Annotated in this window: 42 protein-coding genes, 1 tRNA gene and 1 riboswitch (1 of these 44 running past the window's edge); of the genes, 18 read left to right on the forward strand and 25 right to left on the reverse strand. The window is 42.6% G+C overall.

Features of this window, described 5'->3' with window-relative positions; all coding sequences use genetic code 11:
• From AC1DPZ_RS00005 to efp, 3 genes are all read left to right on the forward strand, one after another.
• A partial coding sequence (locus AC1DPZ_RS00005; protein ID WP_477400345.1) for an ABC transporter ATP-binding protein occupies positions 1-625 on the forward strand: 625 nt, incomplete at its 5' end.
• 780 nt (positions 626-1,405) lie between these two features.
• Positions 1,406-2,449, forward strand: coding sequence for an NAD(P)-dependent alcohol dehydrogenase (locus tag AC1DPZ_RS00010; protein WP_477400346.1), 1,044 nt, complete (start codon positions 1,406-1,408; stop codon positions 2,447-2,449).
• A 398-nt stretch (positions 2,450-2,847) separates the two neighbouring features.
• Complete coding sequence (gene efp, locus AC1DPZ_RS00015; RefSeq protein ID WP_477400347.1) at positions 2,848-3,411, forward strand: elongation factor P; 564 nt, start codon at positions 2,848-2,850, stop codon at positions 3,409-3,411.
• 153 nt (positions 3,412-3,564) lie between these two features.
• Here the strand turns inward: efp and AC1DPZ_RS00020 are convergent, their stop codons facing one another.
• The 3 genes from AC1DPZ_RS00020 to AC1DPZ_RS00030 form a co-directional block, all read right to left on the reverse strand.
• The gene (locus tag AC1DPZ_RS00020; protein ID WP_477400350.1) at positions 3,565-4,332 is read right to left on the reverse strand and encodes an exodeoxyribonuclease III; all 768 of its coding nucleotides are present in this window, start codon (positions 4,330-4,332) and stop codon (positions 3,565-3,567) included.
• A gap of 116 nt (positions 4,333-4,448) precedes the next feature.
• Positions 4,449-5,165, reverse strand: coding sequence for a peptidylprolyl isomerase (locus tag AC1DPZ_RS00025; RefSeq protein ID WP_477400351.1), 717 nt, complete (start codon positions 5,163-5,165; stop codon positions 4,449-4,451).
• Positions 5,166-5,397: 232 nt separating this feature from the next.
• Positions 5,398-5,745, reverse strand: a complete 348-nt coding sequence (locus tag AC1DPZ_RS00030; protein ID WP_477400353.1) for a hypothetical protein — start codon at positions 5,743-5,745, stop codon at positions 5,398-5,400.
• 177 nt (positions 5,746-5,922) lie between these two features.
• Between AC1DPZ_RS00030 and AC1DPZ_RS00035 the strand changes: the two genes are divergently transcribed.
• The 13 genes from AC1DPZ_RS00035 to AC1DPZ_RS00095 all read left to right on the forward strand — a co-directional run bounded on the left by AC1DPZ_RS00035 (position 5,923) and on the right by AC1DPZ_RS00095 (position 21,637).
• Complete coding sequence (locus tag AC1DPZ_RS00035) at positions 5,923-6,252, forward strand: hypothetical protein (RefSeq protein ID WP_477400354.1); 330 nt, start codon at positions 5,923-5,925, stop codon at positions 6,250-6,252.
• A gap of 77 nt (positions 6,253-6,329) precedes the next feature.
• Positions 6,330-8,840, forward strand: a complete 2,511-nt coding sequence (locus AC1DPZ_RS00040; protein ID WP_477400356.1) for a TonB-dependent receptor — start codon at positions 6,330-6,332, stop codon at positions 8,838-8,840.
• A 211-nt stretch (positions 8,841-9,051) separates the two neighbouring features.
• Positions 9,052-9,468, forward strand: a complete 417-nt coding sequence (gene tsaE, locus AC1DPZ_RS00045) for a tRNA (adenosine(37)-N6)-threonylcarbamoyltransferase complex ATPase subunit type 1 TsaE (RefSeq protein ID WP_477400357.1) — start codon at positions 9,052-9,054, stop codon at positions 9,466-9,468.
• 53 nt (positions 9,469-9,521) lie between these two features.
• Positions 9,522-10,748: an alanine dehydrogenase gene (locus AC1DPZ_RS00050; protein WP_477400359.1), complete on the forward strand. Its 1,227-nt coding sequence runs from the start codon at positions 9,522-9,524 to the stop codon at positions 10,746-10,748.
• Positions 10,749-10,755: 7 nt separating this feature from the next.
• Positions 10,756-11,439 carry a M15 family metallopeptidase gene (locus AC1DPZ_RS00055; protein WP_477400360.1) on the forward strand — a complete coding sequence of 228 codons (684 nt, stop codon included), beginning with the start codon at positions 10,756-10,758 and terminating at the stop codon, positions 11,437-11,439.
• An 83-nt stretch (positions 11,440-11,522) separates the two neighbouring features.
• Positions 11,523-12,515 carry a YihY/virulence factor BrkB family protein gene (locus AC1DPZ_RS00060; protein ID WP_477400361.1) on the forward strand — a complete coding sequence of 331 codons (993 nt, stop codon included), beginning with the start codon at positions 11,523-11,525 and terminating at the stop codon, positions 12,513-12,515.
• Positions 12,516-12,717: 202 nt separating this feature from the next.
• The gene (locus AC1DPZ_RS00065; RefSeq protein ID WP_477400363.1) at positions 12,718-13,449 is read left to right on the forward strand and encodes a Bax inhibitor-1/YccA family protein; all 732 of its coding nucleotides are present in this window, start codon (positions 12,718-12,720) and stop codon (positions 13,447-13,449) included.
• A gap of 135 nt (positions 13,450-13,584) precedes the next feature.
• Positions 13,585-13,695, forward strand: a riboswitch (SAM riboswitch).
• Between the two features lie 150 nt (positions 13,696-13,845).
• Positions 13,846-17,535, forward strand: a complete 3,690-nt coding sequence (gene metH, locus AC1DPZ_RS00070) for a methionine synthase (protein WP_477400365.1) — start codon at positions 13,846-13,848, stop codon at positions 17,533-17,535.
• Between the two features lie 132 nt (positions 17,536-17,667).
• Complete coding sequence (gene metF / locus AC1DPZ_RS00075) at positions 17,668-18,624, forward strand: methylenetetrahydrofolate reductase [NAD(P)H] (RefSeq protein ID WP_477400366.1); 957 nt, start codon at positions 17,668-17,670, stop codon at positions 18,622-18,624.
• A 400-nt stretch (positions 18,625-19,024) separates the two neighbouring features.
• Entirely contained in the window at positions 19,025-19,522 is a 498-nt protein-coding gene (locus AC1DPZ_RS00080; RefSeq protein ID WP_477400367.1) for a hypothetical protein, read from the forward strand.
• A 21-nt stretch (positions 19,523-19,543) separates the two neighbouring features.
• Positions 19,544-20,191, forward strand: coding sequence for a hypothetical protein (locus AC1DPZ_RS00085; RefSeq protein WP_477400368.1), 648 nt, complete (start codon positions 19,544-19,546; stop codon positions 20,189-20,191).
• 71 nt (positions 20,192-20,262) lie between these two features.
• Positions 20,263-20,937: a sensor histidine kinase gene (locus AC1DPZ_RS00090; RefSeq protein ID WP_477400369.1), complete on the forward strand. Its 675-nt coding sequence runs from the start codon at positions 20,263-20,265 to the stop codon at positions 20,935-20,937.
• Between the two features lie 43 nt (positions 20,938-20,980).
• Positions 20,981-21,637, forward strand: coding sequence for a response regulator transcription factor (locus AC1DPZ_RS00095; protein ID WP_477400370.1), 657 nt, complete (start codon positions 20,981-20,983; stop codon positions 21,635-21,637).
• A 3-nt stretch (positions 21,638-21,640) separates the two neighbouring features.
• Here the strand turns inward: AC1DPZ_RS00095 and AC1DPZ_RS00100 are convergent, their stop codons facing one another.
• Positions 21,641-22,537 (reverse strand): AraC family transcriptional regulator, encoded by an 897-nt coding sequence (locus AC1DPZ_RS00100; protein WP_477400371.1) that lies wholly within the window; start codon positions 22,535-22,537, stop codon positions 21,641-21,643.
• A 124-nt stretch (positions 22,538-22,661) separates the two neighbouring features.
• Here AC1DPZ_RS00100 and AC1DPZ_RS00105 point away from each other — a divergent pair, with 124 nt between their 5' ends.
• Positions 22,662-23,483 carry a phytanoyl-CoA dioxygenase family protein gene (locus tag AC1DPZ_RS00105; RefSeq protein WP_477400372.1) on the forward strand — a complete coding sequence of 274 codons (822 nt, stop codon included), beginning with the start codon at positions 22,662-22,664 and terminating at the stop codon, positions 23,481-23,483.
• A gap of 76 nt (positions 23,484-23,559) precedes the next feature.
• Here AC1DPZ_RS00105 and AC1DPZ_RS00110 read toward each other — a convergent pair whose 3' ends face one another.
• The 7 genes from AC1DPZ_RS00110 to AC1DPZ_RS00140 form a co-directional block, all read right to left on the reverse strand.
• On the reverse strand, positions 23,560-25,014 hold the full coding sequence (locus tag AC1DPZ_RS00110; RefSeq protein WP_477400374.1) for a family 43 glycosylhydrolase: 1,455 nt from the start codon (positions 25,012-25,014) through the stop codon (positions 23,560-23,562).
• Positions 25,015-25,574: 560 nt separating this feature from the next.
• A complete protein-coding gene (locus AC1DPZ_RS00115) occupies positions 25,575-26,567 on the reverse strand; it encodes an L-histidine N(alpha)-methyltransferase (RefSeq protein WP_477400376.1) in 993 nt (330 codons plus the stop codon).
• A 21-nt stretch (positions 26,568-26,588) separates the two neighbouring features.
• A complete protein-coding gene (egtB, locus tag AC1DPZ_RS00120; protein ID WP_477400377.1) occupies positions 26,589-27,740 on the reverse strand; it encodes an ergothioneine biosynthesis protein EgtB in 1,152 nt (383 codons plus the stop codon).
• A gap of 4 nt (positions 27,741-27,744) precedes the next feature.
• Entirely contained in the window at positions 27,745-29,316 is a 1,572-nt protein-coding gene (locus AC1DPZ_RS00125; protein WP_477400379.1) for an ABC transporter permease/substrate-binding protein, read from the reverse strand.
• A gap of 1 nt (position 29,317) precedes the next feature.
• The gene (locus AC1DPZ_RS00130) at positions 29,318-30,271 is read right to left on the reverse strand and encodes an ABC transporter ATP-binding protein (RefSeq protein WP_477400380.1); all 954 of its coding nucleotides are present in this window, start codon (positions 30,269-30,271) and stop codon (positions 29,318-29,320) included.
• A gap of 9 nt (positions 30,272-30,280) precedes the next feature.
• Positions 30,281-31,666, reverse strand: coding sequence for a mercuric reductase (locus AC1DPZ_RS00135; RefSeq protein WP_477400381.1), 1,386 nt, complete (start codon positions 31,664-31,666; stop codon positions 30,281-30,283).
• A 2-nt stretch (positions 31,667-31,668) separates the two neighbouring features.
• The gene (locus tag AC1DPZ_RS00140) at positions 31,669-31,950 is read right to left on the reverse strand and encodes a DUF427 domain-containing protein (protein WP_477400383.1); all 282 of its coding nucleotides are present in this window, start codon (positions 31,948-31,950) and stop codon (positions 31,669-31,671) included.
• A 194-nt stretch (positions 31,951-32,144) separates the two neighbouring features.
• Between AC1DPZ_RS00140 and AC1DPZ_RS00145 the strand changes: the two genes are divergently transcribed.
• Positions 32,145-32,216: transfer RNA gene (locus AC1DPZ_RS00145), tRNA-Glu, on the forward strand.
• 342 nt (positions 32,217-32,558) lie between these two features.
• On the opposite strand, the gene AC1DPZ_RS00150 is transcribed toward AC1DPZ_RS00145, so the two are convergent.
• The 14 genes from AC1DPZ_RS00150 to AC1DPZ_RS00215 form a co-directional block, all read right to left on the reverse strand.
• A complete protein-coding gene (locus tag AC1DPZ_RS00150) occupies positions 32,559-33,248 on the reverse strand; it encodes a TetR/AcrR family transcriptional regulator (protein ID WP_477400384.1) in 690 nt (229 codons plus the stop codon).
• A 182-nt stretch (positions 33,249-33,430) separates the two neighbouring features.
• Positions 33,431-33,742 carry a hypothetical protein gene (locus AC1DPZ_RS00155; protein ID WP_477400386.1) on the reverse strand — a complete coding sequence of 104 codons (312 nt, stop codon included), beginning with the start codon at positions 33,740-33,742 and terminating at the stop codon, positions 33,431-33,433.
• A gap of 184 nt (positions 33,743-33,926) precedes the next feature.
• Positions 33,927-37,076, reverse strand: a complete 3,150-nt coding sequence (locus AC1DPZ_RS00160) for an efflux RND transporter permease subunit (RefSeq protein ID WP_477400387.1) — start codon at positions 37,074-37,076, stop codon at positions 33,927-33,929.
• A 28-nt stretch (positions 37,077-37,104) separates the two neighbouring features.
• Positions 37,105-38,169, reverse strand: coding sequence for an efflux RND transporter periplasmic adaptor subunit (locus tag AC1DPZ_RS00165; protein WP_477400388.1), 1,065 nt, complete (start codon positions 38,167-38,169; stop codon positions 37,105-37,107).
• Between the two features lie 44 nt (positions 38,170-38,213).
• The gene (locus AC1DPZ_RS00170) at positions 38,214-39,569 is read right to left on the reverse strand and encodes a TolC family protein (protein ID WP_477400389.1); all 1,356 of its coding nucleotides are present in this window, start codon (positions 39,567-39,569) and stop codon (positions 38,214-38,216) included.
• A gap of 188 nt (positions 39,570-39,757) precedes the next feature.
• Positions 39,758-40,363, reverse strand: coding sequence for a TetR/AcrR family transcriptional regulator (locus tag AC1DPZ_RS00175; RefSeq protein ID WP_477400390.1), 606 nt, complete (start codon positions 40,361-40,363; stop codon positions 39,758-39,760).
• A gap of 302 nt (positions 40,364-40,665) precedes the next feature.
• Positions 40,666-44,034: a glycosyl hydrolase gene (locus AC1DPZ_RS00180; RefSeq protein ID WP_477400391.1), complete on the reverse strand. Its 3,369-nt coding sequence runs from the start codon at positions 44,032-44,034 to the stop codon at positions 40,666-40,668.
• A 123-nt stretch (positions 44,035-44,157) separates the two neighbouring features.
• Complete coding sequence (locus AC1DPZ_RS00185; RefSeq protein ID WP_477400392.1) at positions 44,158-45,831, reverse strand: TolB family protein; 1,674 nt, start codon at positions 45,829-45,831, stop codon at positions 44,158-44,160.
• A gap of 108 nt (positions 45,832-45,939) precedes the next feature.
• A complete protein-coding gene (locus tag AC1DPZ_RS00190) occupies positions 45,940-46,758 on the reverse strand; it encodes an SDR family NAD(P)-dependent oxidoreductase (protein WP_477400393.1) in 819 nt (272 codons plus the stop codon).
• Between the two features lie 23 nt (positions 46,759-46,781).
• The gene (locus tag AC1DPZ_RS00195; protein ID WP_477400395.1) at positions 46,782-49,661 is read right to left on the reverse strand and encodes a TonB-dependent receptor; all 2,880 of its coding nucleotides are present in this window, start codon (positions 49,659-49,661) and stop codon (positions 46,782-46,784) included.
• A 142-nt stretch (positions 49,662-49,803) separates the two neighbouring features.
• On the reverse strand, positions 49,804-50,427 hold the full coding sequence (locus AC1DPZ_RS00200) for a TetR/AcrR family transcriptional regulator (RefSeq protein ID WP_477400396.1): 624 nt from the start codon (positions 50,425-50,427) through the stop codon (positions 49,804-49,806).
• A 685-nt stretch (positions 50,428-51,112) separates the two neighbouring features.
• Complete coding sequence (locus AC1DPZ_RS00205; protein ID WP_477400398.1) at positions 51,113-52,576, reverse strand: alpha-L-fucosidase; 1,464 nt, start codon at positions 52,574-52,576, stop codon at positions 51,113-51,115.
• A gap of 40 nt (positions 52,577-52,616) precedes the next feature.
• The gene (lacZ, locus tag AC1DPZ_RS00210; RefSeq protein ID WP_477400399.1) at positions 52,617-55,802 is read right to left on the reverse strand and encodes a beta-galactosidase, LacZ type; all 3,186 of its coding nucleotides are present in this window, start codon (positions 55,800-55,802) and stop codon (positions 52,617-52,619) included.
• A gap of 289 nt (positions 55,803-56,091) precedes the next feature.
• On the reverse strand, positions 56,092-57,671 hold the 3' portion of the coding sequence (locus tag AC1DPZ_RS00215; RefSeq protein WP_477400400.1) for a RagB/SusD family nutrient uptake outer membrane protein. Its footprint extends 73 nt past the window's final position; 1,580 of the gene's 1,653 nt are visible here — the last part of the coding sequence; the start codon falls outside the window, past its right edge — the gene reads right to left on this strand; the stop codon is at positions 56,092-56,094.

Here is a 57,671-nt window from a genome sequence, read left to right on the forward strand (position 1 = left end):
ATTAATGACCATCACCCTAAATAACATTGGCCGCCGCTTTAACCGCGACTGGATCTTCAGGGGGATAAGCCATACTTTTACCAGTGGCGAATCATACGCCATACTTGGGCCAAATGGATCGGGGAAATCTACCTTGCTGCAGATTTTAAATGGCAGCCTTTCGCCATCTGCGGGTACTATTGATTTTGTTTTCCAGGAGAAACCGGTCGAGATTGATAAAGTATTCCATCACTTAAGCCTTGCTGCACCATACCTTGAACTGATTGAGGAGTTTACACTGAGTGAAATGGTCGATTTCCATTTTAAGTTTAAAAACTATAAAAATGGTGTTGATAAAAAACAACTCATCGGATTGCTGAACCTGCCCAAAAGCGAAAACAAGCTTATTAAATACTTTTCATCGGGCATGAAACAGCGTCTTAAACTGATCCTGGCTTTTTGTGCCGATACCCCCATGCTGATGCTTGATGAGCCAACCTCAAACCTGGATAGCCAGGGTGTGGATTGGTATTTAAGCCTTGTTGAGCAATTTGCTACAGGCCGGCTTACCATCATATGCTCAAACCAGGAACACGAATATGGCTTTTGTAAGCATAGGTTGAGTATATCGGATTACAAAAGTTAAATGTGAGAGGCTGTTTAAAAATAAAAAAACAGACCGTCATTGCGAGGTACGAAGCAATCCCCGACTATGCAGGTCGGATTTGCAAAGCGACTCTGTAAGGCGGGGATTGCTTCGTACCTCGCAATGACGCATGGAGATGTGCTTCATTAGAAGTATAAAAACATTAATAAATCAAATTTAGAAAGCCTCTTAAATTGAGGCTAAAATTAGCCGGATTTGTTAGATAGGCGGATGATAAGTTTCCAATTAATCCGGCTCTATATATCCCGATATAAATTGATTTTTCTTCAAAAAAGTGTATTTATAGTGAAKACAGGAACACTATATAGAAATTAACYAACAAAGAAAAAAGAAGTAAATCACTTTGCGTYTTAGCGTCTTTGCGCGAGATAAATTCAGATATYGAAYTACAGTCCGTCAGCTTGATTTTAATCACAAGTTAATATTTGGGTTTATAATGTTGATTATCAGCYGCATAAGYGTTCCGSTTTTTGTTGATTTTTAAAAAGCTTAAGTTRTTGATAATCAGCCATAATGTGTTCCAAAGCGTTCGGGGTGTTCCACTGCACTCAAATGGAACACTTAATAAATCAAATTTAAACAGCTTCTGAGATATTAGATGTGAGACAGAAGTTTAAATAGTTCCTGTCGAAAAATTTGATCTTATTCCCCGCATACTATTGTCATAATTCAGCAACTTCCGGGCAAAATCTCAAATCTCATACCTCGCATCTCAAATCTATTCACGTACCTTTAGGTAATCAAAAATTAAAACTACTTATGATACCAGTTAAAGGATACGCGGCACAGTCGCCTACCACTAACCTTGCGCCATGGGACTTCGAGCGTCGCGACGTGGGGCCGCATGATGTGCAATTTGATATTTTATTTTGTGGTGTTTGCCACAGCGATCTGCACCAGATTAAAAACGATTGGTTCCCTGGGATTTTCCCAATGGTACCTGGCCATGAAATTGTTGGCCGGGTGGTTAAAGTTGGCGACCATGTGAAAAAATTTAAGGTTGGCGACCTGGCCGGTACTGGCTGCCTGGTTGACTCGTGCAGGGTATGTGAAAACTGCAAGCAGGACCTGGAGCAATACTGCTTAAACGGCAACTCGCAAACCTACAACGGTTTAGAGCAGGACCATAAAACACCAACCTATGGTGGTTACTCAAACAGTATTGTTGTTCATGAGGATTTTGTGCTTCATATTTCAGATAAGCTTGATCTTGCCGCTACCGCGCCATTGTTATGTGCCGGCATTACCACCTATTCCCCGCTTAGACACTGGAAAGTTGGCAAAGGCCATAAGCTGGCAGTTTTAGGATTAGGCGGATTGGGCCACATGGGTGTTAAATTTGGCGTAGCCTTTGGTGCCGAAGTTACTGTGTTGAGTACTTCGCCAGGCAAAGAAGCCGATGCCAAAGCATTAGGCGCGCATCATTTTGTAGTTACCAGCGATCCGCAACAGATAGAAGCAGCCAAAAACTCTTTCGATTTTATACTGGATACGGTATCTGCGCCGCATGATTTTAACATGTACCTGTCGCTGTTAAGAACCAATGGTGTACAGATTTGTGTGGGTGTGCCGCCAGAGCCAGCCAGCATTCAGGCTTTTAGCTTATTAGGCGGCCGTAAAAGCCTTGCCGGATCGGGCATTGGCGGTTTGGCCGAAACCCAGGAAATGCTTGATTTTTGTGCCGAACATAACATAGTGTCAGACATTGAAATGATTGATATAAAAGATATCGATACCGCCTATGCCCGCATGGTAAAAGGTGATGTACGGTACCGTTTTGTAATCGATATAGCTACTTTGTAGATTTGAGATGTGAGATTTGAGATAGCTGCGGTTTGGCGGCTGCTTAAATCTCATTTTTTGCATAGAGCATGATTCTCCATGCATTAATTCTTGCCTCTTGACACCTGGCTCCTTTCCCACTGCTGTTGCGGTTTTGTTGCGGTTTTCATTTTATGACAATTCATAATTTGGTCATTATTAAACCCATAGAATTTTTTACTGTTTCACCTGTTGCGAACGCAACAGTTTGGGATAAAATTAAAAGCTCAAATTCCTGACGCTGCACTTCTGACTACTTTTCTTTGATCTTTATTCGGGAAACCCGGTGTAATGTATTGATTGTCTTCCCGGTAAAAATCTCAAATCCCATATCTTACATTTCAATTCTAATCCCTAATTTTGCGCCTCAATATTATTTTATGGCCAAAGCATCAGATGTTAAAAATGGAAATGTGCTTCGCTTTAACGGCGAGTTAGTACAGGTAGAAGAATTTTTACACCGCACGCCAGGTAACTTGCGTGCATTTTACCAGGCGCGTATGCGTAACGTAAAATCGGGAAAGCTGGTTGAGTACCGTTTCCGTACCGACGAAGAGGTTGATATAGCCCGTGTTGAAACCAACGATTATCAATATTTATATGAAGATGGCGATGCGCTTGTAGTGATGGATAACACCACTTATGATCAGCATAACATACCCAAAACCCTTTTTGGTCCAGCTGTTAAATTCCTGAAAGAGGGGATGAACGTAATAGTAGCTTTTGAAAGCGACGAACCTATTATGGGTTCTATCCCAGGCTCTGCCGAGCTTGAAATTACGTATACCGAGCCGGCTGTTAAAGGTGATACCTCAAGCGGAGCCCTAAAAAATGCAACCGTTGAAACCGGCGCCGAAATCCGCGTACCGCTATTCATTAACATTGGTGATAAGGTAAAGGTTGATACCACTACCGGATCATATGTTGAAAGAGTAAAAGGGTAGCCCCCCGGCCCCCTGAAGGGGGAGTTTATAGGCAGATATTATAAAAAAAGGAGGTTTCGTTAAAAACGAAACCTCCTTTTTTTGTCTCTCTAGTCATGTTAAACTTGAACTAAGCCTCCTGCTCATAAACTCCCCCTTCAGGGGGCCGGGGGGCTAAAACTCCAGCTCCAGCAGCACCGGGCAATGATCGGAATGCCTTGCTTCCGGTAATATCGACGCTCTTTTGATGTTGTTTTCCAGTTCGGTACTAACCATGGTATAATCAATACGCCAGCCTAAGTTTTTGGCCCTTGAATTGGCTCTGAAACTCCACCAGGTATAATTATGCGGCTCTTTATTCAGGTGGCGGAAGGTATCAATAAACCCTCCTTCAATGAATTTCTCCATCCACTCGCGCTCTTCGGGTAAAAACCCGGATGAATTGGCATTTGATTTTGGATTATGGATATCAATAGGGCGATGGCAAATGTTATAATCGCCGCATACTACCAATTTAGGGTGTTCTGTTTTTAGCAGGGTGAGGTATTTGCCAAACTCATCTAAAAAACGATATTTAAATATCTGCCGCTCATCGCCGCTTGAGCCGGATGGAAAGTATACGCTCATAACAGATACCTCCTCAAAATCAACCCGGATGCAACGGCCCTCGCGGTCAAAATCGGGAATACCACAACCGTATTCAATATGTTTTGGTGCTTGTTTACAGAAGATAGCAGTGCCGCTATATCCCTTCTTTTCAGCCGGGAACCAATAGTGTTTGTACCCCAGCTGATCTACCAATCCCAGGTCGGTAAGTACATCAGGAGTAGCTTTAATTTCCTGCAGGCAAACTACATCTGCATCGGTAGCCTGCAGCCAGGCCAGCCAGTTTTTGTTGATTGCCGACCGGATACCATTAACGTTATAAGTGATTATTTTCATGCTCCCTAACCCCCTAAAGAGGGAATTTTTGATTTAAATTATTAAAATATTTTATGCGTAATATTAATTATATCTGTAATAATTGAAGAGTTATATCTCAAACATGTCGCTTCCCCTTAGCGGGCCGGGGGGCTTAGCTTTAAAAGCTTATCCAGCTGCTTGCATTCCCTTTTACTCAGTACATCAACGGTCATTGGTACATCCTGCAACGGGCGATCATTTTTATCTGTTTTAACAGCTGCAATATGATCAACCATGTCTATGCCTGATACTACTTCGCCGAACACGGTGTAGCCATGATCTAATTGAGCCGTGCCGCCAACAGTTTTATAATATTCGCGCTGCCAGGCAGGTATTTTAAATCCTTTTAAACGGCCCTTTTCCAACGAATCCATTTTAGCATCGGTAAGGCGTTTGCCTTCCACAATATAAAACTGGCATCCGCTTGATGCTTTTTTAGGATTATCATCACGGGCTGCAGCAAGCACGCCGCGTTTATGGAATAAACTATCCTTGAACTCGGCAGGTATGGTATAGCCAACATCTCCGTTGCCCAGTTCGACACCAGGTTTGGCTTTAACAGGATCTTTAGAATCCGGATCGCCGCCCTGGATCATAAAGTTTTGGATCACCCGGTGAAACAGCACACCATTATAAAATCCTTTTTTGGCCAGCTTAATAAAATTATCGCGGTGCAAAGGAGTTTCATTGTACAGGCGTATGATGACACTGCCGTAACTGGTACTAACGCGTACGTACTGGTTTTTAGGTGGTTTGGCAAAGGCCGTTGCAAAGGTTAATACCAGTAAACTCAGCGTAAAGATTTTTTTCATATGTAGTCAGAATCAGAATAGACCGAATTATAAAATTAGCAGAATTATTTAAAAAATAGTTACACCCTGTTTCTCCATTTTCCCCTGACTGGCTGACGAATTTTAATAGATATTTTTTACATTTTTTCCCAATGAGTTAATCTAAAATCAACGGATACACAAAGGCATCCAAAGGAGTACGGCTGGTGCATGTTAAACAACCCAAAGGTGCATGAACGGTGTGTTGCAGGCACTATATCACATCCATCTCCTCAAAGTAACTGATGATCAATGATTTCATGAGCATTTCCTGCTCAAGCAAGGTATAGTTGGGTATAACTTTTATGCGTTTCCAGTGTGGCCAGCCGTCCTGGTCAAGCCCTTCCAATTCATAAAACCCCATCATGCTCATCAGCTTGCAATTGGCTATGTGCATCAGCTCCTCCTTTTGGCGTTTACTGAACTTACGCGGCCCCTGGCCAAGTTCCTGCACGCCAATTAAAAACAGCATTACTTTTATATCGGGTTTCTCGTTATCAAAATCCTTGGCAATGCGGTCCTGCAATGCACTCCACTTTAAATTAATTTCAGCAGGTTTCATATTGGCAAATATAAGGTTAGTTCACGGTTGATGGTTCACTGATCAAGTCAAAATGTTCCTGGTATGACCTGATTGCATGAAGCTACTATGAAGCCTTACCGATATTGTTACAATGTTGCATTAATTATCCCGTTTTATTGCTTATTTTTGCGGCGCCCCTTATAAGAGGCTGTAGGCGTGAAGAAAAATAAATTAAATATTATTTATTCGTGGCTGTTGCTCATCTGCTTTATTGCAGGTCAGTATATGGTTTATACGCACCAGCACCAGCTTATAAAAGGCATCTCAAAAACAGCATCGGTAACAAACAATCATCCACCACAGCAAACTGTGAAGGAAAAATGCGATATGTGCGATGCCATGCACCACAATTTCGCGGTAATTGACAACCCTATATATGCAATTCCGCAACAGGCAGTAATGCGTGTTTTTAAACCCTGTGATTATAATTTTGTAAGCATATCGCTTGTGCTTGCCTCCGGTAGGGCCCCTCCTGTAATTTCGTAACAAACTTATTCTGTTATCATTTTTTACAAACAAAGCCGTTTTATAAGCGGTATTTATTGATCTACAATTTATTCGTTATGAAATTAAAGCTGATTAGCTTCTTAATATTGCTGTTTATAGGTTTTACTCATTTGGCAGATGCTGCCACCACAATTCCTGAAAATAGGCCCGAGGATGCTGTAGGAACCCTTTCGGGTACAGTTACCGACAAAGCCGATGGCAAGCCAATTATTGGTGCAACTGTTGCAATTCCCGATTTAAGAAAAGGCGCTATTACCGATGCAAATGGCAAGTATGCATTTACTAATATACCTAAAGGCATTTACCTTGTACAGGTAAGCTACCTTGGTTATTCAACATTAAACCAAAGGGTTGATTTTTCGAAAACCACTGTATTTGATGTAAAACTGCAAACCTCCTCGGTTGAAGCGGGCGAGGTTATTATCACCGGTGTAAGCAAAGCCACCGAAATAAAACGCAGTCCTGTACCTATGGTAGCTGTGGGGAAAACTTATTTGGATCAGCGCGCTGCTTCGGGTAACATCATCGACCAGATAGCTACCCTGCCGGGCGTAAGCGCAGTTACTACCGGGCCAAACGTATCAAAGCCCTTTATACATGGCCTGGGCTATAACCGGGTAATCACCCTGATGGATGGTATCCGCCAGGAGGGGCAGCAATGGGGGGATGAACACGGCATCGAAGTAGATCAAAACTCTATCGACCGTGTGGAAGTAATTAAAGGCCCGGCCAGCTTAACTTATGGTTCTGATGCTATTGGCGGTGTTGTGAACCTAATATCGCCATCGCCTGTTCCCGAGGGTACAATAGCGGGCTCTGCACAAGGAATTTATGGCACCAACCAGGGTTTGCTGAATGGATCATTCCGGTTACAGGGCAATCAAAATGGTTTTGTATGGGGAACAGTTGTTTCTGCCAAAGAAGCCAAAAATTACCAGAATCAGCATGATGGTCGCGTTTATGGTACCAACTATAAAGAAAAGGATGCCCGCATTATGGTGGGTTTAAATAAATCATGGGGAACATCATATCTGCATGCATCTGTATTTGACGATGAACAGTCGATCCCCGATGGCAGCCGGGATTCAATTACCCGCCAGTTTACCCGCCAGATTACCGAGGATGATGCCTACAGGCCAATTGTTCCCGAATCTATGCTGAACACCTATAAGATCCCAACACTGCATCAGCATGTACAGCTTTACCGCATTTATAACAACAGTAACTTCAGGCTGGGCGATGGTAACCTCATCGTGAACCTGGGTTATCAATACAGCCACAGGCGCGAATACACACATCCCGAAGCCGGGGATATTGCCGGGTTGAACCTGCATTTAACTACCTATACCTATGATGTTAAATACAACTTTAACATCGGTAATGATTATGAAACCAGCATCGGCATTAATGGGCAGTACCAAAATAATACTATTGGCGATGCTACCGATTTTCCGATACCGGCTTATCATCAGTTTGATATAGGTCCGTTCTTCGTAGTGAAGAAAAGCTATGGCAAGCTTGATCTGTCGCTGGGAGCAAGGTATGATAACCGGTCGTTCAATAGCAGTGCTGCTTATGTTGATACCCTGGGCGCAAACGGCTTTCCGCAATTGTATACCGGCCCTAATCCAACTACAACATCAAATGTTACCTCGCAATTTGATGCTTTCAGTAAAACCTTCAGGGGCGCTTCGGGAAGCTTTGGGGCAACTTACAATATCTCCGATGCATTCCTGGTAAAGGGTAATATTTCACGTGGTTTCAGGGCGCCAAGTATTGCCGAGATCTCGGCCAACGGGCCAGACCCAGGCTCGCAGATCTACCACATCGGCGATAAAAACTTCAAACCAGAATTTAGCTTACAGGAAGACCTTGGCACTTTTTTAACACTGCCAAATATATCGGCCAGTGTGGAGGTGTTTAATAATGATATCTCCAACTACATATACCAGCAGCAGGTTTTAAATCCTGATGGCAGCCCGGTTTATACCCAGGGTTATACTACATTTACTTATGTACAAAGCAAAGCGCGCATTTATGGTGGCGAGGTTAATGTCGATTTGCACCCAATACCGTGGTTACACTTTGAAAACGCCCTTAGCTTAACCTACGGCGAAAACAAAGGCAACGGCGGCCCCGTTGCAGATAGCCTGAAATACCTGCCATTCATCCCGCCGCTACATACCCACTCAGAACTGCGCGGAACATTTAACGGCGGCTTTGGCAACTTTAAAAACCTGTACGTTTTTGCTGGCTTTGACCACTACAGCGCTCAAAATCGTTATTTTGCAGCTTATGGTACCGAAACTGCAACCCCTGGTTATAACCTGTTAAGCGCCGGTTTTGGTGGCAACATTGTAAACAAAGCAGGCCAGCCGGTTATTAAATTGTTTATTGAGGGTACCAATCTTGCCAATGTTAATTATCAATCAAACATGAGCAGGTTAAAGTATTTTGATAACCCAACAGTACCTGCCGGCGTGCGTCCGGGTATATTCAATATGGGGCGCAATGTCAGCTTTAAAGTAGTTGTTCCTTTTGGATTTAATACCGGGAAGAAATCATAAGATAATTCCTTTGGTTTAGAAAGTCCTGCCGGTAATAACTGGCAGGACTTTCTTATTGGCTTAAGTATTTTGAGTATTTTTGGATAATCTTCTACTATGTCATTGCGAGGAGGAACGACGAAGCAATCGCGAACTGTGCAGGTTCGCTATGAAAAGCTTCGATTGCCACACTGCGTTCGCAAAGACTGGTAGTTTAAATAAAAATTTCATAGTGCAACTAATCATTCAATCTATATCAAACTTACCCGGCGCAGCCGAAGCTATTCTTGAGCATACAGGCAACAACAAAATATTCCTTTTTTATGGGGATATGGGTGCCGGTAAAACTACACTTATTAAGCAGTTATGCGCAACTTTAGGCACAACAGATACCGTTACCAGCCCCACGTTTTCTATTGTTAACGAGTATCATACGGCAACGGGGAAAATATATCATTTTGATTTCTATCGCCTTAAAGATCAAACCGAAGCATTGGATATGGGTTACGAAGAATACTTTTACGATGGCGCCTACTGTTTTATTGAGTGGCCGGAGAAAATACCAGATCTGCTGCCGCCGCATTATGCCAATATTAGTCTAAAGGTTTTGGATGATGGGGCAAGGCAGATAAACATAGAAAATATTTAGTTTTAGGATAGGTCCTTTTTTCTTATCTTCATCTGCCAGAAAATAACACATACATGAGTTCAGGGATATACAGCGGGTTTTCGGATGTCGCCAAGCAGGCAATGATGCAACCTCAGGAGTCGATGCTGGAGGTAAAAAGCAAAAAAAACAAGCTCTATATCGGCATTCCAAAGGAAATCTCCTTTCAGGAAAACAGAGTTCCTTTAACACCGCTTTCGGTAGCGCTGCTTGTAAATAATGGCCACCACGTAATACTGGAAAGTAATGCCGGGCAGGCAGCCAATTTTAGCGACAAGGATTACAGCGAACAGGGCGCCCAAATTGTTTATGATACCAAAGCGGTTTACGAGGCGGATATCATCATCAAAATTGCCCCTCCTATGCTGAAGGAGATAGAGCTCATGAAGCCCGGACAGATCCTGCTCTCGGCTCTGCAAATGGCTACGCTTAAGGCCGAGTGTCTGCATGCCCTTATGAATAAAAAAATAACCGCGCTATGCTTTGAGCATTTGCGTGATGAGGGCGGATCCCTGAGCGTTGTGAGGGCCATGAGTGAAATTGTAGGAGCGACATCCATATTGATAGCGGCCGAATATTTAAGTAACGTTTTTGAAGGCAAAGGCCTGATGCTGGGCGGTATTACTGGTGTTCCGCCTACAGAGATTGTGATATTAGGTGCCGGTACAGTAGGCGAATACGCCGCGCGTACCGCCATATCATTAGGTGCCGAAGTAAAGGTTTTTGACCCATCGATATATAAGCTACGCAGGTTGCAAAACAATATTGGCAGCCGGGTTTTTACATCTGTAGTGCAACCCATTGTATTGGAAAAAGCAATTACTACCTGCGATGTTGCTATCGGTGCCATGCGCGCAGAGGATGGCCGCAGCCCCTGCATTATATCAGAAACAACCGTTAGCCGTATGAAGCGCGATTCGGTAATTATAGATGTAAGTATTGATCAGGGAGGCTGCTTTGAAACATCTGAGGTTACCAACCATACTCACCCTGTGTTTCGCAAGCATGATGTAATCCACTATTGTGTGCCTAATATAGCTTCAAGGGTTGCTCGTACGGCTACCTATGCGCTTACCAATATTTTTGCACCTATCCTGCTGGATATTGGCGAACACGGAGGCATCAAAAATGTGATATGGCAAAAATCGGGCGTGCGTAATTCGGTTTATATTTACCAGGGGCACCTCACCAATAAGCATATCGGCGATCGTTTTTCTATCCCGTGTAAAGATCTTGATCTGCTTATTGTATCAAACCGCTAAGCTTTTTATGAAGCGTTGCCTTATCATTGTGTTATTACTGTATATAACAGGTGGCACCGCTAAAGCACAGCATTACAAGTATATTGACAGTACCCGGATATGCGGCATAGCAAATTATAAAAGGCAGGTAAAAACCAATCCGGATAAGCAGCTTGTAGAAATCGTTAAATATATTCCGGCTATAAAATTGGATCTCCGTTATGCTACCACCCATAACTTTGTGCACAGGCGTATATATAGGCAAGCTAAAGCATATGCACGCCTGCCGGTAGTTAAAGCCCTGCAAAAAGTAGCGCAAGAACTGCAAACACATGGATTAGGGTTAAAGGTTTTTGATGCCTATCGACCTTACCCGGTCACCGTACAATTTTACGAACTGACTCCTGATACTAATTTTGTGGCCAATCCCAGGCTTGGCTCCAGGCATAACCGAGGCTGCGCTATCGACCTTACACTGATTGACCTGAAAACAGGGAAAGACCTGGATATGCCAACCGGCTTTGATAGTTTTAGCGATAAGGCTGCGGCAAATTATACCGGGGCTACTCCGTTACAAACGGCTAACCGGGAGTTACTTAAAACAATGATGCAGGCACATGGGTTTACTGTACTAAAAAGTGAATGGTGGCATTATGATTTTAACGAATGGCCTAATTACCAATTGCTTGATATCCCCTTTACAGCCTTATAGCAGGCAGGTTTTAACTATAATTGATTAAAGGCATTAAAATTGCATAGCAAAAGGGGGTTAAGGAGTACAATAAAAAAATGAGGATGAAATTTTTAAGCACCGAATATTTAAAACAACTTTGGAAGGTATTAGTTGCAACATTTAAAGGATTTGGCAGCGATAATGGTTTAAAACTAAGCGCCTCTTTAGCCTACTATACCGTATTTTCTATAGCGCCTTTGCTAATTATAATAATATCGGTAGCCAGCCTGGTTTTTGGGCGGGATGCAGCTACAGACAAATTGTACCCACAGATAGCTCACTATGTCGGTACCGGGCCGGCCTTACAAATTCAGGATATATTAAAACACCTGGCGCTTTCGGGCAAAACGGGGATAGCTGTGATAATTGGTGTAGTTACCTTGCTGCTGGGCGCCAGTAGTATTTTTATTGAGATACAGGACTCACTAAATACCATATGGCGGGTGAAAGCCAAACCTAAACGCGACTGGGTCCACTTATTAAAAAACCGTTTTGTATCCTTTTCACTAATTATAAGCCTTGGTTTTTTGCTATTAGCAACACTCACAATAAACCTTATACTTGATGCCTTAAAGGGTAAGATTGAACGTTTTATACCAATTGTAACGGGGTTCCTGTTAAAAGCGGTTAACCTGGCGCTCACTCTTATAGTGATAACAACTTTGTTTGGTATCATTTTTAAGTTTTTACCCGATGTGAAGATCAAATGGAAAGATGTGCGATCCGGTGCATTTTTCACGGCCTTACTTTTTATGCTTGGTCAGTACATCATCAGCCTTTATATTCAGTATACAGCCCAGGGTTCCGCTTACGGGGCGGCGGGTTCCATTATTGTTATTTTGGTTTGGATCTACTATACATCGGCCATATTATACATCGGCGCCGAATTTACCCAGGTATACGCCGAAGCTATTGGCAGCAGCATTGAGCCGGCAGACTACGCGGTTTCTATTCAACAAACCGAGGTTGAAAGAGAAGTTAAAAATCTTCCCCCTCAAAATCCGCAATTGCAGGGACATCTGAAGAAGGAAACGAAGAAAGAAATTAGCAAGTAGTTGGTAGTATCAAGTAATTAGTATCAAGTATCAAGACAAAAAAAGGTTTGATAGCCGAGGTTTTTATGCGTCGCTTTCAGCTTAATGTAGTAAGCAGCCCACAAACTAAAAAAATAGCCACCTGCTGCAAACCACTTGCATCCTTCCTTCACAATATATTCACTTATTATTCCTAAATTCGTATAAGATTTATTTAAAAAAAATGGAAACTAAAGATCCTGAATACGTTTACAAAAACGTAATACAATTAACAGAAGACGACGCATCCCGTAAATATTTGGGTAAAGTATTTGCATGGATGTTTATAGCATTAGGCATTTCTGCTTTTTTCGCTTTCGAATTCTTCATTAACCCCAGCCTGATGAACCTGATCGTTGACCAGGAAAGAGGTGGATTTTCAACTTTAGGTTATGTTTCCATATTTGCACCGGTTGCTTTTTCATTTATTATAAGCTTCGGTCTTAATAGGTTATCATATCCGGTTGTTTTATTCCTGTTTATTGCCTATGCTGCTTCGGTGGGCATAAGCCTCAGCATTTTTGGCCTTATTTATACGGCAACATCAATATTTACCATATTTATTTGTGCCGCAGTAGTTTTTTGTATAATGGCTGTTGCCGGATATTTTACAACTATGGATTTAACTAAATTTGGCTCGATTTTAACCATCATATTTTTCGSTGCGTTTGCAGTAGGTATGGTTAATTTCCTTTTACATAGCCCACAAATTAGCTATGTACTTAGCTTTGTATTTGTTGTATTGATGGTTGGTTTAACCGCTTACTACATGCAAATGCTGAAAAGAATTGGTGCCGGACTTGAGTACGGAAGCGCCGAGTCAAAAAAACTGGTAATTATGGGGGCATTTGTGCTTTACACTACGTTTATAAACTTGTTTACATCGATGATGCGTTTATTCGGCAGCAGAAGATAATAACCCCGCAAAACATCTGTTATTAAAAGCTGCCTGCAAAAGGCGGCTTTTTTTGTACACATAAATTTACGCAGCATACAGATTGAAGGGTTAAACAACTATTGCATTTTACCGCTTTATTATGCACCTTTGCATTGCTTATGGAGAAAGACGGAGGGATTAGACCCTGCGATGTCTTAGCAACCTGTGCTTCACAAGGTGCTACATTCTACTCAGCCAGCCATACGGCCCTGGGAAAGATAAGCGAAAGTCAATATAACACCCGACTTTTCGATGTAAGCTTTAGTTTTCTGTTGCGTGTTGCCCGGTTTGTGTTGCCTGTGATTTGCGTTTTTGCGAATGCCGGTATACAAGACGCCCGCCACCCGCCACAGGAACCTGGCAACGGAAACAAACATGGACATTAGAAAAGAATTAGAAAAACGAATCCTTATAATTGACGGGGCTATGGGTACCATGATACAGCGGTACCAGCTTACCGAGCGGGATTTTCGTGGGGAAAGATTTAAAGATCATATCAGCGATCTTCAGGGAAATAATGACCTGCTGAACATCACACGCCCGGATATCATTAAAGCTATTCATGCCGAATATTTGGATGCCGGCGCAGATATCATCGAGACCAACACCTTTAGTACGCAAATAATTTCGCTTGCCGATTATAAGCTGGAAGAACTGGCTTATGAGCTGAGCTACGAGGGCGCTCGCCTTGCCCGCGAAGTAGCCAACGAATACACTAAAAAAAATCCATCAAAACCGCGTTTTGTTGCCGGTGCTGTTGGACCAACTAACCGTACCGCGTCCTTATCGCCCGATGTTAACGACCCGGGTTACCGTGCTGTTACTTTTGATGACCTGGCTAACGCGTATTACGACCAGGTTCGAGGTTTGGTTGATGGGGGATCGGACCTGTTACTGGTTGAAACCATATTTGATACCCTTAACGCCAAAGCTGCCTTGTTTGCCATCAATCGTTATGCGAATGAATCGGGTAAGCATTTGCCAGTCATGATCTCGGGTACTATAACCGATGCGTCAGGTCGTACTTTATCAGGGCAAACGGTTGAAGCTTTCTGGAACTCTATACGCCATGCCAACCTGCTTTCGGTAGGATTAAACTGCGCTTTGGGTGCTAAAGAAATGCGTCCGCACCTGGCTGAGCTTTCTGAGAAAGCGGATGTATTTATTTCGGCCTATCCCAATGCGGGCTTGCCAAATGAGTTTGGTCAGTATGACGAAACCGCGCATGAAACCGCGCACCAGCTTGATGATTTTATTAAAGCCGGGCTGGTTAATATTGTGGGGGGCTGTTGCGGCACTACGCCAGAGCATATTAAGTGTATTGCTGAACGAGCTGCAAAATACCCGCCAAGAAGAATTCCTGAAGTTGAACCCGATTTGCGCCTGAGCGGTTTAGAAGCCGTTACCATAAAGCCCGAAAGTATTTTTGTGAATGTGGGTGAGCGTACCAATATCACAGGATCGCCAAAGTTCTCGAAACTTATTTTAGCCGAGGATTATGAAGCCGCATTAGCTGTTGCCTTGCAACAGGTAGAGGGCGGTGCCCAGGTGATTGATATCAATATGGATGAGGGTATGATTGATTCGGAAGCGGTGATGGTAAAATTCCTGAACCTGGTGGCCTCCGAACCTGATATTGCCAAACTGCCTATCATGATCGATTCATCCAAATGGACGGTTATAGAAGCTGGGTTAAAATGCATCCAGGGTAAGGGTATTGTAAACTCTATTTCCCTAAAAGAAGGCGAAGAAAAGTTTATTGAATACGCCCGCAAAATATTAAGCTATGGCGCTGCCACAGTAGTGATGGCCTTTGACGAAACCGGGCAGGCCGATTCATTACAGCGCCGTACCGAGATTTGTAAACGCTCCTATGATATATTGGTTAACGTGGTTGGTTTCCCTCCGCAGGATATCATTTTCGACCCTAATATATTAACGGTTGCTACCGGCCTTGAAGAACACAACAACTACGCGGTTGATTTTATTGAAGCCACGCGTTGGATAAAACAGAACCTTCCACACGCCAAAGTAAGCGGTGGGGTTAGTAATATTTCCTTCTCGTTTAGGGGAAACAATGTAGTACGCGAGGCAATGCACTCGGCATTCCTGTACCATGCCATTAAAGCAGGTATGGATATGGGAATTGTGAATGCTGGGATGCTGGAAGTTTATGAAGAGATAGATAAAACCCTGCTCGAACTGGTAGAGGATGTATTGCTTAATCGCAGAGATGATGCTACCGAACGCCTGGTAGAATATGCCGATACCATTAAAAGTAAAGGTAAAGAGGTAGTGCGCGATGAAGAATGGCGCAAGGGAACTGTACAGGAGCGTTTATCGCACGCGCTTGTGAAGGGCATTATTGAGTACCTGGATGATGATGTGGAAGAGGCCCGTCAAGCTTACAGCAAACCACTGGAAGTAATTGAAGGCCCATTGATGGATGGCATGAACATCGTAGGTGATTTGTTTGGCGCCGGCAAAATGTTTTTGCCACAGGTGGTAAAATCAGCCCGGGTAATGAAAAAGGCTGTGGCTTACTTGCTGCCATTTATCGAGCTTGAAAAACAAAGGGTTATTGATGCCGGAGAAGACTCCAGCGGCAGCCGTGCCAATGCGGGTAAAATATTGATGGCCACCGTAAAGGGCGATGTGCACGATATTGGTAAAAATATAGTGGGCGTAGTTTTGGCCTGTAACAACTTCGAGGTAATTGACCTGGGCGTAATGGTACCAGCCCAAAGGATCATCGAGGAAGCAAAAAAACAAAACGTAGACATTATCGGCCTGAGTGGACTGATTACCCCTTCATTGGACGAAATGGTGCATTTTGCCAAGGAAATGGAACGTGAAGGTTTTACTATTCCGCTCATCATAGGCGGAGCTACCACCTCGCGCATCCATGCGGCAGTTAAGGTTGATCCTCATTACTCTGGTGCTGCAATCCATGTATTGGATGCATCACGCAGTGTAACCGTTTGCAGCAGCCTGATGAATCGCGAGGGCAGAGATGCTTATATCCGGAACATTAAGGAAGAATATGCCAAATCGCGCGAAGCGCATTTGAATAAAAAGTCGGATAAACGTTTTGTAGCCATCGGGCAGGCGAGGCAGGCCCGTTTCCAGATCAGCCTTGACGGTGATGTTGCGCCAAAGCCAACCTTTACCGGCACTAAAGTATTTGAATCGTACCCGCTGGAAGAACTTGTTCCCTATATTGACTGGACACCGTTTTTCCATACCTGGGAACTACGCGGCAGCTACCCCAAAATATTTGCTGATAAGTTTGTGGGCGATGAAGCCAAAAAGCTTTTTGATGATGCACAGGAACTGTTAAAGAAAATTGTAGACCAGAAACTATTACACGCCAATGGCGTGATTGGTTTTTGGCCAGCCAATAGTGTTGGGGATGATATTGAACTGTATACAGATGAAAGCCGTACTACTTTATTAACCCGCATCCATACGCTTCGTCAGCAGGCCGAAAAGGTTAAAGGCGATCCTTACTATGCACTGTCAGATTTTATCGCACCAAAAGAAAGCGGTGTGCCTGATTATTTTGGAGGATTTGCCGTGACTACAGGTATAGGCTGCGATGAACTGGTAGCAGAATTTGAAGCCGACCATGACGATTACAACAGCATTATGGCCAAAGCACTTGCAGACCGCCTTGCCGAAGCCTTTGCCGAGAAAATGCATGAGCTGGTGCGCAAGGAATATTGGGGTTACAGCAAAGGCGAGCAACTAAGTGCCGACGAACTGATCAAGGAAGAATACCAGGGCATCCGCCCGGCACCAGGCTATCCCGCCTGCCCGGATCATACGGAGAAAACTACCTTATTTGAATTGTTAAAGGCCGAAGATAATGCTAAAATGTACCTGACTGAAAGCCTGGCCATGACCCCGGCTGCGGCAGTAAGCGGGTTCTACTTCGCGCATCCGCAGGCCAGGTATTTTGGATTAGGAAAAATCAGTAAGGATCAGATTGAAGATTATGCTGTACGTAAGAATATGGATATTGAAACCGTAGAACGCTGGCTTGGTCCAAATATTAATTATTGATAATAACACACAACAAACCGTCATTGCGAGGTACGAAGCAATCCCCAACTATACAGAGCGGATTTGCAAATCGGGGATTGCTTCGTACCTCGCAATGACGGATATAATAAGAACCTCGCAACCCGAACCAAAATGAAGATAACGGACCATATTGCTAACGCAAAAGGCAAAACACTATTCTCTTTCGAACTTATTCCTCCACTAAAAGGTCAAAGCATTCAAGGAATCTATGATGCTATTGACCCTTTGATGGAATTTAAGCCTCCGTTTATTGATGTTACTTCGCTGCGCGAGGATTATATATATAAACAGCATGATAATGGCTTGCTGGAGAAGCTAAGCTACCGCAAACGCCCCGGCACCATTGCTATTTGCGCAGCTATCATGAATAAATATAAGGTTGATACCGTACCGCATTTGTTGTGTGGTGGCTTTACCAGGGATGAAACAGAGAATGGCCTGGTTGATTTGCAGTTTTTAGGGATCGAGAATGTACTCGTACTTCGTGGTGATGCCCGCCGTGGTGATGCCTCTTTTGTGCCAACTCCAAACGGACACAACTACGCTACTGATCTATTGCAACAGGTGGTAAATATGAACAATGGTATTTACCTCCACGAGCATAATGACGCGAGCCTGAAAACCAATTTCTGCATCGGTATTGCCGGTTATCCTGAAAAGCATTTTGAAGCACCAAACCTTAAAACCGACTTTAAATACCTGAAACAAAAGGTGGATATGGGCGCCAATTTTATTGTTACCCAAATGTTTTTTGACAACCAGAAGTACTTCGATTTTGTAAATAACTGCCGGGCCAATGGTATTACCGTACCTATTATACCGGGCTTAAAACCGGTTACCACATCAAAGCAGCTGATTAACCTGGCCAAAACTTTCCATATTGATATGCCCGAAGATTTGTGCGACGCGGTTAATGGATGTAAGTCTGAAAAGGATGTAAAGGATATCGGTGTGGAGTGGATGATAAACCAATGCCGCGAGCTGATGGCATTTGGCGTACCCGTACTGCACTTTTATACCATGAGCAATGCCGGGCCGACTAAAAGAATAGCGGAAGCGATTTTTTAATCGGTTTTTAAATATCCGTATAAACAAAAAACGATGTTCTTAAAGGAGAGCATCGTTTTTTGTTTATACATAGACGTTTTYCCTGTTTCTATAATGATTTCAATTTTTTGTTGCTTATCAAGCACGAACCCATGGTGAAAGCAGCCTTTTTAATCAAGGTGGCTACTACTGTTTTATAGCGTGTGATTGCACAACGTACTAATACAGTTTCGCTTGCGTAGAAATACGCAATATATATCCGGTGAAACAAGCAGTCAAAAACAGTACTTATTGTAAATGAGAAGCTTACAAAATCAAAGCCAGGTTTATATTTTGATTAAGGCATATTGCCCTGTTGAAATAATAACTTATTAACCTTAGTTTTATCCAAATTAATTCCTAACCCTCATTAAATTCAACCATGGAAACAAAAACAACTAGGGATACCAGCCCAATCACCGGCGAAGAAGGTGCCGCAATTGACCTTGAACTTGCAGCCAGCTGGACACGGAACCACAGGCGTCATAATCCAAGAGATGTCGAATCGCAGTTCTTTGGCAATAAAATCCTAAATCATATTCTGCAACAAGAAGGATGTATGGGCATACGTATTTATTATGCTAACGATCAAACACCAAATGGATGGCAAAAATTTTGGATCTCTGTAAGTAATTTTATACTATCAGTTTTTGCAAATGTAAAAGGCCAAAAACATTTTGTTATTGTAGGAGTATCTGCAAACGGTGAAGACCAGCTACCAGATGAAAAGAGTGGCAAAATATCAACACCAAACGGACATGTCGAACTGAAAATGTTAAAACTTGCATCAACATCGTCAACATATTTAGTTGGTGAAATGTCTGCACCGTGTCCCGGTTCCACCGGTTGCCCTCAAAGTAGCGTTCTTAGCGGTTCTTAAAATCATAACAAAGTTATTTATATGCCTTTAGATGCGTTGTTGGTCGATATTTCAGTAATATCAGGTGTCGCGCCGGTATTGGCTGCAATATATTACTATAGGCAATTGGATAAGACGCTGAAAATTGCATCTTTATATTTTTTGATTGCTTTTTTGGTCGATGCGGGATTGTGGCTATCGTTCCATGAATGGAAAATAAAAAACACAATGTCCGCTCTATATGGGTTTGTTCTGATTAGCATCATATTGTTTGGCCTCATGTATTACAATATTTATGCAGAGGGCAAACTCAAAAAAACAGCTATTATCTTAAGTATTTCAGCAATGATTGTCGCTTTATTTGATGCTCAAAATTTATTGGCTTATCCCTCACTCTCGATAACGACATTGAGTTTAATGCTGATTGTTTTTTCGTTAATTTATTTTTATAAATTATTGAACCCGTTAAAATATATCGCCATTGAAAAGCAAAGCCTTTTTTGGATAAATGCAGGAGTGCTGTTTTATTCATCTGTTAATATATTCCTGTTTATGCTGCTCACACAAATACCGGCAAATAACCGACCTAATTACTATATCATAAACAGTCTAACTAACATTATTGCTAACATATTGTATTCAGTCGCTTTACTTTGCCAGCCCCAGAAAACAACCTTATCCCGGTATTAATTATCGGAACATTAGTGGTGGTTGTATTAATCACCTGCTTATTTTTCTTCGTGATTATTTATCAGCGTAAAATGATAAAAAACCAGCTTGAATTGCGGGCCTTGCACGATGCAAGGCAAAGCGACCTAATGGCTGCTGTTTTTGAAACCCAGGAAAGCGAACGCAAACGCCTGGCCGAGGATTTGCACGATAGTGTAGGGCAGGTTTTATCGGCTATAAAACTTAATTTGCACCGGCTTGATAAAAACTGCATCAGTGAAACAACCCAGCCCCTGCTGGCCGATACCCGCAGGCTTACTGATGAATGCATTCAGGAGATTCGCAATATTATTCACAATGTTTTGCCTCCTGTACTTACCGATTATGGATTACTTGTGGCTGTTGAAGCCCTGAGCAGTAAGGTTGAGCAAAACACTCACATTAAGGTGAAGTTTAGCAAAAACATGCCCGATCAGCGCTTTCCACATGAAATTGAACTTGCCCTTTACCGAATAGCGCAGGAGCTTTTTGGCAACGCTATTAAACACTCTGATGCCACTGTTATTTACCTGTCTATAAATAAAGAGGGTAATTATATGGTGATGGAATTTAAGGATAATGGAGTAGGTTTTAACCAGGGTGAAGTAACACAAGGGTTTGGAATTAAAAACCTTGAAAGCCGGGTGCAGCTCATTAACGGCGAAATTAATATTTACAGCAAACCGTTAAATGGCACACTTACTACTATTAAATTAAAAATAACATAGTTTTGTATCTTTAATCTATCTTTATCCAACTATTTGTTAATCAATGAGTACAATTAAATTAGGTATAGTAGATGACCATAAAATTTTCAGGAATGGACTAAAAGCCACACTTGAAGATTGCGAAGATTTTGACCTGGTACTTGAAGCATCAAACGGCAAAGAATTGATGGGTTTATTAACAACCCAAACCCCCGATGTGCTATTGATGGATATTAAAATGCCCGAGATGGACGGCATCCAAACGGCATCAGCTGTTCATCAGCATTATAAAAACATCAAGATACTGGCGCTATCCATGTTTAACGAGGATAAGTATATTGTGGATATGATGAAGGCCGGTGCATCGGGCTATTTGCTTAAAAATGCCGAACCTGAAGAGATTATCGAAGCAGTATCTACCGTACATAATAAGGGTTTTTATTTTAACGAACACTTATCCATCACCCTTATTAAACAGTTGATGGGCAATGATCACTCCGAAAGCGTAACTCAAAATAAAGCCGACCTTAATGAACGCGAGATAGAAGTGCTCAAACTGGTTTGCCAGGAATGCTCAAACCAGGAAATAGCCGACAGGATTTTCCTGAGCGTACGTACCGTTGAAGGCTACCGCGCCCGCTTATTTGAAAAAACCGGTTCAAAAAACCTGGTCGGCCTGGTTATTTACGCTATTAAACGCGGAATCATTAATGTAACCTGATTTTTAAGCCGATAGCTTTTTGGCACTACTGATTAGGTTATGCATAAACTTTTTACGGTAATTAAGGGGGCTAAGATGCATTTTGGCTTTAAACATTTTATAAAAATGTGAAACATCGCCAAAGCCGCTTTCATATGAAATTTCTGATATAGGTTTGTCTGTTTGTACCAATTGCTGAATGGCATAATTGAGCCTGTATTCAATTATAGTTTCCATAAATGTTTTACGGGTTACTTTTTTAAAGTATTTGCAAAATGCATTTGTGGTCATGTTGGCTATACCGGCCGCTGTATCCAATGATACCTGTTTTCTGAAATTCTCAACCAAGTAAGCAAATACCGGGTGTATGCGTTCCCGCTCAGCAGATAAGCGCTCGGCTACAATACGGTGCTGATCGAGCAAAATATACTCATCTGATGAGGCCAGGCGCTGCAGTATTTCCAATAAGCCTATAAGTATCCTGAAATTACTTTTTTCTTCTACCAGGTTCAACAAAAGCTGCTTAACCTCAACCTGGGTATCCGAGTGGAATGATATGCCGCAGCCGCTTTGTTGAAAAAGCCTTTTGATATGCTGCAACTCAAACTTATTAAAAAAATCATCTCCTAAAAAAGCATCATTAAATTGGATCACTATTGCTCCCGCTTCGGCTGCTATTGAATCACCTGCTTCCAGTTTCCAGCAATGCGGCAGGTTTGGGCCAAGCAACACAACATCGCCAGATACAAAATCTTCCATGTGGCTGCCAACATATCGCTTGCCGCTTCCTTTTATAATGCAGGTTAGCTCATATTCCTCGTGAAAGTGATAAGGGGCATCAAATGCCAGTTTATCAAATTTTCTGACCAGGAATGATTGACTACTTGAGGGCTGAAGAACTTCGTACGATGCCTTTATCATTGCCTATTTTAACGTAGAATTTATTTATATGTTAAGTTACGGATAAAATAATCCATAATTACACCATTCTTTTCATTTTTTATCGGCTAAAGTTAAACTTACTTTGAATATAAACTAAAAAAATATGAATACCAAGGTTTCTGATCTGTTACTGCTGGACGATTTTATAAAATTACCGGAAGAAAGCATTCACGAATTCCGGGAAAAGGGGCACACCCTGATTCAAAACATACTTTCAAAAGAAGAAATAGAAGCTTACAGGCCTGTAATCGTCGGCGCTGTCGATAGGTATAATACCGAGAAACGCAAACTGGAAGACAGAGATACTTATGGCAAGGCTTTTTTACAGATCATGAACCTGTGGACGCTTGATGCCGATGTAAAAAGGTTTGTGTTTGCTAAACGCCTGGCCAAAATTGCCGCCGACCTCATGGGGGTTGAAAATGTAAGAATTTATCATGACCAGGCCCTGTTTAAGGAAGCGTGGGGTGGCCCCACCCCATGGCACCAGGATCAATATTACTGGCCAATTGATACCAATAACACGGTAACTATGTGGATGCCGCTGGTTGATATTGATGCAGATATGGGTATGCTCACCTTTGCATCAAACTCTTATACTAAGGGAGCCGTTTTTAACCATGAGATCTCGGATGAGTCGGAATCTGCATTTGATGACTATGTGAAAGATAATAACTTCCCGATAAGTCGCGCAAGAAACATGAAGGCTGGCGATGCTACCTGGCACCGTGGTTTTACTATACACAACGCGCCCGGTAACAACTCTAATAAAATGCGCGAGGTGATGACCGTTATTTACGTGGCTGATGGCGCGCGTATTACCCCATATAAAAACGAATGGCAAAAAAAAGATCACCATAAATGGCTAAAGGGTAAACCAATTGGTGGGCTGATAGATTCAAAACTTAATCCGAAATTGCTATAGAATACTAAAAAAGACTGTCTCTTAATAAGAGACAGTCTTTTTTAGTATTCAGTATTGCGCTTTTAAATAAGCGGTTTTATTGGCCGGCGGTGCCTAATGTCCACTGTTGGCAGGTGGCGCCATTATAATCATATAATGCCAGCTGAACGCCATCGGCAGTTGAAGCATTGGGTACCTCTACTACCCGGTTGCCATTTAACGATGTAAATACCAAACCGCCATTTGCGGCCCTTTCTAAATTGAACTTTTGACAATTATTATTCAGGTAGGCATACAAATCTAACGGAGCGCCGTTTGCTGCATTACAATTGGTAACATCTGCAGCCAAACCGCCTTGTACACATGTTATTTTATAAATGCCGTTGCCAAGTGCTGTAAAGTCCCATTGCTGGCATAAAAGCCCGTTACTGGCGCCTTGTGCAATAGCTTGCTGTGAAGCCCCTGTACAGCCCCATGCATCCCAAACCTTGCCACTGTTGTTATTTATAATTTTAAAACGACCAGCGGCAATCCAGTCTTGCGTAATAAATGGCCAGCCACCAGACCAACCCATATTACCTACCGCCAACGTTGGTGTGCCATTATTATCGCCGCTATAATAATGATAGGTAACAAAATTATACCCGTTTTCGGAATAAAGGCCTACCTGCCCGGGTCCTATATATTTACCCGAGGTACTTAATACCGTAGTACCACCGCCACTAAGCAGGTTTACGCCGTTTTTATCTACATAGGTACCATTAGGGCTGGTTGATCTGCCCATTTGAACGTAATAGGTGCTGCTGGTGCCGTTGCAGCAAATGCCCTTATTATAAAACAGGTAATAATAACTGCCATTCCTGATCACGTACGATGCTTCATTTTCGCTACTGCTGCTGCCTGCTATATTTTTAACAGTGCTGTTAAGCCTTTTACCTGTAGCAGGATTTATCTGAGCTATCCAGATACCGGTTAAGTGCGATCCAAATGTCATCCAGTAATTTCCACTGGCATCTGCAAATACCGCAGGGTCAATGGAGCCATACACTGTATTATTATCAGAGTAAACAACCATTCCCTGGTCCGTCCATGTAGTTAAGTCGGTACTGGTTGCTACCCCTATTGCGCAAGGTTTTGCACCCATCGAAACAGAGTAATACATATAATACTTGCCTCCCATGTATATACATTCGGGCGCCCAAAAATTTCCTCCAAAACCAGATACATATGAATTTATCCAGCTTGGCCATGTTCCCGAAGAAAATACGGTTGAAGCTGCTGTCCATTTTATTAAATCAGTTGAGGTAAGGTGATATATTTGGTTGCCTGTGCCCCAAACATGATAAACCCCATTACGTTTAATTATAGTTGAAGGATCATGAATACCAGTGGCGCCTGCTAAAGAATTTATAGTTTTAGTTTTACTTGTTGCCGCAGTTTCTGCTTCGGCAATGGTTTTGACCCGCTCACTTTTTTTACAGCTTACTGTAATAGCAATTGTTACTACCGCTAAAACTTTGCAAAGCGCGGCCAGTGAAAAATTTCTTTTCATAAAAAAATAGATAAAATTGGTTGGTGCCTACTCTTAAGATTTTCGGCTTCGTCTATAATTGGAGAAACTGCAAACTTACATGCAGGTAATTATTAGTGTTTATTTAACAATTATAATTAAATAATTAATAGAAAGAAAACTTTTAATAATTATTTTGATGTTTGAAATAGTGTAAATAATACACTTGGACGGCACCATTTATCTCACACAATAGCCTGTTAAACAGCGAAAAAGGCATTTAGTAACATTTTTTATGTTGATGGGCTTATAGATTGTATATAATATAGGTAATGGCATAAAACTTAATTATATAATTAATAATTGTGTTAACAACAAATATTAATTTAAATGACCACAATCCTTTTATTAAGAACAAAAGTTTACCGGCAATTTATATCCGTATGCTTCTCTAAAAAAAATCAACAGTTTTTTGCGCATGGTTTCAATTGCCGAAAAAACCAACTGGCAGGATTGAACATAAAAAAAGGTTGCCAGTTAAAACCGACAACCTAAGGCGTTTGTAAAATTATGTCTTACGCAAACAAACCATTCACCAAAATTTACCCCGCTACCCAAACCGCATCAACAAACCACTTTTTGCCGTCAAAAAACTGGGTTACCGGTGCAAAACCGGCGTTTATGGCTATCTGGTCGGTTTGCATGAGGGTGAATTTTTGAGAGATTTCCATGAAGATGTATTCGTTTTTCGTAAACGTAATCGTTTCCTTTTCATTTATCTTCACCTGTTGATCCTCCAGGCTGATGAGGTAACTTTTGCATGCACCTGTTTCGGGGTCATAGGTTGGGTAATGATCAAATTTGGTCAGATCAAAATCTGCCCGAAGTTCGCGATTGATACGCTCAAGCAGGTTAAGGTTGAATCTTTTGGTAATCCCTCCTTTGTCGTTATACGCAGCCAGCACTACTTTAGGATCCTTTTTAAGGTCCATTCCAATCAGCACCATGTCGCCTTCTGATAAGTTATTTCTTAACTCCCTGCAAAATTCGATTGCCTCTGGCACCGGCATATTGCCAATATTTGATCCTAAAAACAAAACTACTTTTCGTCTTGACGATATCGAAGCTGCTTTTTTCAGCATATCAAAATATTCGCCGTTAAGCCCGGTAATCTTTAAACCCGGCAAAGTTACCGGCAGGGTGATATTAAGATATGATATTACATTTTCAGATATATCGATAGGCAAATAGGTAAAATCGGCTTTTTTTGCCAGCAAATCTTTCAGCAGGTAAGTCGACTTCATTGCATCGCCTGCACCAAGTTCTATCAGGTCAAATGTATCTCCCAAAGCAATGAGCGCATTGGTGATCTCATCGGTACTTTCAGAAAATATTTCCAGTTCGCAATTGGTTGGATAGTATTCTTCACAGTTCATCAACTCCTGGAAAAGCTTATCACCATTGGCATCGTAAAAATACTTTGAATTTAAACGTTTGGGCGACGATTGTAACCCGGCTATAACATCTTTATAAAACAAATCAGTTTTGGTGCCTGTTGTTGGGTTCAATTCGGTTTGTATTAAGGTTGAGTCCATATCTTCCTGTTTTTTTTGCTTTTACCGTGCAAGTCTTATGCCAGTAAATTGCCAGCGTAAATGTGTTTGAAAAAAGTTGCGATAAGTTATCCTGCTATGCCCCGGCGAAGTTACTTCAGATGCACCACGCAGTACCTTTTGGTTCACCATAAACTTACCATTGTATTCGCCAATTGCACCGGGAGCTTTTGCAAAGCCGGGGTAAGGGAGGTATGAGCTTTCGGTCCATTCCCAACTTTTACCCCAGCTAAATTGGGTTGCTGCTGCTTCCCACTCAAACTCAGTAGGCAAACGGAGGCCTTTCCATGAGGCATAAGCATAGGCTTCGAAATAGCTGATATGGCAAACGGGATCTTTTAAATTAAGCGGCAACAAGCCACGGAAGGTGTAGTTTTGCCATTCGCCATCAATTAAATGCCAGTAAAGCGGCGATTCAATCTTATTGGTATTTACCCAATCCCAGCCTTCAGCGTGCCAATGCCTAAAATCATGATAACCACCACTATTGATAAACTCCAGGTACGCTGCATTGGTAACCAGGTTTGGGCTTATTTCATACGTATTCAAATAAACCTTGTGCCGATTCAGCTCATTGTCAAAACAAAACCCATCGCCGGTATGGCCTATTTCATATACCCCTTCATCTATCTTAATAAAACCGGGACTGCCGGCTTTTTGGGTCTTTGGCGAGATATACTTATCAGAATAAGCAGGAAACAATGGGTTATGCCCCAAAATGTATTTGATATCGGTTAATAAAAGCTCCTGGTGTTGTTCTTCGTGATTAAAGCCGAGGATAAGCAACTCTTTTATTTCTGCCGATGGCTCCTCGCACAGGAATTTGGCCATGGCCTCATCCACATAAGCGCGGTATTGGTAAATATCGGCAACCGTTGGGCGGCTTAAATTACCCCTGTCGGTACGAATAACCCTGTTGCCAACCGTTTCATAATAGCTATTAAAAACGTAATTATAATTGGGGTTAAATTCCTGGTAACCCATAAAATATGGTTTCAGAATAAAAGTTTCAAAAAACCAGGTAACATGCCCTATATGCCATTTGGGCGGACTAACATCAACCACCGGCTGTACCACGTAATCTTCCGTTTGCAGGGGGCTGCAGATCTGCTCCGTACGCTGGCGAACTCTTTTATAACAATTGGCTAAATCCATCGAATTACTTACTATTCAAATATCGTTTAAGGTTTGAAATTGTTTTAATATTTAAACTCTTTGCCTGTTGCCTTCTCATCATTAACGCGTAAGCATTGTTAAAACCAATTGGTTTTAGCCATTTTACCTGGTAGCGTTTTTTAAACTCCTGCTGCACATAGTTGTATGTGCTGTCATTATTTTTTGTTACCCTGGCAACTGTTTCCGGCGATGCCTGTAATATGGCCAGCAAACCTGTGCCGGTATACTCGGGGTAAAAATCAATCTGATCATTAGTTAAGGCATCAAAGCAAATTTTGGTGCCCCCCAACCCTGTTTTTGTGGATATATCATAATTGGTATATCCCTTTATCAGCATACTATATATATTGGCCAGGATGTATTGCTCGCCAAATATTTTTGAACCGATGCGAACGATTCCGGCATTTCCCTCACGGGATGACTTATACAGTTTATTGGCTACCAGGAAATCCCTGGCTACACGTTCCGGGCTTTGGTGAAGATAGTCTGTACGGTAGTTTAATACCGTCATAACGGAATCATTTATTTTGCCCGATAGCAGGTTTAATGTCTTTTCCAGGTCAGGAAATTTCCCGAGCGATTCTTCGCGGATGATAGGCGCAGCATAATAGGGTGGAAAAATCCCCTTGTCGTCATCCAGTACCACCAGGTCATATGCCTTTAACCGGCCATCGGTTGAGTAACCGCTGATGACATCCAGTTGCTTCTCAAACGCGGCCTTATACATCACGGCATCGCTGATTACGATGGTATGGATCTTTAAACCGTACTTACGCTCCAAGCCAAGGTTGCCATCCTGCCTGCCCATAAACTCGGGCGTAAAGCCGGCGGTAAGCTTGCCGCCATAAGCCGATGGAATAAAGTAAAATGACGACAACAATATCAGCAGAACAGGTATTGCATAGGCGCTTGCCTTAATCTTTTTGAAGTTAAGCTTTTGCACCCGGGATAACAGGAAATCAAAAATGATAGCCAGTAATGCCGCCGGAATTGCCCCGGCCAGTATCATATTGGTATTGTTAAGCGAGATGCCCCCGAAAATAAACTCACCTAAGCCACCCGCGGCTATATACGAGGCCAATGTTGCCACGCCCACATTAATCACCGTAGCGGTGCGGATACCGGCTAAAATAACGGGCATAGCCAAAGGCAGCTCCACTTTAAATAATACTTGCCACTTATTCATCCCCATAGCTACTGCCGCTTCCTTTACCGCGGCATCAACCCCGGTAATGCCGGTATAGGTATTGCGAATTATAGGCAGCAATGCGTAAAGCAATAAAGCAACAATTGCGGGTTTGGCACCTATTCCTAAAACCGGGATCATGAAACCCAGTAGCGCTATGCTTGGGATAGTTTGTAACACACCTGCAATGCCCAAAACCGGTCCCGAAAGTTTTACTTTACGGGTAATAAAAATGCCCAGCGGCAAGCCAACAAGCACTGCAATAAAAAGCGAGATAAAAGTAAGCCCGATATGCTGCAGTGTTTGTACCGCAAGTTTATCGGCCTGCTGGCCCATAAACTCAAACAATGTTTGCTGCTGCTCATTCATGCTACCGCTTGTTTTTATATTGATAAAAAGCCGACATCAATTGTTCAAAGCTCACTGGTTTCTGCCTGTTTTGATCCTTAACGATGTTGATGGTTTCCTGGCGGCTGAATTTGAAATTTTCCAATACAGTCCAAACATCCATATCAGATGATAACGAAGAGGTATTAGTCTCCTTATACAAATCAGGCAGCAAATCCCACAGGTCATCCAATCGTACTGCTTTAAATTCCAGCTGCAGGCGTTGATCCTTTAGGAAACCTTCAACAAATTCGGTGACAGGCTCAAACAACAATTCGGCAGGGGTGCCCGATTGTACAATTTTACCCTTATCCATCAAACAGATCCTGTCGCCCAATTCAAAGGCTTCCTGCACGTCATGGGTAACCATAATGATGGTTTTCCGTGTCAACTCATCAAGCGCCTTAAATTCCTTGTGAATGTTCGATCGGGTTACATTATCCAGGGCGCCAAAAGGCTCGTCCATCAGCAAAACCGGCGGATCGGATACCAGGGCCCTTGCCAGCCCTACCCGCTGCTGCTGCCCGCCGCTCAGTTCATTTGGATAAACATTCAGGTAGCTGGCATCAAGGTGCAGCTTTTCCATCAATTCGGCAGTGCGGCGTATGGTTTTCTTTTTATCCCATTTAAGCAATTGCGGAACTACAGCAATATTTTCGGCAACGGTATAATGGGGAAATAGTCCGTTATTTTGCAATACATAGCCAATACCCCGCCGTAAAGCTTCGGGTTGCTGCTCAAATATATTTTTGTTATTGATATAGATATTGCCGCTGGTAGGCTCTATCAAACGGTTTATCATTTTTAACGTGGTGGTTTTACCACAGCCGCTGGTGCCCAGCAAAATGAGGTTCTCCTGTTCCTGCACTTCCAAAGATATAGCATCAACGGCTTTAATATTGCCAAACTGTTTACTTATACCTTCAACCTTTATCATATGGTAAAACTAATCTTCCAAAGCTAAAAAAAGATTATTCAATGATTCGGAATACAGTGGATGCGCGAACACACAATGGCGGATCCTGTCGTAAGTAATACCGCCTTCCATAGCCATCTGTAACACCGTCATGATCTCGCCCCCTTCGGGCCCTAACACAGTAACACCTAAGATTTTTTTGGTTTTTTTATCAACCACCGCTTTCATAAAACCCCGGGTATCGCCAGTTTCAATAGCACGGGCAACGTGTGTCATAGGTAGCCGGGCTACTTTATAATCTAATCCTTGCTTTTTGGCCCCGGTTTCATCTATTCCTACCCGGCCTAATTGCGGATCGGTGAACATGCAGTAAGGCACAGGCCTATCGGTAGTATTTAGGTTTTGTTTTTCGATAAGGTTACGGTATACAATCGTATAATCGTTGTAAGAGATATGTGTAAACGCCGGACCACCTTTTACATCACCTAAAGCATAAATACCTTTCACATTGGTTTCCAGCTTTGAATCTACTTTAATATGCCCTTGTTCATCTGTTTTTACACCTGCTTTAACTAAACCCAGCGTTTCGGTTTGCGGAATGCGCCCAATAGCCACCAAAACATGGGTGCATTTAATCTTTTTTTCCTCCCCATTAATTGTTGCCGTGGCTGTTATTTTACCATCTTCCTTTTGCTTAAACCGGGTGGCTTGCGCATTGGTATGGATATTGATCTGCTCCACCTCCAGTATCTTTTGCATCTCGGCCGACACATCCTCGTCTTCATGAGAAACTATCCTTGCTGATTTTTCTAATATGGTAACTTTACTCCCGAACCGGCGGAACATTTGTCCAAATTCTAAGCCTATATAGTTGCCCCCTAAAATCAAAAGATGTTTTGGCACATAATCCAGATCCAGTATGGTAGTTGAAGTGAGGTACTCAATTTCATTAAGCCCTTCTATTTCCGGGATTAAAGGTTTTGCACCCGGATTTAAAAAAATAAGATCGGCCTGCAGGCTTTGATTTTTGCCGTTATTAAGGATAACTGTAACTGTTTTTTCGCCTGTAAAAGTAGCCTCACCAAAAACAACATCCAACCCTTTTGTTTTCTCGGCTGCGTGCTGGCCGCCCATACGTGAGTGCATCACAATATCATCCTTCCGTTTTTTTATTTTAGGCATGTTAACCGAAAATCGCTTTACCGGCACGCCCAAATCAGCGCTTTTGGCGGCCATATAAGCCGCCTTTGCCGATGCCACCCAGGTTTTAGTAGGTGTGCAACCATCATTTACGCAGGTACCACCATAAAATCGTTTTTCTATAATTACGGTTTTCATGCCGGCCAGGGCAAGTTTTTTGGCAAGCGGAGCGCCGGCCTGACCCGCGCCAATGACGATGGCATCGTATTTCTTCATGTTTAGTCGGTTATTTTAACGCCCTTCCAAAATGCAACATAGTTGGTAATGTTTGCAGCCGCTTCTTTGGGCTGCGGATAATACCAGGCCRCATCCTGATTTTTTTTGCCATCTACATTGAGGGTATAATATGATGCAAGGCCTTTCCACGGACAGGTAGTATGCGTATCAGTAGTTTCCAGGTATTCGGCCTTAACACTATCTTTAGGGAAGTAATAATTATTTTCGACAATAATAGTATCATTGCTTTCGGCGATTACCTTATCATTCCAGATTGCTTTCATAAGTAAATTGATTTTATGGTAAAGATAGCCTTAACAGTTGCAGTTTTACAATGAAAATAGGGCTATTTTGTTTGGTAAATAAAAAAACAACATTCATTATCAGCGACAAACAAATAAAATTTAAATTTTATTTTATTTTTATCATTAAAGCTATATCTTTGCATTCCCAAAATAAGGGAAACAAAAATAAAAAAGGCCCGTTCGTCTAGGGGTTAGGACGTTAGATTTTCATTCTAGAAACAGGGGTTCGATTCCCCTACGGGCTACTATAATAAGTTTAAACATCTAACAACTTGATTGTTAGATGTTTAAACTTATTTTTTAGCTGCGTTTTTTTTCAATCCAACTTTTACAGAAATAAATTAACTTCCTATTATTCAATGACTTGCGTTGTTTTATAGGTGTTCCAATCCCTTTTGGGGATWCATTCTGAATACTCTTTAAGTTTCAGAGTCTAAATCTTTGTCATTTTCATCGTCATCCATTATTATCTCTACTATAACTTGGGCAATCAGATCTAATAATTCAGCCTTGTTATTATCAATATTTGATGGTTCTTTTTTTGCAATTCTTTTGGCTGGTCTTTTTTTTCATTTTAATAATATTGGTTAAAGGCTAATATAGTTTTCATCGAAACTTAAAAGCATAATACCACTTTGGTTTTTATAGGTATTGATAATCTCCATTCCGGTTGTGGTCGCTATTCCATTTATGAGATAGGCAAACAACTCCTCCGACTGTTTAACTTTGGTATGATGTGTTGCTGGGAATATTTCGGGATCTAATATGAGTGTTAAGCTTTCAATGAAAAATCTGGTTATCAGATCGATATCAAAATCATCACGGTATAAACCCATTTTAATGCCGCGTTCTATACTTACTTTAATGGCTTGATGAAGGAACAGAACCTTATGGTCCTTTAATTTTTTAAAGGCTGATTCATGGTTTTTTTCGAGATCATAAACGATGGCTGGGTTTAATATATTGAAAAACTCCATGGCATACCCTAATAAGAAATACAATTCAATAATGGCATCGCCACTTTTTGCCATCGGAGTCTTACAGCGAAAGACGTGCTTATCCGTTTCTTTATCTACTAATGCCTCGACTAATGAATCTTTATTGGCATAGAACTGATAAATTGTTTTCTTACTGATGCCTAAGTCAGCAGCAATATCATCCATACTGATACTGCGGATACCATAACGGATAAAAAGGGCATGCGCTCTGTCGGCTATTTTTTTTGAAGTCTCCATAGTTGGAACTGTTAATTCTTTTTTAGTCCTCAAATCTTCCATAGTTGAAAGGGGACTTACATCCTGCTTATGAGATATTTACTTTATAAGCTTTTTTATAATACCGGCGGATTGGTCTCCACCTTATTTCGTTTAATATGGTGGCCAGTTCTATAAAAAGCACTTTGCTGAAAACAAAGGAAATCTCTGCTGTTGGTAATAAATCATTTTTATAGGGTAACCTCTTACTGTAAACTGTAAAACTTTTCGAGCACCGAGATCCTGTCGTTATAATACATACCATACCAGGTTTTGATGGCGATAATGGCCGAGCGGGCAAACACTTTATTGTCGTTTTTAGCGCCTATGATATTTTGTATAAGTTGTTCATCGTTGTTATGGGTCGCTAAAAGACCCTGGCTTTTATTAAAGTATGAACGGAACCTGTGCTTTTGAGATAGCTCATCAAGTTTAGATTCAAGACAGCTGCGTAATTTTTCTGATAGGTCAATAAAATTTTGACCTTTTTCAGATCTTAAAAAAATTTGTTCTTTCATTTTAATCGGGATTTAGGCCAGAAAAATTGAAAAAGAGAAAGACAGATAATATAGAACCTAAATAATAGTTCGTCTGGCCTGGCAGTGCTGTGAAAATAAGGCTAATGGAGCCGATGGTTTTTCAAAAACCATCGGCAAGCCAAAATTTATGTTGTCTTTTATTAATTCACTGCACGGTATTTGATTAATATGCTTCAGTGGTGTGACTAACAACAAGTTTCGCAGCCGTACCTCCTGAATTTCTTTTGGTCCTCCAATTATTGATGCGCAGTTTTATGGTATCTACCATATAATATAGCATAGGGATAATGAATATGGTGAGCATCAGGGAGGATAATAAGCCACCGATCATTACAATACCCAAGCCATTTTTCCATTCAGACCCTGCGCCTTTATCCAGTGCAATCGGAAGCATCCCAGCCACCATGGCAATGGTTGTCATTAATATAGGCCGTAAACGTTCTTTCCCCGCCTCCACAATGGCATCGTACGAATTGGTGCCGTGCTCTTTTAAATGATTGGCAAAATCAACGATAAGAATACCATTCTTCATGACCAGTCCAAAAAGCATGATTAGTCCAAGCATGGTGAAAATGCTAAAATTGCCCTGCGACAAGTTAAGGGCAAGAACTGCACCGACCAAAGACAAGGGTATTGTAAACAGGACCACTAACGGATAGATGAAATTATCATACAAGGCTACCATTACCAGATAAACCAGTATAAAGGCAGAAATCAGGGCGGTAGCCAGGGCACCAAAAGAATCTGCCTGGCGCTGAATATCACCGGTGTAAGTCATTTCTATACCTTTAGGCAAGGGATCAGCCAATAAGGCTTTATTGATATTGTCAGATAATACACCTGATGTCATTCCTAACACGTTACTTCTTACCGTTACTGAAGATCGCCTGTTCCTCCGCTCCAGTAAAGAAGGTCCGCTGCTTTGTTTGATCGTTGCAAACTGGGATAGTTTGATCAGTTGGTTGCTATTATTAACAAAACTGATATCAGCGACGCTCTGAGGGTTTCGGCGGTCAAATTCATCGAGCCTGATATTGATATCATAGTCATCTGTACCCACCTGGTATTTGGTATCGGTATTACCTGTGTAAGCATTTTGCATGGTGGCGCCAACGGTATAAATATTCAGACCAAACTGTGCCATTTTTTCGCGGTCTATCTGCACGTTAACCTCCGGATTACCTTCTTCGACGGTAACTGAAACCTTGTTTGAACCGGGGAGACCTATAATGATTTTTTTAAGTTTTTGCGCGGCTTGCATTAACACTTCCTGGTTATCGCCATTCAATACAATTTGTATCGGATCATCTCCGCTGGCCAGTGCAACCAGTGTAGGCTCAATTTTAATTCCCGGAAATTGTTTAACCAAGTCAGCTTTCATTTTCAACATGAATTGCTCGGTTGTTACATTTCTTTCCTTAGCTTCTACCAGCTTTACTGTCAATATTGACTTATAGGCTGCTGCAAGTCCTCCAGGTGCCGATGGATCAGCCCCAGCAACGTTGGAAAACACTTTGACCACCTCACCTTGTTGTAAAAGGTAATCTTCTATCTTTTTGGTACGCAGATTATTTTGGGTCAGCGTAGCGCTTTTATCATACTCCAGGTTATATTGAAATTTACCCTGATCGCCTGATGCTACCAGTTCCTGTCCTAATATACCCATGCTTAATGTAGCCATAGAAGCTATGAAAGTTACCAGTACAATTGCCGATGAGAGCAGCTTGTGTTTTAAAGTCCACTCCAGCCGCCGGCCATACCAGGCGGTCAGTTTATGCAACATATCTTCAAAAGCGATGAGCAACCGGTGAAATATATTTTCCTTTTTAAGTACAACCACTTTTCCAAAGCGGGAAGCCAGCCAGGGGGTTAACGTAAAACACACGAGTAAACTCATTAAAGTGGCCACTACAATGGTTACTGCATACTGGCGCAAAAGCTCACCAATGGTTGTGCTGATCAAAGCAATAGGTAAAAAAACCACCACATCCACCATCGTTATGGCAATTGCCGAAAAGCCGATCTCGTTACGGCCATCAAGCGCGGCCGTGCGTTTATCCTTGCCCATGCTTAAATGCCGGTGAATATTTTCCAGCACTACGATAGAATCGTCCACCAGGATTCCGATCACCAAACTCATGGCAAGCAGGGTCATCAGGTTAAGCGTGTAACCAAACAGGTACATGACAATAAATGTGGAAATAAGCGAGGCTGGGATTGCTACCAGTACAATAAAGGAATCACGAAGGCTATGCAGGAAGAGCAGCATGATAACGGCCACCAGCACAACGGCAATAATAAGATCATTGGTTACTGCATCGGCTGCCTCAATAGTAAAATCGCTGGTATCATCTGCAATTACCAGTTTAAGGTTTTCGCCGGCATACTTTTGTTGTAACTGGGCAATACGCGATTTTACTTCGTTGCTTATGGCTACGGCGTTAGCATCATTCTGTTTTTTGATCAGGATACCGATCCCATTCTTCCCGTTCAACCGGTTTATAGAGGTTTGTTCTTTGGTTACATCAGCTACATCGGCAATATCACTTACTTTTACTGAGCTTCCAATGGCGGGAACAGCTATTACCAGGTCTCTGATCTGGTTTACGGAGGTAAATTTTCCTCCAAGACGTACGGTTAGCTGTTCCGAACGGGTTTTTACATTACCTGTTGGAAAATCGGAGTTGGCATTTTTTATGACCTGCGTAACCTGGGTCAGCGATAAACCATAAAAATTCAGTTTATTCTTGTTGACATTCACCTGGATCTCGCGGGGCTGTGCGCCGAGCAATGAAATTTCCCCTATACCCTGTACCTGTTGCAACAGCGGCTGAACGCGGTTGTTCACCAGGTCATAAAAGTCAGCATCACTAAGGTTGCTGGTTGCATTTAACTGCATTATGGGCCTGTCACTGGGGCTTACTTTTGAAATACTCGGTGTTTTAACATCGGTTGGCAAATCGCTCAGGATATTATTGATCTTGCGTTGCGCATCCTGCTGTTTTTCGTCAATTTTTACATTGGCGTTAAACTCGGCATTAATGGTGGACAGGCCCTCCGATGATTGCGAAGTGATATTTTTAATGCCGTCAAGGCCCGATACCACATCTTCGATTTTTTTGGTTACCGTTTGTTCCACATCATTTGGCGAGGCGCCCTCATAAATGGTTTTTATGGTTAATGAAGGTTCAGAAAAATCGGGCAGTAATTCGTAACTCAGCTTGGAGTAACAAAACAACCCGCCTAATATTAATACGCTGAAGACTACAATTATTAGTGAGGGGCGTTTGATTGCTATTTCGGTAAGTGACATTTCTTTATTTTTTACGTTAATGATCGGGTTATTTAATGGCGGTTACCTTGATGCCATTGCTGAGGTTTACCTGTCCGCTGGTTACCACGATATCTCCTGCAGAAATACCATGGGTTACTTCTATCAGCTTATCATTGCTGCGCCCTGTTGAAATACTGACCAGTTGTGCCGCTCCATTTTTAATAACAAAAACCTGCGGATTTTTTGCCGATCCGAGCAGTGCTGAGCGGTTAATGGTTAATGCAGACTTGTTTAACTGGTCGTCTTTATTAACTTTTCCGTACATGCCTGGCAGCAGGCGATCGGCTTGATTATTAGTCACCGTTATTTTAACAGGATAGTTGTGTGTGGCATCGGCCTTTGATATCAGTTCGTCAACAACTCCGTTAAATTCCACACCCGGATACACATCGGTATGCACCATTATTTTTTTCCCTTTGGTAAAAAAGGCAACTTCAGCTTCCGGTACGTTAACAGCTAATTTTACTTTCGAGATATCAGCAATTTCAAGCAGCTTTGTTCCCGGTGTTACGAAAGTGCCAAGTTCAAAACTTTTCGCCGTTACATTGCCGCTAAATGGCGCAAGAATGCGGCTTTGGGAAACCTGTTTATCTATTTGCTGCAACTGTGCCTCTGCACTTTTTAACGTCAGCCTCTGTTCATCTACCTGCATTTGCGATACGCCTTCACCTACAGATGCATTCTGATATCGTTCCAGGTTAGCCTTTGCGTTGTTATAGCTGGCCAGGGCAGAGAACCGCTGCGCCCTTAAACCCACATTATCTATTTGTGCTATAAGTGTCCCCGCGCTAATCAAGTCACCTTCTTTTATGGTGCCTGCAATTACCCTTCCCTGAGTTTCGGCGCTGATGCTGACATCACGGTTGGCTTCAAACGATCCAAGATATTCTTTAACCACATTTAAAGGGCGGTTAGCTGCGGTATCTACGTTAACCATTATCCTCGTGTTTGGGTCTTTTTGGTAGATCTTTGCTGCTACTGCTTCCTTATTCCCGAAAAGTTTCGCAACAATAAGTACAACTACACCTGCTATTATTAATACAGTTAAAACTGATTTGCCGGTCTTTTTCATTTTTTTATGATTTTTAAGTATGATGGGTTTATGATGTGTGATTTTTAATTATTTGTACTGTCGAGCAATTCGCCTTTCGCTTTTTTCAGGTCGAGTTCAGCGGTGCGGGTGTTCACCAAGGCGGATATGAACGTGTTCTGCGCATCGATCAGGTCATTTTTTGCATCCAACACGTCTTTCAGGCTTACAATGCCGTTCTGGAACTGCAGCTGCCTGTCCAGGTATATTTTATTGGCTAACTGTACGTTGGAATATTGCGATTGCAGGGTTACCACATTGGTATTGTAGCTGATAACCGCGGTGGCTATCTCTTTATCGGCCTGTTGTTTATAAAGCTGTATTTTGGTGTCATACTGTTGCAGCTCAATGTTTTTCTGGCGGATCTGAGAGCGTTTTTTACCCCCGTCGTAAATAGGGATGCTTAAATTAAGGCCGATACTGCTGCTGTTGAACCATTTGCCACCTATGTTACTGAATGGCTGAAATTTATCATTATAGGCGGTAGCCCCGTAACTGGTGGTAAAGGAAAGTGTAGGCTGATAGCCAGCTTTAATATTCAGCTTTTCTACCTCGCCGTATGCCTTTTGTGCCTGTAATAACTGTACATCGGTACGTTTTGACGAATTACCTGATTCATTGAGCAGCAAAGCCGGAAGTGAGTTTTGCCCGGCATCAACCTCAACAGCTAAGGAATCGGAAAGCGGTTTAGCCATTAAATACTTAAGTTGTACCAGTTGCTGCTGCAATTGTCCTTTGGTTGAAATTAAACTGGCATTTGTGCTTTCCCTGCTTACCAACAATCGGTTATAATCTGTTTTAGTAGCGATACCGTTCGCTAATTTCAGTTTCGTCGCATTAATCAGTTTATCGCTGTTTGCCAGGTTGTCGGTAAGCAGGTCAACTTTTTTAGTAAGCGATTGTATGTTGTAATAGGTTGCCCCCACGTTATAGGCTACATCTTCCTTGCTGCTTTTAACCTGTACCGCGTAAATATTGGTATTGGCCTTTGCTGCCTTCAAAGCGATTAAAAGCTGCCCGTTGTAAAGTGTTTGCTCCAGTTTGGCATTTGCCTGCGTACTTTGTGGTAAGGTGAATGAGCCAGTGATATACTTTGGCGAATTAGTACCGCCGCCAAATATAGAAGAGGGGATGAGCTGGCCAGGCACCTTGGTATAATACTGGTACTGACCGGTAGCGCTCACCTGTGGCAGAAAGCTGGCAACAGCTTCTTTTTTCTGTTCTCCCGCCTTTTTGAGATCGAAATCCGCCGATTGGATACTCAGGTTATTTTTTAGTGCACTGTCAATGCACTGCTTTAATGTATATGGGCTTTGGGCCAGCAAACGGCTGCTTATGGAAATGGAAAGAAAAATTAGTAATATGGATTTGGGAATTTTCATTTTTATTTGATATTTATGTTTAACTTTTTTGTTAATGTCGTTTAAAAAAAAACGTCTTTCCGGTTTTAAATTTTATCGGATTAATGAGTATGTTTTGATAATTGAGTAAAGCCTGCATGATAGTGCAGTTCTTGATTAATATTATTGTTTAACATTTTTGTTAAATTTATGTTAAAAAAATAGATGTCCTAAGTATCTAAAAAAAGCAATTGCATGATCACCTGTTTTCTTTCTTTGATAAACCTGGCATAGGCTGCATTATCCAGTTGAAAGATGTTCTCGATGATAGATTTACCCAAAAAGGGAAATGAGCACAATGACATTAAAGTAACAATAAAATGTTCAGGCTTAATTGCTTTCATATTACCCGCTTTTACTTCCCTTGCAATTTCAATTTCAAGATATTTCATCCTGTCTTGATGCCCTTCTTTTGACATGATCTTTAGGGGTAGTGTTGGATCAGAATTGTGTTCTGTTATAATAAATAGTTCCAGGTAAGGATGCTGCATTGACTTCTCCACAAAGAAGTCAATAAACTTTTCTGTTTTCTCTTTAATAGGTAAGTTCGCTGAAGCAATGCTTTCCATCTTACTTCCCATTTCAATTATAGCTTCCTGGAACACTTTATCGAAAAGCAGTTTTCTGCTGCGGTAGTAATAATGGATAGATGCTCTGTTTATACCTGCAGCATCAGCAATATCCTGAGTAGTGGCATGTATGTTACCATCAACAAAAAACACTTTTTTAGCCGTTTCTTTTATTAATTCCTCAGTATCCGTGGCTAAAATTTCCATCTGTCTAAATTGTTTAACAAATTTGTTAATGCAAACGTACGGCTTTTTTTTAGATATCCAAATTAATTGGAAATTTTTGCAGAGAAAGCAAATTAACAGTGATGATAAAACTAATTTATTTAGAAGACCTTCGCTTATTGTCAGTAGGTAGCTCGTATTTTTCGATAAATGTTAGAAAACCAAGTTATAGACCCGGTAGTAAGACGGCCAAAAGTCCGTTTTCATGTTCTTCCTGATAAGATTGCACCCCGCGTTTATTGATGCTGCTGTATGAATTAAATTTATTCTTCTTGTCTTTTCTGTTACTTCACCAATACCAATTTTACAGGCCCCAGTAAACCGGATGGCAGCAATTTTGAATTGGCGTTATAAAATGGTATGGTAGTGTAGGTTATTTTTTGCTTTACATCAGCCTGTTGATCACCAATCAGCCGGTTCACCCATAAATTGGTAACTTTTATTTCCAACGTATTCTTTCCTGACTTCAAGTCACTGGTTACATCTATGCTAAAAGGTTTTTTCCAAACGGTACCTAATGGTTTTCTGTTCACAGTAACTTCCGCCAGGTTCTTTACATCACCTAAATCTAAACGGATCTGCGCACCCTTTACAAACGTGCCTGCTGGGATGTTAATCGATTTTGTGTAGGTAGCTGTACCGGAGAAGTATTTAATGCCAGGGTGGGAATGCTTTGTATAAGATATCAACTTCTCAAATGTAACTTGTGGCGGTGCACCACGATCAGATTGAAAAGTAACATTCCAGAGGCCTTCGACTTTTATCACTTTTTGCTCTGCCTTTGCAGGAAGGGTAACCATACTCTTTTTGGCAGGTGATAGGAACACTACAAACAATCCATTATTTGGTGTCAGGTTCAAGGAAACAGACGTATGGCCATTTTCTATTTTATAGGAAACAGGTTCTGTTTTTCCTGTCTCCGGATGCCAGATCTGCGGCTCCTTGCCAACAACACGGAATGTTGCCTCAACCGTTTCGTTTTGGTCGTTACGGTTATTTACCCAATAAATATCACCGCCTGCCACTTTGCGATGTACATATAATAACTGCGTATTACTTTGCAGCTTGCTGTATTCAAAATCGGGAGATATGTTCAAAGAGGAAAGTACTTCGGCAACTGTTTTGCCATTATGCACATTAGCTCTGCCAGAATTCCACACTTCATTTACCAGGCGTTGAAATTCCAACGGATCATCTTCTAAACTTGCGGTCATTTGGGGTTTTACACCACTTATGACAGCCCCGGCCTTTGCCAGCTGAGCTATTTTGCGAAGAACGGGTAAGGACATCTTCCGGGCATTACTGTCTATCACTAACATCCTGTAATTCATCCCGGAAGGTGTCACCAATTTGCCTCCTTCCACGGAGAGAAGATTGATGAGTGCATGAGGATTGATAAAATCATAACTATAGCCTTGTGGGATATCTGGTAATTTGGCTCCAAACAGCCCGGTAATATTATTGTCTTCGCCGTAATAGTATACAATATCGGCCACAAACTTTCCCTGTTGCAACATGTAGGAACTACGGGCCAGGTAATCGGTCCATACTTTTGCCTGGTTTGCCCAGGTATCATGCCGGTTAAACCACTGGCCGAATACGCTTAATCCAAGGCCTGGAACCTTATCATCAACCGGCTGATGAACAGAAGTATGGATCACAAATCGATTTACGCCATTGGCCAACTCCAGGTCGGCAGTAGGTTTCAATTTTTCCGGCGAATATGACCATGCCCCGTTAGCCCCAAAACCAATAGCGGTAAACGATTCGGCAGCCACCAGGTTTTGGCCGTATATATGTGCTACCGAAGCAGATTCAAGAATATCTGCCCTGGCCATATTGGGGGGAGAACCGCCAAGTCCGGGCGTCCACATAGCCGACATCGGAATAGCGGCTGTCCGTTTTACGTCCATGCCATCAACTACGAACAACCGACCGTTCTCATGCGACTCAGAGTAGCGTTTCATGCCGTAGGCCGCAAGAATATTGGTAAGCTGGTTATAATGGTTTTCAGTTATCAGTTCTGAAATGGTCTTACGCCAATCCCAGAGAAATTGCTCACTGGCTTCTGCACTTTTAATAACCTGGCCGGTAAGTACGGGCATCCAGGGCAATAGACTATAACCACGCCGCTTTTGAAATTCTTCTATCATCCGGGGCGTCCATGTTTCCTGGCCAGCTTCGTAGCTATCGGTAATCATATATTGCAATCCTTTGGTTCCCATCAGGCGGCCGGTTGCATTTTTATACTGGTTTAAATAGGTTGTAAAATAATCTTTTACCGCCTGTGCGTCCATCTTATCTACCTCCAAACCGGTTGCCTCGGACGATGCAGGATGATTTTGCTTCCCGGTTAACGAATAGCCAAATCTTACAATCTTCCATTCGCCTCCGTTTGAAGGAGGCGTCCAGTTGAGTGAGCCATTTGTATCCATTTTCTCCGTTAAATTAACCACATCGGCTTGTGCAATTACATCAGGGGTGTTTGGTGTTGGATGTTTCAACAAATCAATGGCAGCAACAAAGCCAGCCTTTTCTTCAAAGTGATTGATACGTGCTGCAGGGTATAGTACCAGTTCTGCAATATCATTTCCGGCAGGAGGTTTAGAAGCCGTTTCACCACCGGTCATCATAGCAATAAGATTAGGATGGGCTTTGGGATTTTCAAATTTTAAACGAAAATATTTGGCAGTAGTTGACGGGATAGTAATGGTTTGCTGCAGAATGACACTAAGTGGGATGAACGCTACCGTATGGAAATTAATTCCATCATCGCTTACTTCCAAACGGCGTTCTTCCGATATCCCCGGCACCCCAAAAGGCGACCGGGTCCCTCCTCCCGCCACAGAAACTGCTTTGATGGTTTGCGGTTGTGCAAATTCATATTGAATCCACGAATATCCCGTTTCCGGATCGGAAGGTAATAAACCGGTTGTTTCCAGGTCCCCGTCTGTAAGCTGCTTCAAAGTAAAACTCCCGCCGCTGGAAGTTATTTTTGGGGCCAGATCATTCAATGAAATATCAGCGGGAGGCAAGCGGTAAGCTACCACTGCTACATCCTCATAATGTTCGGGCGGGGCAGCTGTTTTTAAACGGATAACAGAGGTTTCCTTTGGGATGGCCGAATTTTGGAAATCTCCTGTGGTAGCGGGCGGCCTGGGCAAAGTGCCGGTAAAAGGTTGCCCACCTTTTACACGCACTTCACTCCAAACCAATTTTTTCATCCCGTTTTTGGCAGGTACCCAGGGGCCGCCACTTTCACTCCAGCCCGGCGAACCGGCAATGGCCATCTCCAGCTTTAAAGAATCGGCCAGTTTGGAGGCTAACCGGAATGCATCTTTCCATTCCGGTGTCATGTAGAACAGGCGTTTATCAACAATTTGCGGCGTAATTAAACCGGCATCAAAATTCTGAAAGCCGCCAATTCCGCTGCGTTTCATCCACAACAAATCTTTACGAATGCCATCTTTGGTAATGTTCCCGTTCATCCAGTGCCACCAAACCCGCGGGCGGGCTGCGTTGCCCGGGTTTACGAAGCCTTTATAAAAACTACCATCAGTTACTTTCTTGTTCTGCGCAATGGCTGTCGCAGGTATTGAAAATGTTATGCCGATACAAAGCTTAACAGCAAGGTTCCGAATGTTAAAAGTCATTTATTAATTTATTTAGCGACCCATGTTCGTCTTTATGCCGGCCAAAACAACCAGTTAAATATTCAAGATTTTTATACATTTCAATCCGCCAGGTACCCATCCTAAACTATAAAGGAAAAGCTCTTAACGGAGTATTCCCGGCGCCCCTGTAGGTAGTCCCTGGGCCAGATCAACCAAAATTTTATGTTTTCCCAGCTCTGCCTGTATTGTACCTGATGACCTTTTGGTAACGCGGAATTTGACATCTTGTGCCTTCAGAAAGCCCTTCTTCTTTCCTGAAACCTGGATATCCGCATCCCAGGAAATATCACGTCCGTACGATCCGGTAGTAGACGATTCACTTCCGTTTAAAATATTTACACCGTCATCCGAAAAATTGAAATATTTAATAACGCGTCGCGGTTCCCCGGTTGCACCTGCCTCAGGTCTTACGGTGCTTATTTCTGCATAGCCCGAAACATAGCCCTTAATTGTACCTTGCTCAGGTATGGTGGTATCGGGCCACTTCATATCTTTCAAATCGGTTGCCCATTTCATTTCCGGGCTGAACGGTGCCAGCGGTGTGGATGGCTTCCGGGATGTAAACCTGATTATCCTCAGGCGGCCTTTTTGTTCCCCAGGTTTTTCTTGTTTAGGATCTTTTTGCTCCCAGAATACGCCATGTGTACTGGTAGGGTCCCAGGTCAGGTTTCCAAAATGATTATATACTGTAAAGTTGTCTTTAGYAATAGTTATATCCTGACCAGTGTAACCATCCTCCGGCAGCCTGGCCCGGTCGCCATATTGGTCCACCATACTAAGGCCATAGAAACGCCTGGCTGGATCAAACCCTTCAAATGCCGCATTTCGCAACTCGGCCACTGCCGGAACCTGGGGCAAACCGGCAATAAGCGGGCGGGGAATTAATCCAAAGGCATCCATTCGTGTTGTTTGCCTGTGTGTTTGAAATATTACCCATTTGCCATCCGGCGAGGGATAGGTACCTTCCTCGTAACTAAAATGTTTGGTAAGCCTGGTTACCTCGCCTGTTGTAAGATCTATTTTAGCCAAATCGAAGTTATTGGCTTCAAATAACGAACTGCATACCAGGGAGCGGCCCATATCGGCAAAACTTTTTACTTCGCCACCGCCATGTAGCAAGGGCCTGAACGGATTGGCGTCCGCCTGATCGCCTACTATTACTTTGGATTTGGCAAGTTGGTAACGTTCGCCTTTTTCGTCCGCGATCCTGGTCAGCTCATTTACCAGTACAAGCATGCCTTTTGTAGTAATAAGCGTGCCTGCAACATGAATTCCATCCGGCGACATGTTAGAAGCTATCCGCATCAGAATACGTGAACCAGGGATGGCCGGATATTCCAACGGCAGAATTTTAGCTTCTTTGCAATCTACTACCGATGGTGTACATTCCAGGATGCCGGTAGGTGTGTAAACCCGTTTTCCATCCGGAAGAGGTACCGGCATTTCGCCCCCGATCTCTTCTTTTAAGTCGCAGGTGAGGCATTTGAAACCGCTCCCATCATCCAGCATCACCGCCAGGTCCGACTTTTTCTTTCCGGCCATATGAATTTCCATGATCAAATGTTTGGCGTCCGGAAGATAGTTTATCAAAACAGCATCACTTACATCTGCCGGAAGTGGTATGGTAGTGACCACAAATGGTTCGGCCTTTGGAGCAGGTGGAAGCTTTGGTATAATGGCATAGTTTTTTTCATCTTTCTCTTGTGCATTGCCCTTAAAGGCTATAACGAATGCTAAAATTACTACAACCGGTAGCAGTCTGTTTAATTTTTTCATAATGGTTATTTTAATAGTTTTTAATGTTTATAAATGACAGCGTTGTAGCTACTGTACCTCAAGTAAAGTGTATTGTCCGTGTACGCGGCCTTATGTTAATGTATTTGGTTACTGACTGGTAACTCCATATTTTTTCATTTGCTTGCTAATGAAAGAGGCCGCTGTTTTTGGGCTAATTCTGTTAAAGAGTCCTAAAAACTTAGCATCAGGCCCCACATATACCTGATATTCGTCGTTTTCCATCGCCTTAACAATTATCTCCGCCGCTTTCGCAGGCGTTAGGATTTTTGATTGCGCGGGCACTTTATTGCTGCTTTGCGCCATTTTCATGGTAACGCCCGAATTTGCCGTGATATTTGTAGCTACCGCTCCCGGGAAAACTACCGTGACACGTACATTGGTATTTTGAAGTTCGGAGTGCAAGCCTTCGGTAAGCAACTTAACCGCTGCCTTGGTTGCGCCATAGATGGTTTGGCCGGGGACAGGCAAAAATCCGCCCATGCTGGAAATATTGACAATGTGCCCCTGTGGCCTGCTCAGTAAATGCGGTAAAAATGCCTTGGTGATAAATAGTGTACCATATAGGTTTACATCGATTACCTTTTTAATCGTGCTGTATTCCAGGTCTTTTAAATCAACAAATGGTTGAATTATCCCGGCATTATTGATAATGGCATCTACGTGGCCATATTGTGCAACAGCATGTACAACCAGTTCATCAACTGCTTTACTATCGGTGATATCAACCGCGAAAAGGCTTAAGTCGGAACCAGATACCTGGCTAAGCTTTAACGTTTCCTGCAAAGCCGGCCAGTTAATATCAACAGCTATAACCTTTGCTCTTTTTGATAATAAATTTAACACGAGTTCCCGGCCAATACCGCTGCCACCACCCGTAACAACCACTACCTTTCCTTTTACTTTCATATACCCGTTATCTTAATTTATATTTAGTTGAAATTGTAGGAAAGACTTAAAAAGTATGATCTGGGCTGAGTTGGCCTTGCACCGTAAACTGCATTAGGGTTTGCGGCAACCTGCGCTTTTGTTAAAGCTTCAGACGTTAAATTGTTGGGGAATCCTCCCGGAGGATACCAGCCTGTAACACCTATAGAATTAAACACATTATTGATATTAAAATTAATATACACCCTGGGCGAAACCTGGTAACCGGCCTGGTAGTTGAAGGTACTGTATCCGGGAATGTCAAATGCATTGGCGGCATTAGCAGGCGAGCTGCCGACGTACCTCCATCCAAGAGAAGTCGTGAACCTGTTTAACCTGTAGGACGGGGCGATACTTGTCAGTACGGCAGGTGTAAGGCCTACCTTTCCGCCACGAGTTTCTGCTACTTGATCATCGGCGGGGCCAGGTTTACCCAAATTCCAATGCCTTTCTACCACCGAGGTGGCATGTTGCAGCGTAACAGCGCCGCGAACGTTGATATGACTCCCTATGTTRAAAACACTTTCCATTTCTACCCCAATGGTACGTTGCTCACTGAATAAAGTCTTTGTGTAGTAATACGTATTAACCTGTACATCCTGCGTATAGTCGAAACTTGGCTTATTAGAAATGTCACTGTAAAATGGCGTAAAATATCCGGTAAAGCCGCCTTTCTGAACCTTATAACCAAGCTCGGCCTGCACCGTATGAATTGGCACAAATGATACGGCATCTGCCTGCGCCTGGGAACTCACCGCTGTCACCGATTGGAGATCGGGCGCTTTGCGGCCTGCGGAATAACGGATATAAATTGCCTGCTCTTCAGAAAATTTATAATTCAATGCTGCCGAATAAGATAAGCTTCGCACCGTTTTGTTAATGTGAAAGGGCGTATTGCTTACGTAAACGTTGTTATCATAATAGGTTAGCGCATTTTTATCATAACCGCCGGCTGCCGTAGCGTTGGGATCAATTACAGCGTTGTTGGATGATCMGGTAAATTGATTATAGTTATACCTAAAGCCATAATCAAGCGTAAGGCGGTCTGATAACGGGGATGATTGGCCAAAGAAGGCGTCGAACCTGTTGTTGGAAATGTTACTATTGCCATATCCCGTGCCGTAGGCGGTAAACCCGTTTGCATCGGTAATCTGTTTAACTACTCCGGCAAAATTGGTGTAGATTATACCTAAAGGATGAGGCCTGTCTTCAAGGGTTGTAAACGACTGCCCGGCATAGCCTTTTACAAAGCTGATATTAGAATGGCCTATATAAACACCCGCGTTAAAAGTTGTTTTCCCAACCGTTTTGCGAACGCTAAATTGTTCCATTACCTCCTTAACCTTGTTGTGGAGCGCATTGGCTAATTCAAACAAAACCGGGGCCGGTTGTACCTGCCCGTTAGGAAGCTGATTATAGGTTTTGTTGAAATTGATGCCCAAAAACTGCCCTGTAGGCGAGATGTTCGGCGATTGGACAACGGTGAGCATTTTCTGCCCTGTAGTCAGGTCTGTAAAATTATATGTTCCAAATTGTCCGGCCAAACCCTGTAACCCATAAAAGAGAACACCATCGGCCGAGAGGATGCCCAAAGGTAACGGCGCGTTCCATTTCGCTTCCTTGCTACTGTACTTAATGTTATTTGTGATCGTCCAATTGTTGCCTAAGTTTTGCAGATATTCGAGTCCAACTGCCCTATCCAGGTTATGAATGAGGTCAGACGGCCTAAACTGGTTTACATTGCTATTATTGGTAAACCGAAAATCGAGTGTTTGGCTTGACGGACCGGCAAATGTGGCATTATTGGAAAAGTTTGCAGCCGGTCGCGGATTAGAATAATTTGTAAAAGGAAGAAAATCGAAATAACCATTCTTATCGTTCAGAAACTTGCCATATAGCTTTATATGGCCGGTGCCAAACTTTTTAACAACATTGAATTTTACCTGTCCGCCTTTATTTAGTGGGTAGCCCGCATACCTGGCCCCATCGCTGTAGCGATAAAAGCCCCCCACGTCGTAGGTTAGGTCACCCTTTTTATTTAAAGGGCCGCCGATATTCAAATCAGCACGGTAATAAGGATTAGATTTCCCTTCCAGGCCATACTTAACTATAGCTTCGCCCGCGAACTTACTACCGCCCGTTTTAGATGTGTAGTTAAAAAGCCCTCCAGGGGCGTCAGAGCCGGTAATTGAAGCTGACCCACCACGAACGGCTTCCACCCTCGCAGTGGTAGCATCTGCACGCAAAAAATAATCGGGCCCATAATTAGCACCCGTAAAATTGGTAACGGGCAAGCCATCTTCCTGCATCGAAACATAAAAATAGCCGATTGAAACATCGTTTGAGGTAGGTGTCCCCCTTACGGCAACCTGGTTTCGGATTTCGCCGGCAGATGAATTGACGTAAACGCCCGGAACGTTTTTCAGCAAATCAGCCGCGCTTTGCGGTGTTTGCATCTTTATTTGCTGCGCACTGATTGTAGAGATTGCTATAGAGGCATCCAGCCGTTTTCTTGAATCAAATACACCGGTCACAATAACCTGCTGTAGCTCACTTACATTATCTGTAAGCGTTATCGTCATGGAACCGGCTTTAGCCGTTTGCTCGGCCGTTTTAAAGCCTACCATCGAAAATACTAATACCGAGGATGATGACGGGACGGAAATGCTAAAGTTTCCTTTAGCGTCTGTTGTGGTGCTGCTTTTATCATCTTTTACGTGGATGGTTACACCTGGAAGTGGGGTGCCTYTTTCGTCGGCAACTGTACCTTTCACTTGTTGCTGAGCTAATACCGCGCTACAGCAAAATAACAGCAATAGTGCCTGTATAAGTATCTTTTTTGAAAGTGTACACCAAACACTCTTGTGAGTAAGCGTTTTTTTCATAATTTTGGAATTTTAATTAATAAAATAATCGGTTATTTGGTTGATTAAAAATATTACCGGTAATGTTTGCCGCATTACCGGTTCTTTTTTTTGAGTGGGTGCTTATTTATCCATATTGTTCATTTAAAGTGAATATTTTTTTTTACGCTTCTTTATTTGCCGCCTGCAAACTTCTGATGCTAATCTGCTCATCGAGCGCAATGATTCCCTCGCTGGTGCAAATACCTCTTATAGCCAAAACAATGGTGTTCAGCAGCAGGTTGTAAGGCGATAAATTAAATTCTTTAAAATGCTCGGCACGCACAACAGCGGTATACAAAACAAAAATGCTTTCAAGCACTACTTCTGGGATAATATCCTTTCTGAAAAGCCGCTCCTCAATGCCGCGATTAATAACATTTAAAAACTCCGGCGTAAACCTTCCGCTGTTAGTCGCATTGCTCTTAGCTGCTAAATCCGGATAATAGTAATACAGGTCATGGAAAAAAATCTTGTTAACCCGGTATGAAACGTCAATAGATGTTAACCAGATATCAAAGAAGCGCGCTGCGGCGTTTTGAGCTACGTTTAATTTCCTGAAATCCTGATACTGCTGGCTAAAAAACAGCTCCAGGGCATCAGCTAAAAGTTCTTCTTTGTTTTTAAAATATTTATAAAATGTTTTAGTAGAAATACCAAGACCATCCACAATCTTTTGAATGGAGGTATCCCGGATTCCGGATTGCAGGAATTGCCGAAGTGAAACTTCAAGAATTTCGGTTTTCATACTATAATTGGTTGGAAAATATTTTGTGGATAATATTTTCCAACAAAGTAAATGGAAAATATTTATAAAAACAAATTTTCCATGAGCTTTATTTATACTAATTCAGGTTCATTTGAAAAATTTATTTACCAGAAGTCGCGTGTATCAAAACTCACCCGAAAATGCAATAGATTAATCATTTTAATATCATTGGGCCGGGTCATGTAATATTGGCTCAACAGTCTCCAAAAACTCAAATAAGTGTTCTAAGAATTTCCCTTTTTGGCTACTACAACAAGCTTAAGCCACTAACAAATTGATTTTTAGTGGCTTACTTGTTTTTTGTCTATAATGTTTTTCCTGTCCGGCTTTTCCCATACCAAAGTAACACTCTGTTAATCAGTTATTTGGATTGTTTTCCAGGTGTTCTAACCCCTTTTGGGCATTTGTTTCAAATACTCTTTAAATTTCCGGTACTAAATCTTTATCATTTTCATCATCATCTATTATAATTTCTACTATAAGTTGGGATCAGATCTACTCAGCACCAAAATCCATTTAGAATAGCACTTTCTGCCTGTGCATGATTGCAGAGGAAGCCTTTGAAAAAGATCGGAATTTTCGTGTATAATCGATAGAACAATCACCTATCCAACAATAAGTTGAGCGAACGAATTACTATTGAATATTCCCTCTGATCAGACCTTTATAGTAATGGCGGCTGCTTATAAACACCAAAAGTATGAATAGCTAAACAGGCTTTACCCGATGTAACCCGTAGTCTAATTCTTGATGCTGTTAACGGTTTAAATTTGATTAGCCATTTATAACCGATAGTCTGCTTGCCGGTTGCCTCGGGAATAGGAGTCCAATCTTTTCCATTAGATGAATAATCTACAGACCAACCGGTTGTGCGATGGCCCAGTTCAATAACCTCCTGCAACATCAATACATCAAATGTTTTCTTTTTGCCAAGGTTAAAAGTTATGGTATCCGTAGCTGCATTGTCGCTCGTTGCATAGTAGGTACTGTCGCTGTTATCTACCATATTAACCGGTTTATATTTTCCGCCCCGGGGATGAAGCGATGTGATGACAGCACCGGCAGCAAGATTTTTTTTAAACGTGCCATTGATCAGGCCATGTAAACCAGCGGCTCTTACAGAATCAATAGAAGAAACCAGCCCCCGTTTATCCGGTGGAAAATTTAATAACAACACACTATTATGGCCTACGGAACTGAAATAAAGATCCCACAAAGCGGCTACGCTTTTAACATGCGCATCTTCCTCCTGGTGATAAAACCAGCTTGGGCGGATAGATACATCAACCTCGGCCGGCACATATGCGGTACCGTCAACTTCGCCATGGTTTAATTGTGTGATGTGGGCGGCCTCTTCCCGGATAGAAACAGGGTTGATGGTTGACCAGCACGGATCCCCTGATAACCCCGATTCATTGCCCATCCAGCGGCAGTCGGCATACTTATACGAGTTCTTTGTTCCAAAAACAACACAATTGGGCTGTAATTTACGCACGGTATCGGCCCAGCGATCGTAAAAAGACGTCGTAATCTGGTCGGCACCGGCGCCATCCCACCATATTTCCCAAATGGGGCCGTAGTTTCTTAATAGCTCCGATAACTGGCTTGCATAATAATCGCTGTAATCGGGTGTTCCGTACCTGGAGTCGTGCCTGTCATGTGGCCCCAGGTAAATGGCTGCTTTTATCCCGGCTGTCTTACAGGCATCTGTAAATTCTTTTACGACGTCGCCTTTACCATTTTTCCACGGGCTGTTTTTGACCGAATAATTGGTATGCGCAGTTGGCCAGTTACAAAAACCATCGGCATGTTTGGCAACAAAAATAGCTGTTGTAATTCCGGCGCCTTTAAGTACGCCCGCCCACTCGTTACAATCTAATGCCGTTGGATTAAATAACTGGGGAGGTGCCGTGCCATCACCCTCATTAACGTTGGCAAACGTATTCATCCCGAAATGAAAGAAAGCTATTATTTCGCGATGGTACCATTCAATTTGCCTGGCATTGGGAACAGGGCCAACAGGCGTCGGGGCCGTTTGTGCGTTAACCGCCAATGGCATTAAAATGCACGTTATAGCGATTAATTCGAGTTGCTTTTTTATCAGTTTAATAATTTGTTCAAAATCCATATGGGTTGATAGTTAAGAATTGAATACTTTGTTCTGATTGTCACTTTACTGTATACCTGGCATATTCATCTGCGGCACCATCCATAGATGCATACGGCCTGATACTGAATGAAATACCCGCCGGGCTGGCCGGGATATAATATTGAGGCAGCGATATAGGCCCGCAGCTGGCATTACCTATGCCCAATTGTTTATAATCAAGGCTTAAAACGGTTTCTTTACGTGGCGTTAACTGGTACAAATGCTCTGCCTTCGCTAAGTCCTGGTCCGTGTAGTGAAGCGTGGTAAAATTCAGCTTACCATCTACAACTATCATTACACCATTATTTTCATCATCAGTTATTTTAAGCCAGTGTACATCTTCGCGGTTGCCCATTCCCTGCGGCCGTTCGTACGGTTCAAGCATCTCGTTTACCTTTTTTTGGTATTGCCCAAAATCTGCCGACTCCTTACGGTCCGAATAGTTTTCATGCGGGCCGCGGCCATACCATTCTACATGTTCCAGCCCTTCATTTAAAAATAGCCGCAGGCCCAGACGTGGTATGTCCAGGTCGTTTTTGCCGGGGTTGAACTTTGCATCTACATTGATAAACCCATTGCCATAAACCGTATAAACAATGGTGGTAGTTACTTTAAACCCCGAACGTGTTGTGGCATCGGTAACGGTGGTAACCTGCACATATTTACCGTCCGTTTTATTTACTTCAAAACTTTTAAGCTGGTATTGTAAACTATCGTAGCCAGCCTTCGTCCATTCAATGTAAGGGCCCCGTTCCTGCGTACGGTCGTTATCCATCCGGGCACGGTAAAGGTTAAACATGGGGCCGTTTTGAGCGTTACTGATAATGGTTTTACCTGCATAAGCCAGGGCCGAAATAGTTCCCGATTGTTTATCAAATGCCAATGTAAACGCCTTGCCCGTAATATTTAATTTTTGAGCACCATCTGTTACTTTCAGCCCCGGAAGCCTAGCCGCGTTTATTACCGGCGCTGCTGTTTGCCCAAAAGGCACAGCCATTTGCTGCCAGGCTACCACATGTCCCCGTTTTGCCCATAAATTATCTTCGTGAAGCTTAAAGGATACCGTCAGCCAGTATTGCGCACCTGCAAGCAGCGCCGTTTTTTGATACGGAATATCAATTACCGCCGTTTGCCCGCCCGGAAGGTTTAAAGCGGGTAATGTGCCAGATTGAACCACTTTGCCATCTGCAGCTAAAGCCCAGGTAAGATCAAACTTGTTGAGATTAATAAAGGCGTATTTATTGGTGACACTCACCTTGCCCTCCGCAAGATCTGTGGCCTTGATGGTTACATACTGGTATACCTTTTTTACTTCTTCTATTTCGGGCTTTACCTGCCGGTCCGAGGTTATCAAGCCTTTAATACTGAACGTGCCGTCATTGGGTTTATCGCCAAAATCGCCGCCATAGGCAAAAAAGGTTTTGCCGGTTGTATCGCCGGGGATGGCTTTGTTCACACCTTGGTCAACCCATTCCCAAATACAGCCGCCTATTAACCGCTTGTGCGATTCGATGGCATCCCAGTATTCTTTTAAATCGCCGATGGCATTGCCCATCGCATGCGCGTATTCGCACATAAAAAATGGTTTTGCCGATTGCTTCTCCCCTTCCTTAGTCAAATCGCCTATAGAAGGATACATGCTCGATTCGATATCGGCTATTTCGTTCTGTCCTTCGTAATGGATGGGGCGCGATTGATCAATCGCCAGTATGGCTGCCCGGCCAGCTGCAAAATTCTCCCCTCCCCATGATTCGTTCCCCATCGACCAGATGATTACCGAGGGGTGATTTTTATCCCGTTCCACCAGCCGTACTTCCCGGTCAACATAAGCAGGTTTCCATTTGGAATCTTTGGTCAGCTTATCTTCCATACCATGGGTTTCCAGGTTGGCTTCATCAATCACATATAAACCATATTCATCACACAGCTTATACCAGGCGGGATCATCCGGGTAGTGACAGGTACGTACCGTGTTAATATTGTATTGTTTCATCAATTCAATATCGCGCACCATAGTGGCCATTGGCACGGTTTTACCATATTTAGGGTGCACCTCGTGTCGGTTTACACCTTTAAGTAATATAGGTTTACCATTTACAAACAGGCGGCTGTCCTTTATTTCCACTTTACGGAAACCAAATTCAGATGCCAGGACTTCCTGTACAAGGCCTTTTTTATCCTTCCGGGTAAATACAACTTTATACAGGTTGGGTTCCTCGGCCGACCACAATAACGGGTGGCTGATATTACCTTCCAGCTGATAGTTCTTTTCTGAATTGCCAATCACCGAAGCTATGCGCTGCGTAATAAATGTTGTATTGTTTAACAATGTACCATCGGGCTGGTAGATAGCCACATCCAGGCTGCCGGCTGCGGCTTTTTTTCCATAATTGCGGAGAGCTGCCTTTACCGAAAATTTGGCTGAGGTAAAATCCGCCGATAAATCCGATTGCATAAGATAATCGCGCAGGTGCAGCTTTGGCGTGGCATATACAAACACGCTCCTGAAAATTCCGCTAAACCTGAACATATCCTGATCTTCCAGGTAGCTGCCATCGCTATACTTATATACTTCGACCGCTACCAGGTTTTTGCCCGGTTTTACATATTTGGTAATATCAAATTCGGCGGGGCTCATGCTGTTTTGGCTATAACCAACTTTTTGCCCGTTAACCCAGATGTAAAAAGCGCTTTGCACACCATTAAAATGTACAAACACCTGTTTGCCATCCCAGTTATCCGGTATATCAAAGCTGCGCCGGTACGAGCCTACGGGGTTTGGCTCCCTGCTTACTGTCCAATCCGTCGGTGCCGGGTTCATTACTTTTGGCGGGTTTGTTTTAAACGGATAGGTAATATTAGTGTAAATAGGCGTACCATAACCCTGCATTTCCATATTGCAAGGCACCGGGATGGTTTTCCAGGCTGCATCGTCAAATCCCTGCTGATAAAAGTTGACCGGCCTTTCCGAGGGTTGCTTCACCCAGTTGAATTTCCATTGCCCATCCAGCGTAAAATAATACGGCGATGCTTCGGCAACGTCTCTTAAAGCTTGTTCGGTACTGGCATAAGGTATATAGGTTACGTGGGTAGCCTCTTTATTGATGCCGAAAACCTGTTCATTCTCCCAATCGGGTGTTTGGCTGTATGCCAGGTTTAAACCGGTTAAAATGAAACAAAACGTCAGTAATTTTTTAAAATCCATTGGAATAAATAATGTTAATAATTTAGTTGTGTTTGCCTGTTAAAACCTCTTTGCTATCTCACCTTATTGCAAGACACGGCTTTTTGCACAAATTCGTAATGCCTTCCAAAACAAACTTTGATCTTGATATCATTCGCCTCAACAAATTCTGTATATCCAATCGGGCTTTGTTTATTATTGACCAATAAAAAACTCCAATTAAATTATTTCATAACCACAACCTTACCCGAAGCAAGTAAGGTTGTGGCTAAAAACTGATGTCACTTTTATAATAAATTATGACCTGTTATTACCATCCCGGATTTTGCTTCAGGTTAGGGTTCAGGGTTAGCTCCTGTATAGGTAAAGGATTTAAGTATAATTTATCGTTCCACGTACGTGTAATACCCGGGTAAACTTTAATATAATTATTACCGTCAACAACAATATTGCTTACCTGGTCTGTTGGGTATTGTGCCCTAAGGGCAGGCGTAAGTTTCATACCCAGCGCTGTTTCGGGGTTATTAATCAGCGTACCGGCGTGCCACCTGTGCAGATCATCAAAGCGAAAGCCCTCGGAACCTAATTCAACGCGTCGTTCCCTCCTTATTTCATCGATCAATACAGGTAATGCCGGAAAATCCGATTTAGGGTCTTTAACAAGGCTGGCAATGATCATGTGGGGCATGCCCACCCTGTCCCGCAATTTGTTAATGGTATTATCCAAAACTGTTTGTGTACAAAGGCCCAGTTCTGCTTTCGCCTCTGCTTCTATCAGCAATGTTTCGGCATACCTGAAAATAAACACATCAAATGTGGATTGACTGGCATTCCAGGCAGCCAGGCTTGATGAGCGGCCTTTTATAGGCTGATACCCGGTAGAAGTAACCGAAGTGCCGATACGCGGAAGTGTAATGATGTCCCCATTTAAAAAATCGAAGCCCCTGGTTGCAATTTGCTGTTTATAACGCGGGTCGCGGTTGGTGGCTTCGTCATCAGGAGTATTATCGCCCTTATACAACGAACTAAGCGAGGTTGGTTTACCATCGGTACATAAAAACGAGCGGGCAAAATCCTTGGTATACCCGTCGCCGGCCTCGCCCAGCTGCCTGTCGAAATTATTGGTTAATACGGTTGTAAGGTACCGCATAGGCATAATGGCTTCCGGGTTACCTTTTAACTCATCCTGGATAAACAGGTTATAATAATCCGTTTGCGGGTTCCCTGTACTATAAATATCAAACTGGCCCGAATCCATGAGCTGTTCTGCGGCATCGGTAGCCTGCTGCAGATAGACCGTTTCGTCACCTACTCCAAAATATTTGCGGTAAGTTCCTTCCCATAAACATGCCCTGGCCTTTAATGCAAGCGCCATATACTTATTCAGGCGGCCGTCCGGGGCATCTGCAGGCAGATGGGCTACAGCAAAGTTAAGATCCTTGAGTACCGAATCCATCACCTGCTTATGCGGCGTACGCGTTCCGTATAAAACACTTTTGGTGGTATCAACAATATATTTGTTGATGTAAGGTACATCGCCAAACCTTTTTACTTTGCCCCAAAAATCATTGGCCCTGAAAAACAGCGTTTCGCCTACATAAATGTTTTTGATATCATCGCTTATAGTCGCTTTTGAATAGTTGGCCAGGAAAAAATTGCAGGTACGGATAAAGCCAAAATTCCATCCGCCGCCTGTTGTAGGCACTGTTGATGTGCCTGCAAGATAGGAATTGATAGAGGCATTTGCCTTATCATCAGAATCGTCATCAGCATTCACAAAGTTTTGAACAGGCAGGGTTGAGTAATACTGATTGCAATAGATCTGCAAATCGGTTTCGTTTTTAAAGAAGTTTTGAGGGCTGATGTCGCTCAATGGATAACGGTTAAGAA

The sequence above is a fragment of the Mucilaginibacter sp. P4_G9 genome, assembly GCF_056400985.1.

Excerpts from the sequence above, each read along its gene's own strand:
- AC1DPZ_RS00010 (WP_477400346.1), top strand. The coding sequence starts at position 1,406 with ATGATACCAGTTAAAGGATACGCGGCACAGTCGCCTACCACTAACCTT.
- efp (WP_477400347.1), top strand. The coding sequence starts at position 2,848 with ATGGCCAAAGCATCAGATGTTAAAAATGGAAATGTGCTTCGCTTTAAC.
- AC1DPZ_RS00020 (WP_477400350.1), bottom strand. The coding sequence starts at position 4,332 with ATGAAAATAATCACTTATAACGTTAATGGTATCCGGTCGGCAATCAAC.
- AC1DPZ_RS00025 (WP_477400351.1), bottom strand. The coding sequence starts at position 5,165 with ATGAAAAAAATCTTTACGCTGAGTTTACTGGTATTAACCTTTGCAACG.
- AC1DPZ_RS00030 (WP_477400353.1), bottom strand. The coding sequence starts at position 5,745 with ATGAAACCTGCTGAAATTAATTTAAAGTGGAGTGCATTGCAGGACCGC.
- AC1DPZ_RS00040 (WP_477400356.1), top strand. The coding sequence starts at position 6,330 with ATGAAATTAAAGCTGATTAGCTTCTTAATATTGCTGTTTATAGGTTTT.
- AC1DPZ_RS00050 (WP_477400359.1), top strand. The coding sequence starts at position 9,522 with ATGAGTTCAGGGATATACAGCGGGTTTTCGGATGTCGCCAAGCAGGCA.
- AC1DPZ_RS00055 (WP_477400360.1), top strand. The coding sequence starts at position 10,756 with ATGAAGCGTTGCCTTATCATTGTGTTATTACTGTATATAACAGGTGGC.
- AC1DPZ_RS00060 (WP_477400361.1), top strand. The coding sequence starts at position 11,523 with ATGAAATTTTTAAGCACCGAATATTTAAAACAACTTTGGAAGGTATTA.
- metH (WP_477400365.1), top strand. The coding sequence starts at position 13,846 with ATGGACATTAGAAAAGAATTAGAAAAACGAATCCTTATAATTGACGGG.
- metF (WP_477400366.1), top strand. The coding sequence starts at position 17,668 with ATGAAGATAACGGACCATATTGCTAACGCAAAAGGCAAAACACTATTC.
- AC1DPZ_RS00080 (WP_477400367.1), top strand. The coding sequence starts at position 19,025 with ATGGAAACAAAAACAACTAGGGATACCAGCCCAATCACCGGCGAAGAA.
- AC1DPZ_RS00085 (WP_477400368.1), top strand. The coding sequence starts at position 19,544 with ATGCCTTTAGATGCGTTGTTGGTCGATATTTCAGTAATATCAGGTGTC.
- AC1DPZ_RS00090 (WP_477400369.1), top strand. The coding sequence starts at position 20,263 with ATGATAAAAAACCAGCTTGAATTGCGGGCCTTGCACGATGCAAGGCAA.
- AC1DPZ_RS00095 (WP_477400370.1), top strand. The coding sequence starts at position 20,981 with ATGAGTACAATTAAATTAGGTATAGTAGATGACCATAAAATTTTCAGG.
- AC1DPZ_RS00100 (WP_477400371.1), bottom strand. The coding sequence starts at position 22,537 with ATGATAAAGGCATCGTACGAAGTTCTTCAGCCCTCAAGTAGTCAATCA.
- AC1DPZ_RS00105 (WP_477400372.1), top strand. The coding sequence starts at position 22,662 with ATGAATACCAAGGTTTCTGATCTGTTACTGCTGGACGATTTTATAAAA.
- AC1DPZ_RS00110 (WP_477400374.1), bottom strand. The coding sequence starts at position 25,014 with ATGAAAAGAAATTTTTCACTGGCCGCGCTTTGCAAAGTTTTAGCGGTA.
- AC1DPZ_RS00115 (WP_477400376.1), bottom strand. The coding sequence starts at position 26,567 with ATGGACTCAACCTTAATACAAACCGAATTGAACCCAACAACAGGCACC.
- egtB (WP_477400377.1), bottom strand. The coding sequence starts at position 27,740 with ATGGATTTAGCCAATTGTTATAAAAGAGTTCGCCAGCGTACGGAGCAG.
- AC1DPZ_RS00125 (WP_477400379.1), bottom strand. The coding sequence starts at position 29,316 with ATGAATGAGCAGCAGCAAACATTGTTTGAGTTTATGGGCCAGCAGGCC.
- AC1DPZ_RS00130 (WP_477400380.1), bottom strand. The coding sequence starts at position 30,271 with ATGATAAAGGTTGAAGGTATAAGTAAACAGTTTGGCAATATTAAAGCC.
- AC1DPZ_RS00135 (WP_477400381.1), bottom strand. The coding sequence starts at position 31,666 with ATGAAGAAATACGATGCCATCGTCATTGGCGCGGGTCAGGCCGGCGCT.
- AC1DPZ_RS00150 (WP_477400384.1), bottom strand. The coding sequence starts at position 33,248 with ATGGAAGATTTGAGGACTAAAAAAGAATTAACAGTTCCAACTATGGAG.
- AC1DPZ_RS00155 (WP_477400386.1), bottom strand. The coding sequence starts at position 33,742 with ATGAAAGAACAAATTTTTTTAAGATCTGAAAAAGGTCAAAATTTTATT.
- AC1DPZ_RS00160 (WP_477400387.1), bottom strand. The coding sequence starts at position 37,076 with ATGTCACTTACCGAAATAGCAATCAAACGCCCCTCACTAATAATTGTA.
- AC1DPZ_RS00165 (WP_477400388.1), bottom strand. The coding sequence starts at position 38,169 with ATGAAAAAGACCGGCAAATCAGTTTTAACTGTATTAATAATAGCAGGT.
- AC1DPZ_RS00170 (WP_477400389.1), bottom strand. The coding sequence starts at position 39,569 with ATGAAAATTCCCAAATCCATATTACTAATTTTTCTTTCCATTTCCATA.
- AC1DPZ_RS00175 (WP_477400390.1), bottom strand. The coding sequence starts at position 40,363 with ATGGAAATTTTAGCCACGGATACTGAGGAATTAATAAAAGAAACGGCT.
- AC1DPZ_RS00180 (WP_477400391.1), bottom strand. The coding sequence starts at position 44,034 with ATGACTTTTAACATTCGGAACCTTGCTGTTAAGCTTTGTATCGGCATA.
- AC1DPZ_RS00190 (WP_477400393.1), bottom strand. The coding sequence starts at position 46,758 with ATGAAAGTAAAAGGAAAGGTAGTGGTTGTTACGGGTGGTGGCAGCGGT.
- AC1DPZ_RS00200 (WP_477400396.1), bottom strand. The coding sequence starts at position 50,427 with ATGAAAACCGAAATTCTTGAAGTTTCACTTCGGCAATTCCTGCAATCC.
- AC1DPZ_RS00205 (WP_477400398.1), bottom strand. The coding sequence starts at position 52,576 with ATGGATTTTGAACAAATTATTAAACTGATAAAAAAGCAACTCGAATTA.
- lacZ (WP_477400399.1), bottom strand. The coding sequence starts at position 55,802 with ATGGATTTTAAAAAATTACTGACGTTTTGTTTCATTTTAACCGGTTTA.